Origin of the sequence: Meiothermus rufus DSM 22234 (genome assembly GCF_000423425.1) — a bacterium.
GTDB classification, from domain to species: domain Bacteria; phylum Deinococcota; class Deinococci; order Deinococcales; family Thermaceae; genus Meiothermus; species Meiothermus rufus.
In genome coordinates this window covers 1-56,296 of sequence record NZ_AUHY01000014.1, presented here as the reverse complement: position 1 = coordinate 56,296, position 56,296 = coordinate 1, and the positions used below count along the sequence as shown (strand labels likewise).

Below are 56,296 nucleotides of genomic sequence, written 5' to 3'. Positions count from 1 at the left end.
TCATGCTGATAGACCCCTTCACGGTGCTGGAAAACATCATCCTGGGGGCTGAGCCTACCCAAGGGGCCCAGCTCAACCTGGCCCAGGCCCGGGCCGAGGTAGAGGCTTTGATGAAGGACCTCGAGTTCAGCCTGCCCCTGGACACCCCGGTGGAGGAACTGCCGGTAGGCTTGCAGCAGCGGGTGGAAATCCTCAAAGCCCTCTACCGCAAGGCCCGAATCCTCATCCTGGATGAGCCCACTGCGGTACTTACCCCGCAGGAAGCCGAGGAGCTGTTTGCCTTTTTGCGCCGTTACGTGGCCCAGGGCCACGCGGTGATCTTCATTAGCCACAAGCTGGCCGAGGTCATCCAACTCTCCGACCGGGTTACGGTAATCCGCGACGGCAAGGTGGTCGGCACCGTCCACACCCCCCAGACCAACGTGGCCGAGCTGGCCCGCATGATGGTGGGGCGGGAGGTGATTCTATCGGTGGACAAAGGCCCGGCCCAGCCCCGCGAGGTGGCCCTCGAGGTGGTCAACCTCAGCGTTCCGGGCAAGGACAAAAAGCATCGCCTCGAGGGTGTCTCCTTCCAGGTACGCTCCGGCGAGATCGTCGGCATCGCCGGGGTAGAGGGCAACGGACAGACCGAGCTGGTCGAGGCCATCACCGGCCTACGCCCTTATGAGGGCCGCATCCTCTACGGCGGCCAGCCCCTAAAGCCCAGTGCCCGGGTGGTGCGGGAATGGGGCCTGTCCCACATCCCCGAAGACCGCAACGCCCGCGGCCTGGTGCTGGACTTCACCACCCGGGAAAACCTGATTCTGGGCGACCACTACCGCCCTCCCAACGCCGGTTTCCTGGGCTTTTTGCATGCCGAGGCCATCGAGCAGCAGGCCCGTGAGATTGTGGAACGCTTCGACATCCGCCCCCGTAGCACCGATCTCCCCGCCCGGCGTTACTCCGGCGGCAACGCCCAAAAAATCATCGTGGGACGTGAGCTGAGCCGCAAGCCCAAGGTACTGGTGGCAGCCCAGCCCACCCGCGGGGTGGATATTGGGGCCATCGAGTTTATCCATGAAAACATCGTCAAGGCCCGCGACGCGGGTATGGCCGTGCTGCTGGTCTCGGCTGACCTCAACGAGGTGCGCTCCCTGGCTGATCGTATCCTGGTTATGTTTGAAGGCCGCATTATGGGCGAGCTCGAGGCCAGCCAGGCTAGCGAGGAGAAGCTGGGGCTATGGATGGCCGGCATCACCGACTAGTTCCAATCACGGCACCGCGGGAAGCTTTATGACAGAGTACAAGCACAGATGGGTTAGCCCCAATTTCATCACCGAGATTATCGATGAGGACCTGAAAGCAGGCCGCTACCCCAAGGTGGTCACCCGCTTTCCCCCTGAGCCCAACGGTTATGCCCACCTGGGGCACGCCATCGCCAGCTACATCGACTTCGGCATCGCCAAGGACTACGGCGGGGAGTGCCGCTTGCGCATGGACGACACCAACCCCGAGACCGAAAAAGCCGAGTACGCCGAGGCCCTGATTGCCGATATGCGCTGGCTGGGCTGGGACTGGGGGCCTAAGGTCAGCTACGCTTCGGACTATTTCGAAAAGCTCTACGCCATGGCCGAACGGCTGATCCAGAAGGGGCTGGCCTATGTGGACAGCGTCTCCCCTGAGGAGATGGCCCGGCTGCGCGGCACGGTGGACCAGCCCGGCACCCCTAGCCCCTACCGGGAGCGCAGCGTGGAGGAGAACCTCGAGCTGTTCCGGCGGATGCGCGCCGGGGAATTCAAAAATGGCGAGCACGTGCTGCGGGCCAAGATCGACCTGGCCAGCCCCAACATGAAGCTGCGCGACCCAGTGCTCTACCGCATCGTCCATGCCCCCCACTACCGTACCGGCAGGAAGTGGTGCATCTACCCCTCCTACGACTTCGCCCAGGCCACTGCGGATGCCCTAGACGGGGTTACCCACAGCCTGTGCAGCCTGGAGTTCGTGGATAACCGGGCCATCTACGACTGGCTGATGGAGCACCTCTGGGAGGAAATCCGCACCCGGCCCGGCGACCCACCCCGGCAGTACGAGTTTGGCCGCCGTAGCCTGGAGTACACCGTGGTCTCCAAGCGCAAGCTGAAGAAGCTGGTGGAAGGTGGCTATGTGCGGGGCTGGGACGACCCCCGCCTGCCCACCCTGGCCGCCCAGCGGCGACGGGGGGTGCGCCCCGAGGCCATTCTGCGCTTTGCCCGCCAGGTAGGCATCTCCCGCACCAACCGCACGGTGGACATAGCCCTTTTAGAAGGGGCCATCCGCGACGACCTCAACACCGTGGCCCCCCGGGTGATGGGGGTTTTACGCCCGCTGCGGGTGGTGCTTACCAACCTAGCCGAGCCTAGAACCATCGCCATGCCCTACTGGCCCCACGACGTGGTGGCGGAGTCCCCCGGTGGCCGGGTTCCCCTCCCCGATGGACGGCGGGTCCAGCCCGAGGAGGCCACCCGCCCACGGGTTCTATCGTCGGTGGTCTACATCGAGCAGGAGGACTTTGCCCTAACCCCCCCTCCTGGTTTCAAGCGCCTGAGGCCCGGAGGCCAGGTGCGCTTGAAGATGGCCGGGGTCATCCGCTGCGACGACTACTCGACCGATGCCTCCGGGGCGGTGTGCGAACTACGCTGTACCTGGCTGGGGGAAGAGGGTAAGGCGGCGGGGGTCATCCACTGGGTTAGCGAGGCCGAGGCTGTACCGGCGGAGTTCCGCCTCTACGACCGGCTTTTCACCGTACCACACCCCGAGGCCGAGGCTAAGGAACACGAGGATGAACACGAGGCCGAGGAAAAGGACTTCCTGGCCTTCCTGAACCCCAAAAGCCTCGAGGTGGTGCAGGGGTATATCGAAAAGAGCGTGCTGGCCGACCCACCCCAGACCCGCTACCAGCTCGAGCGGTTGGGCTATTTCTGGCAAGACCCGCTTGACTCCAGGCCCGAGGCCCTGGTCTTCAACCGCATCGTGACCCTGAAGGACACCTGGAGCAAGGCCAGCGAAGGCCAAGACGAGCGGCAAAAGCCTGTTCGTGTGGCTGCGCCAGCTCCCAGTCTGGCCCCGCTCAGCCCCGAACAGCAGGCCCGCTTCGAGGCCTTCCAGGCCCAGGGGGTTGGGGCGGCGGAGGCTTTGGTACTGGCGCGGGAGCCTCGGCTGGCGGCGTATCTGCAAGAGGCCGCCGCCCATGCCCCCCTGGCCGCCCTGGCCGGATGGGTGGTCAACGACCTAGGCCCAGCCATCCGGGCCGACACCTGCCGGGTCTCTCCCCAAGGGCTGGCCGCACTGGTACGACTTCTGCAGGAAGGCCAGATCAACAGCCGCATTGCCAAAGATGTGCTGGCCGAGGCCTTAGCCGAGGGCGCCGACCCCGCCGAACTGGTCGCGCGCAAGGGGCTGCGGCAGCTAAGCGATGAAGCCACCCTCGAGGCCCTCCTCGAGCGCATCCTGGCCCAGTACCCGGAAAAGGTCGCGGCCTACCGCGCGGGCAAGACCGGTCTGCTGGGCTTCTTTGTGGGCCAGGCCATGCGGGAGACCCAGGGGCAGGCCAATCCCCAAATTTTGCAAGCCCTGCTCACCCGCAAGCTCTCGGGCTAGCCATCCCTCTCATCTCGTAGCCGCTACACTAGGGTCAGGCTGTTTATGAAGAACCCCTCCTTTCCTTGGTTCAGCCGGGGGGCCCGCGAGCCCTTCAACGCCCTCTCCCACGCCGCCGGAGCTCTATTGGGCCTGGTTGGCACGGTAGTGCTGCTGTTCTTTACCCAAGGCAGTGCTGCCAAGGTCGCCGGGGCTTTGGTCTTCGGCCTCAGCATGGTGCTGATGTACACCTCCTCGGCCCTCTACCACGCCCTACGGGTCTCCGAACGAGCCTTACTCTGGCTACGTAAGCTGGATCACGCCGCTATTTTTCTCTTTATCGCCGGAACCTACACCCCTGTGCTTTTACAAGCCCTCGAGCCAGCCTGGCGGCCCTGGGCCTTGGGCCTGGTCTGGACCCTGGCCGCTCTGGGGGTGGGCCTCAAACTGGTGACCCTTAAGGCCCCCCGCTGGCTGTACACCGCCACCTACCTGGGCATGGGCTGGCTCGCGGTCTTTTTTCTGCCCAAGCTGGCCATTACCCCCTGGGCCTTAGGGTTCCTGATAGCCGGTGGGGTAGCCTACAGCCTAGGGGCCCTGGTCTACGCCACCAAGTGGCCCAACCCGCTGCCGCAACGGGTGGGCTTCCACGGCCTCTGGCACCTGTTCGTGCTGCTGGGCAGCCTGGGGATGTACCTGACGGTGCTCTGCCTTTACCGGTAAGGGCTGCGCCCAGTTCAAGAGGGCCTTGCTGCCTGCCTTGCAGCACGCAGCAGTCTGTGCCCAGTCCAGACTAGAAACTAATGGTCGCCTGGCCCAGCTTACCCAGAATGAGCATCGAGGCCACCGTGGCCGCGGTGAGGATGATCAGGATCAGGGCCATGCCGATATAGCGCAGGTCAGCCCCCTCGCTTTCGACCTCGAGGGTGCGGGGGCGCAAGGCCAGGTACAGAAGCCAGGTCACCAGAATCGAGCCGATGGTAAACAGGATGGCAAACAGCACGCTACTCCTCCTCGTGTAGTAATTGCCGGTTGGAAGCCCCACCTGCTAGGCCATTCGCCAGGCGCGGAGCAGGGCCTCGAGGCTTCCTCCTAAGCCTACCAGACCTATGCCGTAGGTGGGTATACCCTGGGCCCAGCCCAAGGCCCCTACCCGCGGCCCTTCAAAGGTAGGCAGTGGGGCCGGGGCCGGGGCTTCCCAGGGGGCATAGGCCCTGGGCTCGAGGTAGCCAAACTCCGGCCTGAGCGCCACCTCGAGCAGCCGAGCCTGGCGGGGGTCGTCCCAGGGAACCCACACCCCCTCGGCCACTTCTTTTTGGCCAGGGTAGCGGATGCCCAAGCCCTCCCCCGCACACACCACCAGCGCCCGGCGCGGGCTGGCCCAGTAGAGGGCCCGGGCAAAGGGAGCCGCATGGCCTTCGGAAAAGTCGAGGCCCAGCACCAGCCGTCCCTTGAAGCGATGGGGTAGCTGGGGCAGCACCTCCTCCAGCCAAGAAGCCGGCATCCACAATAGCAGGGTCTCGCCCCCGTAGGCCCCCTCGAGCGAGGCGTAAAAACTGCCGAACTCGTCCACCAGGGTTCGGGTTCGTTCCTCCAGCAAAGCGGTGAGCCAATGGGCTGGCGGCGTAGCGGTCTTTGGCATAGCAAAATAGCCCCCAGGGCCAGTATATTGGAAGGAAAAGTGGACAGCCTGCGCTTTGCCCCCGCTCCCAGAGCCGTGCTAGCCCAGCAGTTTTGCTGGCAGGTGCCGGCCTTCTTCAACCTGGCCGAGGCTACGGTAGGCCGCGCTGCCCAAAAACACCCCCACCGCCCGGCCCTGATCGAACCCCAACTGCAACGGCAAACCACCTTCGCCGAGCTACACCAGCTCTCCAACCGGCTGGCCAACTTTTTACAAGCCCAGGGCCTAAGACCCAGAGACCGGGTAGGGCTCTTAATGGGCCAGTCCCTCGAGCTGGCCTTGGCTCACCTAGCCCTTTACAAGCTGGGGGCCATTGCCCTGCCGCTCTCCCTTCTGTTTGGGCGGGATGCTTTGCTGTACCGGCTGGAACACGCCGGAGCCCGCCTACTGATCGCCGAGCGGGCAGCCCTCGAGGCGCTGGACCTAAAGCGGCCCGCCGATCTGCCGGTCATTTACCGGGAGCAGATCCTGGAAAACCTAGGGGCAGCCCACCCCGAGTTTACCCCCCACCCCACCCGGGCCGAGGACCCCGCCCTACTGATCTACACTTCCGGCACCACCGGCAAGCCCAAGGGGGTTCTGCTGCCACACCGCACCCTGCTGGGCCATCTGCCCGGTTTTCGCATGTTCTGCAACTTCCCAGGGGAAGAGGCCATCTACTGGTCGGCAGCCGACTGGGCCTGGATTGGCGGGCTGCTCAACGTGCTGCTGTGTGCCTGGGCCGGGGGCTACACCGTGGTGGCCTACCGCTCGAGGCGCTTCGACCCCGAAGAGGCCCTGCACCTTCTGCGAAGCCAAAGGGTGACCCACACCTTCCTCTTCCCCACCGCGCTCAAGCTGCTACGCCAGCTCGAGCACATCAAAAACCCTCCTGCACTGAAGAGCATTCACTCGGGGGGCGAACCCTTGGGCGCTGAGCTTCTGGCCTGGGTGGAGGCGAATTTCGGCCTACCGGTCAACGAGTTTTATGGCCAGACCGAGGCCAACCTGCTGGTAGGCAACAGCTACACCACCGACCCCATCCGCCCTGGCTCCATGGGGCTCCCCTACCCCGGCCACCAGGTTGAGATCATCGATGAGGCCGGCCAGCCGCTGCCCCCCGGCGAGGTGGGCGAGATCGCCTTGCGCACCCCCGATCCGGTCGCTTTTTTAGCGTACTGGAACAACCCCGAGGCCACAGAGCAGAAGTTCATCGGCCCCTACCTGAAAACCGGCGACCTGGGCAGCAAAGACGAGGACAGCTACCTGTGGTTCAAAGCCCGCGCTGACGACCTAATCAAAAGCGCCGGGTATCGTATCAGCCCCTTCGAGGTGGAAGAAGCCCTGCTGCACCACCCCGCGGTGGCCATGGCGGCGGTCGTAGGGGTGGCCGACGCCCAGCGGGGCCAGCGCATCGTGGCCTACATCAAGCTCCGCCCGGGGCAGGTGGGCACGCCCGGTCTAACCCAGGCCTTGCAGGAGGAGGTGCGCCAGCGGGTAGGGCACCACGCCTACCCCAGAGAGGTGCACTATGTGGATGAACTGCCCCTCACCCCCACCGGCAAGATTCAGCGCTTCCGCCTAAGAGAAAATCGGTAGTTTTTGGACTCAGCCTCTGCACGCCTCTTTGGCGGGCAAGGGGGTATGATGGTAAGGCTGTGCGCTATCTGATCGTTTCCGACCTCCACGGCAACTGGCCCGCCCTCGAGGCCATCCTCAAGGAGGCCCGGGGTTACGACCAAGTGCTCTTCCTGGGCGATGCGGTAGGCTACTACCCCGACGTCAACCGGGTGCTGGACTGGCTGCGCTCCGTCAATGCCAAGGGGGTACTGGGCAACCACGACATCTGGCTACTGGACATAGAGTCTATGCAGGTCGACGGGCCGGTGCTGGAGATTCTGGCCTGGCAGGCCGAGCGCTTAACCCCCGAGAACCGCGAGTACCTCTCCCAGCTACCCTGGACCACCGAGGTGGAAGGGGCCTTACTGGTGCACGGCAGCCCGCTCGACCCGATGGCCTACCTCGAGGAACTGGAGCAGGCCCGCGAGGTGTTCGAGCGGGTGTCCCACCGCTGGATTTTTCACGGCCATACCCATCTGGCCGGCAGCTACCTCTACCTGGCAAACCCCAAGGCCACCAGCCCGATGCTCCGCTACCAGCGCTACGCCCAGGGAGGCGAGCTCATCGTGGCCCCAAGGGTGCGGGCTATCGTCAACCCGGGTTCCACCGGCCAGCCCCGCGACGGGGTGGTGGGCGCGGCCTACGCCATCTGGAACCCAACCGAGGACACCGTGGAGTTTTTCCGGGTCAAGTACAACCTCGAGCAGGTGCTTGCCCGGCTGCACCACGAGCGCTTCCCCATGTGGCTTTACGAGCGGCTGGTCTTGGGCAAATAGTATGAAGGTCCTTGGGCATCGGCACATCCTCGAGACTTTGCCCAGGCTGAAGGCCCAAACCTTTCTGTTCAGCGGCCCGGAAGGGGTGGGCCGGCGCACGGTAGCCCGCTGGTTCGCCGCCGGGCTTAATTGTGCCCAGGGCTTCCCTCCCTGCGGGGCATGCCCTTCCTGCCGGCTAGAACCCCACCCCGACTACCTGGAGATCGGCCCGCAAAGCGAGACCAAGACTGGGCGCAAAGCCCGCCTTCCCCAGATTCGCCTAGAGCAGATTGCCCCCCGTGAGGGGCAGGAGGAGCCCAGCCTGCTGGAGTGGATGAGCACCTACCCCCGCTTTCGGGTCAAGGTGGCGGTGATCGACGGGGCCCACTGGCTGGGCGAGGCCGCCGCCAATGCCCTGCTCAAGCTGCTGGAGGAGCCCCCCGGCTTTGCCCGAATCGTGCTGGTGGCCCCCAGCCGCGAGCTGGTGCTGCCCACCCTGGCCAGCCGCAGCCTCGAGGTAGGGTTTGCCCCTCTGCCCGAGGCCGAACTGCGTACCCTGAGCACCGACCCGGAGGCCCTGGCCTTTGCCCAGGGCTCGGTGGGGCGGCTTCGCTGGGCCCTCGAGCACCCCCAGGACTTGGCCCGGCTGACTAGCCGGGTGGAAGGGGTGCTGGAGGCCATGGGGCCACGGGGCGGGCCCGCCCAGACCCTGGAAGCCTTGCAGCTACTGGGCGAGTTGGAGGAGGCCTTGCCCTACCTGGCCCGCCGGCTGGGCCAGGCCCTCTCCCCAGAGCAACCGGCCTACCGGCAAGCCCTCGAGGCCCTGGCCCAGGCCCAGGATGCCCTGGCCGCCTATGTGAGCGAGGATCTGGTGGTAACCTGGCTGGCCTTGCGGCTGGCCCGGCTCTAGCCCTACCGGCCTATCCTGCGATAGGCTGAGGGAAGATTGCCTTGGCGGCAGTCTCTTCGTACAGAATTCTGCCCTTTTTGGGGGAGGTTCACATGCAATGTGTCGGCGTGCGGTTTGCGCACAGCCCTAAAATCTACGATTATCGTTTTAGCGAGCCCGCCCCGCCTCTGGATAGCTGGGTGGTGGTTCAGAGCAAACGGGGCCTCGAGCTGGCCAAGGTGCGCACGGCGCCCCGCCCGGGCCAGCCTGCAGGGGAGGTGGTACGCCTAGCCACCCCCCAGGACTTGGAAAAACAAGCCCGCCTCAAGGCACGGGCTGAGGAGGTGCACTGGTGGCTCAAGGCCCGGCTGCGCCGGGAGGGCCTCGAGGCCAAGGTACTGGGCTGCGCTTTTACCCTGGATGCAGGCCACCTATCGGTTTACTATGCCGCCGAAAAGCGCATCGACCTGCGGCGCTGGGTGGGCGAACTGAACAAGCTCGCGGGGGCTCGAGTGGAGTTTATCGCCCAAGGCCCGCGCGACCGGACGGCCTACCTGGGAACCCTGGGGGCCTGCGGCATGGAGTCGTGTTGCTCGAGCTGGCTACAGGACTTTGCCCAGGTCTCCATCAAGATGGCCCGCGACCAGCAGCTTCCCCTCTCACCAGAAAAAATCTCGGGGCCATGTGGTCGCTTGCTGTGCTGCCTGCAGTACGAGCACGACCTCTACCAGGAGCTTCTGGCCGACCTACCGCGCAAGAACGCCAAGGTCTGTAGCATCCACGGCACCTGCGGCAAAGTGGCCAAGCTCAACCCCCTGGCCGGAACCGTGGAGCTACTCACCGAGGAGGGCAGCCTGGTTACCGTACACAAAAGCGAGCTAAAGCCGGAGTGACCCACCTTTGGGCCAGCGAGGGCCGATGTTCGACCCAGTCCACTCTGCTACACTTGGAACCACTATGCCCCTCAGCAAGCGCTATGGGTTTCTCGGGGGGCAGGGTGCTTGACATCGGCAAGGTGCTCACCCGTAGCTTTGGGCTTTTGGCCCAGCACCCCTTGGGCACTGTCTGGCTGCTGATCCAAGCCCTGTTGGTTAGCCTGTTTACCCTGGGCCTGCTGGCCGGGCCCATGCAGGTAGGCCTCTACACGGTTCTAACCCGTTATGCCCGCACGGGGGCGTGGCACCCCGAGGCCCTGTGGGGCCATGTCAGCGGGCACAATATCGTGGCGGGAATGGTGTTTGTAACCAGCGCCCTGGCAGCGTTTGTGGTCGGCCTTCCGGTCGCGGTGCCGAATGCTCTGCTGGCCTCGCTTCTGGGGTATCTGGGTCTGATGGCCATCCACCTGCTGTGGTTCTACACCTTCCAGATCATGGTAGACGACGAACAGACCTGGCAAAAAGCCATTCGCAAAGGCTGGGACCTGATGCAGCAGGGGGGATTGGGCCAGCACCTTTTGTTGATTGCCATCCTCGAGGCTTTGGTCCTGGTCTCGACCCTTTCGACCTGGCTACCCCTACAAATAAGCATGTACCTGCTGCTGCTGGGCTTCTCGACGGTGGCCCGGGCCGTGGCCTACGTGCAGCTTGTGCCGCAAAGGGCCTTTGAAGTGTAGCCCCACAAACCTGGATTCTGTGGGCCAGCCCCCTACTTGTCGTAGGGCTTGCCCACCGCCGCCGGCGGACGGCTGCGACCGATGAAGCCGGCCAGCACCAGCATGGTCAGGATAAAGGGCATGGCCTGCACGATGGTGGCGGGTAGAATATCGCCCCCCTGAAGCTGGATGGCCAGGGCTTGGGCAAAGCCAAAGAGCAAGGTAGCCCCCAGCACCCCAAAGGGATGCCACTTGCCGAAGATGAGGGCCGCCAGGGCAATAAAGCCCGCCCCCGCGCTCATGGCCCGGATGAACTGGTTGAGGAAGCCAATCGAGAGATAGGCCCCAGCAATCCCCGCCAGTACCCCGGACAAAATCACCGCTGTATAGCGCATCCGGATCACATTCACGCCCATGGTCTCGGCGGCCTCGGGGTGCTCGCCCACCGCCCGCAGGCGCAGCCCCCAGGGGGTCTTGAACAGCACCCACCAGACCAGCGGCACCAGCAAAAAGGCCACGATGACCAGAATCGAGACGCTGCCCGGCCCCAAAGGCACATTGGGCAGCCGGTTGACTACCTCCTGCGAGGTGGAGGTGTTGTTGTAGAGCACCTGCAGCACGATGGAGGGCGCCCCCAGGGCGGCGATGTTAATGGCTGTACCAGAGACAATCTGGTCAGCCCGATAGCGGATACAGGCGATGGCGTGCACCAGGCCCACCAGCCCGCCCACCAAGGCCCCGGCCAGCAAACCCACCCAGGGAATCCAGAAGGCCACCTGCCCCCCGGTAGCTACCTCGATGCGGTTCACGGTGATGGCCGCGGCAGCGGCACCAAAGAGAATCATGCCCTCGAGGGCAATGTTCACTACCCCGCTGCGCTCGGAAAACAACCCGCCCAGCGAGGTCAGCAAAAGCGGCGCGGCCTGGCGCAGGGTGGAAAAAAAGAGCGCGATAACAATCTCCATGGCTTAGTTTCCTCCTGCAGGTGCGGACTTGGCCTGCCGGGCCTCCTGCTCGGCCTTGGCCTCGGTCTCGATCTGGGCGGCCCGCAACGGATCGGTGAAGTAGCGCGGCAGCAGCCCTCCCACCGCAATAAACAGGATAATCAGGGCCTGAAGCACCTGGATGATCTGGTTGCTGATACCCAGCTGCGCATTGAGCGAGACCCCCCCGGCCAACAGCACGCCGAACAGGGTGGCCGAGAGAAAGATGCCCAGGGGCATGTTCTGGCCCATCAGCGCCACGGCGATACCATCGAAGCCGACGCTGGCCGGAATGGCCGTCTTGAGCCGGTAGGTGCCGTCCATACCGGCCCCCAGCACGTAGTGGGTAGCCGCCAACCCCGCCAAGGCTCCCGCGATCACCATGGTCAGGACGGTTTTCCGCTTGAGGTTCACCCCGGCGTAGTCGGCGGCTTTGGGTGCCAGACCAGTGGCCCGCAGCTCGTACCCCGCAGAGGTACGGAAAAGGTAGAAGTTGTAGAAGAGCAAGGCCAAAATGGCGATCAGGAAGGAGCCGTTGAGCAGCTGTGAGGCCAGCGCTGAGCTGATGGTCACTGGGAAGCCAGGCAGCAGCCCGCCCAGCGCAAAGCCCAGCACCATGGCTACTATGGTCAGCAAGAGGCGTTGACCCAGCTCCCAGCGCCTAAAGCCATAGTAGGCCCCCAGCGCAGCCACCACTGCCAAAGGCAAAGCCCAGGAAAAGGTGCTGTCGGGAGCCAGGATATGAATCATCAGGGGGATGCGGGCCCCTTCCTGCATCTCCTCGCTGCGCCCCTCGAAGCCTTCGGCCTTGAAGGGCAGGCGCACCGTCTGGCCGAAAAAGCGGTACTCGTTGGCGGCCAGCATAAACAGCAGTACCGAAGCGGCAATGTAGTTCATCATGATGGTGTTGATGACCTCGTTGGCGCCAAAGCGGGCCTTGAGCCAGCCCACAATGCCCCCCCACAAGGCCCCACCTAGGGCCGCGGCCAGGATAGCCGCTGGCAGGAGCAGCCAGCCCGGCAGGGGCAGGTATACCCCCGCCAGCATGGCGAACAGCGCACCGATGGTGAGCTGGCCTGGGGCCCCGATGTTGAACAAGCCCGCGCGGAAACCAAAAGACACCGCCAAGCCAGTAAAGATAAGCGGCGTCGCAAAGGCCAGGCTATTGAACAGGCCGGGCAAGCTCAGAATGGGGCTGAAGAGAATCTGGAAGGTGTAGGTCACCAAGTCGAGCTTCCCCGCCACCAGTTCGCGCAGGCCCACCCCCTCCACCCCTTCGGTGCCCAGGCCGGGCCTCAGAACAGCCACCACTAAAGCCCCTACCACCACCGCCAGCAAGAGGGAAAAAACCGGCACCACCACGCCCCGCAGCCGTACCAGGAAGGCCCGCCCCCCCGGAAGCTGCATCCGGGCCAGCAACAGCAGGGCCAGCGAGTAAAAGAAGCCAGCGTACATCCCTAGCGATAGGGCAAAACGGCGCAAGGGCGGGCGGCGGGCGCCGGCGGCCAAGGCGGCTTCATTGGCCGCGCTCACCGCCTGGTAGAAAAGAAGAGCCTCGAGGGCGAAAAGGGCCAAGCCCAGACCCCCCAGAACGTAGAGCCCTCGAGCCCGGCTTTCGGCATTGGGCAAAAACAGCACGCCGCTGGCAACCAAAAGCAGCAAAATCCAAAGGACGAAGACTGGGCCGATCCAGCCAAAGGTAAGCCCCTCCGGCAAGGCGAGACCCTGGGGGTTTATCGGCCCCAGGGGGTTGAGGAGGTAACCGGTGCCATCGAACTCCCGCATTGGAACCGCCCAGGGGGCCAGGAGCATGGTGAGGAGCACCAGCAAGTTGACCAAGAGAAAAAAGTACCGACCCATAGATTCCTCTGAAGCGGATTCTACACTGCACTCCCGGTTTGGCTAAGCCCTGGCCTTTGTAGGGCACGCCCTCCCCACCCTCCGGGCAGGATGCTAGACTTTTTTGGTGCAAGACACGACCCAGGCCAAAGCCCAGGCTATACAAAAGATGTTTTCCGAGATTGCCCTGCGCTACGACCTGCTCAACCGCCTTCTATCGGCAGGGGTGGATCGAAGCTGGCGCGTGGCTGCGGTCAAGGCTGCGCTGGAGCAGAACCCCAGGCGCATTCTAGACCTGGCTACCGGCACCGGGGACATGGCCTTACTGCTAAAGCGGCTGGCCCCCCAGGCCGAGGTGGTAGGGGCCGACTTCGCCCCCCCTATGCTCGAGCTGGCCCGGCAGAAAGCGCAAAAACTTGGGCTCGAGATTCCCTTCGTGGAGGCCGACGCCCTCAACCTGCCCTTCCCCGACCGGCATTTTGAGGCCATCACCATCGCCTTTGGTTTCCGCAATTTTGCCGACTACACCCAGGCCCTAGCCGAGCTGTACCGGGTGATGGCCCCAGGGGGCCGGCTGTGCATCCTGGAGTTTCCTCCACCGCCCCAGGGTGGTCTGGGTGCGCTATACCGCTTCTACTTCACCCGCGTGCTGCCCTGGGTTGGGGGGCTGGTCTCGGGCAACCCTGCCGCCTACCGCTACTTGCCCGCCTCGGTGGAGTGCTTCCCCACCCCCCCCACCCTGGCGGGTATGATGAATCAGGCTGGCTTCCAAACCCGCTACCGGCTATTCACCGGCGGCATCGCCGCACTGCACATCGGCCAGAAACTCGAGGCTCCATGAACCAAGCCATTGAAATCGACCCTCAGACCCTGATCTTGGAAGGCATAGAAACCGGGGCGCTCCCCGATCTGAAACCCCTGGCCCTAGCCCGCGAGTATGCCCTCGAGCAAGCGCAAGGCTGCGCGGGCGAAAACGAGATTGTGCGCTGGTGGCATGGGGCGGGCGGCTTTTTCTACGAGTTCAAGCAGTTTCCTGCGGCTTTTTATGGCCGCCTCGGCCCGGTGCAGGGGGAGTACCTCGGCGCCTCTCAGGCCCAGGAACTGGTCTGGGAAGCCCTGGCCAAAGCCGACAAGGAAGAGGCCGACCTGACCCTCTTCTACACCCCTAACCTGATGCAAAGCGACGAGGACTTTTTCATGGCCTACACCCTAGGCCAAACCCGCATCGAGCGGGGCGAAGCCCGCTATGCCCTGCCCTTGTTCATGCGGCTGAAAACAGCAACATACCTGCTGGTGCTCCTGCGCAGCCAGGATGAGTATCTGGTCTTCAAGCTCCCCCAGGGCCAGCCGGTTCTAGCAGCGTTGAGCGCCTAGCCGACACCAGGCTCAGCGGTTCAACCCAGCCCAGAAGCGCTGCTCTAGCTCCGGAGCAGATAGCAGTCGCGTCCCCTGTTTACGCCGCACCCGAGGCCGCCCCTGCATTCCGCGCTGGGCCAGCACCCCGGCCACCTCCTCCAAAGCCTGGCCCACCTCGCGGGTAGGCCGGTAGAAGCGCTCCCGACAAAGCCGGCCCAGATGGTCGAAATACTCCACCTGCACCACCGCCCGGCCCTGCTCGAGCCAGACCAACACCTGATCCACCCGTGGCTTCACCCTTCTAGACTACGCGTTTGACCTGAGGCGGTCTTTGCCCTAGACTCAGAACTTATGGACTTACCCACCCTAGAACGCCGCCTCGAGGCCCTACGGGGGTATCTTTGACATCCCTGGTAAGGAAGCCCGGCTCAAAGAACTCGAGCAACACCTAAACGACCCCCAGCTCTGGAACGACCCAGCCCAGGCCCGCAAAATCTCGCAGGAATCGGCCCGGTTGCGCAAGGTGGTGGATGGTTTTCGCCGCCTGGAGTCGGACCTACAGGGTCTTTTGGAGCTTTGGCCGGAGATGAGTGCCGAGGAGCGAACCGAGATGCAACCCGAACTCGAGCGGGCTGGGCGCGAGCTGGAAGAGCTCTACCACCAGACTCTACTCTCCTTCCCCTACGCCGAAAACGCGGCCATCGTGACTATCAAGCCAGGGGCCGGCGGCACCGAGGCTTGCGACTGGGCCCAGATGCTCTACCGCATGTACACCCGCTTTGCCGAGCGCAAAGGCTTTAGCGTGGAGCTGGTGGACCTCGAGCCGGGCGCCGAAGCCGGCATCGACCACGCCCAGTTCATCGTGCGGGGTGAAAATGCCTTTGGCCTGCTCTCCCCCGAGGCCGGGGTACACCGCCTGGTGCGCCCCTCCCCCTTCAACGCCCAGGGCAAACGCCAGACCAGCTTTGCCGCTTTGGAAGTGATGCCCGAGGTCGACGAATCGGTGGATATCCAGATCAACCCCGAGGATCTGCGCATCGATGTGATGCGTTCGCAAGGTAAGGGGGGCCAGGGGGTCAACACCACCGACTCAGCCGTGCGGGTAGTGCACCTGCCCACTGGCCTTTTCGTCAAGTGCCAGATCACCCGCAGCCAGCAGAAAAACAAGGAGCTGGCCCTGAACATCCTGCGCTCCAAGCTCTTTGAGATCGAATACAAAAAGAAGCAGGAAGAGCTGGCCCGTCTGCGCGGCGAGGCCCGACCCATCGAGTGGGGCAGCCAAATTCGTAGCTATGTGCTGGACAAACAATACGTTAAGGATCACCGCACCGGCGAGATGCGCCACGACCCCGAGAACGTGCTGGACGGCGACCTGGAAAGCCTGATCTGGGCCGGGCTGGAATGGAAGGCCGGGCGCCGGGAAGCCGTGGCCAGCGGCGAGGAAGAGTAGGAGCCCTCACTCGGCTTCCCGAGACCCTTTTGTTACTGCGCCGGCGTCGCCTTGAGCCGCTCCACCACACTGCGATCCTCGAGGGTGGTGGTGTCGCCTTTGATCTCCTCACCTGCAGCCACCTGGCGCAGCAGGCGACGCATAATCTTGCCCGAGCGGGTTTTGGGCAAAGCATCGGTCAGGCGAATCTCGTCGGGGCGGGCAATCGCACCGATGGCCTTGACCACATGCGCCTTGAGTTCTTTGGCAAGTTCGGCGCTGGCGGTCTGACCGGTCTTGAGGGTCACAAAGGCCACGATTCCTTCACCTTTAAGGGGATCGGGCCGTCCGACCACAGCGGCCTCGGCCACCGCCGGGTGCGAGACCAGGGCGCTTTCCACTTCCATAGTGCCCAGGCGGTGGCCCGAGACGTTGAGCACATCGTCCACCCGGCCCAGAATCATGTAATACCCATCGGCATCCCGCTTGGCCCCGTCGCCGGTGAAGTAGCGACCCGGGTACTGGGCAAAGTACTGCCGCTCAAAGCGCTCGGGGTCACCCCAAACCGTGCGCAGCATGGAGGGCCAGGGTTTTTGAATAATCAGGTGACCGCCCTCGTCGGGGCTGCCCACCGGGTTCCCCGAGGTATCCACTACCTCGGGCTGGATGCCGAAGAAGGGCCTGCCAGCATGGCCGGGCTTCATGGGCTGCACCCCTGGCAGGGTGGTGATCATGATGCCGCCGGTTTCGGTCTGCCACCAGGTGTCCACAATGGGGCAGCGCTCCTTGCCAATCACCCGGTAGTACCAAAGCCAGGCCTCGGGGTTGATGGGCTCCCCTACCGTACCCAACAGGCGCAGGCTGGAGAGGTCGTGCTTGAGCGGCCACTGTTCCCCCCACTTCATGAAGGCTCGGATGGCAGTGGGAGCCGTATAGAGGATGCTTACCCAGTATTTCTCGATGATGCTCCAGATGCGCCCTTCGTCGGGGAAGTTGGGGGCCCCTTCGTACATCAGGGTGGTGGCTCCGTTTTGCAAAAGGCCGTAGACCACGTAGCTATGCCCGGTGATCCAGCCCACATCGGCGGTGCAGAAGTAGGTGTCGGTTTCCTTGAGGTCGAAGATGTACTGGGCGGAGAGGTAGGTATAGACCGAGTAGCCCCCGGTGGTGTGCAGCACCCCTTTGGGTTTTCCCGTAGAGCCGGAGGTATAGAGGATGAAGAGGGGATCCTCGGCCTCCATGGGCTCGGCGGGGCACTGGGCCGAGGCGGCGGCCATCAGCTCGTGGTACCAGTGGTCGCGGCCTGGCTCCATGTGGACTTCCTGGCCGGTGCGCCGCACCACCACCACGTTTTCCACGCTTTTGGCATCGGCTAAGGCTTCGTCGCTGTTGGCCTTGAGGGGCACAATCGAGCCGCGCCGCCAGCCCCCGTCGGCAGTAATGAGCACCTTGGCCTGAGCGTCGTTGATGCGGTCGGCCAGGGCCGAAGCCGAGAAGCCCCCGAAAACCACCGAGTGCACCGCCCCGATGCGGGCACAGGCCAGCATGGCAATGGCCGCTTCGGGAATCATGGGCAGGTAGATGGTGACCCGGTCGCCCTTCTGCACCCCCAGGTTTTTGAGCACGTTGGCGAACTGGCTCACCTCGCGGTGGAGCTGCTGGTAGGTGAGGATGCGCGAATCACCTGGCTCGCCCTCGAAGATGATGGCGGCTTTGTTACCCCGGGTAGCCAGATGCCGATCCAGGCAGTTGTAGGCTAGGTTGAGCTCTCCCCCGATGAACCACTTGGCGTTGGGGGGGTTCCACTCCAGTACCTTTTCCCAGGGCTTGAACCAGTGAAGTTCGCCCGCTACCCGGCCCCAGAAAACCTCGGGCTGCTCGAGGCTCTCGCGGTAGAGGGCCTCGTAGTCTTCCAGCCGGTTAATCCGGGCTTTTTGCCGGAACTCCATAGGAGGCTCGAAGACCCGTTCTTCCTTCAGTACCGTCTCGATTTTTTCCATAGGCTATCCCCTCGAAAGAAGTTGGTGGGGCAGAGCTAAATGCCCACGATTTTGTCCGTAAAGCTACCCCTTTTGCTGGTGAGGATAGAAAGAAAAACCCCTCTCGTCAAGAAATCCTCTACTTTGGCAATCCTGCGAATTTTGCCAATACTTGACACCCACCCCGGGTAAAGCCATCATAGCCCTAATCGAAATCGTAGCTTGCGCTACCAAGGACGGCAGGTATGGCACAGAGCCGCAAACTGACCACCGTACAAGCTGCGTTGCGCGTGCTGGCCTATTTGGCCCAGCACCCCGAGGGCGTGGAGGCCGCGCGGCTGGCCACCTTCCTGGGCAAGAGCCTCTCCACCGCCTACGCCCTTCTGGCCAGCCTGGTAGCGGAGGGTTTTGCTGAGCGGGAAGGGAGCACCTACCGGCTCTCCCGCACGGCTTTGGCTCCAGCCCCAGCCCCCCTGGCCCGACCTGAAAAGCTGAGCGACGCCCTGGAGGAACTCTACCTGCGCACCCGCGAGCGGAGCTATCTGGCCCTCCTGGGCCGCGAAGGGGAGCTAAGGCTCAGCACACGGGGGCGGCAGGGATTGCCCCGCCTGGTGGGCCTGGATCAGGTGACCGAAGGCTTCCACGCTTTGGCCCTGGGCAAAGCCGTGCTGGCCTTCCTGGAGGCCGAGGCTCAGGCCCGCCACTTCCAGCACCTGCGCCCTTTTACCCCTCTCACCATCACCGACCCCCTGACCCTCGAGGAGGAGCTGGCCAAGGTGCGGCAGTTGGGCTTTGCCGTGGAGATCGAGGAGCACGCCGAGGGCCTTTCCAGCCTGGCCGCACCCATTTTTGGGCCAGAGGGCCGGGTGGTGGGGGCCTTGGGCGTACTGGTGCCCTCGAGGCGTTTCCCCTACGCCTTTACCCGGCTGGCCCAGGCCGTGCAGGAGGTAGCCCGGGCCGCCTCGAGCTTCCCCCCCCAGGCCCAAACGCCAAAGGAAGAGGAGGAAAAGAACGCGCCTGCACTACAACCCCCTCGGACACCCCCCGCCATCCCTTCCTATGAGGAGCAGCCGGTATGGGCCCCAGCTTCGCTGCGAAACAACGCCAACCTGCAAGACTACGCAGCAGAATACGCTCGCAGCCAGCAAGACCCAGAGAGCTTCTGGGCCGAGTGGGCCCGGCGTTTTCACTGGTTCCGCCCCTACGAGCGGGTCGTGGAGTGGAACTTCCCCAACCACCGCTGGTTTGTGGGCGGTCAGACCAACATCACCTATAACGCCCTTGACCGCCACGCCAAAGGCCCCAAGCGCAACCAGCTGGCCCTGGTGGTGCTGGCCGACGATGGCAGCGTGCACAAGGTAAGCTACCGCGAGCTACGCGACCTGGTCTCGAGGTTAGCCGGTGGGCTGCAGGCTTTAGGCGTAGGGGCGGGCGACCGGGTGGCGGTCTATATGCCGACCAGCTTGGAGACCACCCTAACCTTCCTGGCCTGTGCCCGCATCGGGGCGGTGCATGTAGCCATCCCCGCTGGCCTGGGCAGCCAGGCTTTGCGGGAGCGCCTGCTGGACACCCAGGCGAGGCTCCTGGTGGCTGCCGACCGCATGTACCAGGCCGGGCGCACCATTCCCTTACGCGGGCTGGTCGAAGAGGCTACCCAAGGGCTGACCATGCCCATCCTGTGGCATAGCCGGGATGGGCAGCAAGATACGCTGGAGTTCTGGGAGTTGCTCGAGGCCCACCGGCCCACCACCCCTGCCCTGCCCCTCGACAGCGAGCACCCCCTGTTCATCCTCTATACCTCCGGCTCCACCGGCAAGCCCAAAGGGGTGGTGCACGTGCACGGGGGCTACATGGTGGGGACCACCTACCACCTGCGCACCCTTTTCGACCTGAAGGAGGGGGAGGTCAGCTGGGCCACCGCCGATCTGTCCTGGATTGTGGGGCATAGCTACGGCCTGTACGCCCCCCTTCTGGAGGGCCTGACCAGCGTGCTGCGGGCCGAGCGGCTGGACTACCCCGACGCCGGCTCCTTTTACGAGACCCTGGAAGAGTGCGGGGTTAACGTGCTCATCACCAGCCCCACCTGGCTACGCACCCTGCGCAAGCATGGCGACGACTGGGCCAAGAAAGCCCACCTGAGTGAGCTTCGCCTGGTGGCCAGCGTGGGCGAGTACCTGGCCCCCGAGGTCTGGCACTGGGCTACCAAACACCTGGCCCATGTGCTGGACCACTGGTGGCAGACCGAGACCGGTGGGCCCTGCCTTTCCACCCCCCTGTGCTGCCCGGTCAAGCCGGGCAAGGTGGGCCTCCCCCTGCCGGGGGTAGAGGTGGCAGTGGTAGACCCCCAGGGGCGGGAGCTGCCCCCAGGCGAAAAGGGCCACCTGGTGCTGCGGTTCCCCTTCCCCCACTTCATGCGCACTTTCTGGAATAACCCGGAGCGCTACGCCGAACAGTGGCAGCGCATCCCGGGGGTCTATGCCACCGGCGACCTGGCAGTGCGCGACAGCGAGGGGTACATCGCCCTTTTGGGCCGCTCCGATGACGTGATTAAGGTAGGCGAGCTGCGCATTGGCACCGCCGAGATCGAAGGAACTATGCTGGCCCACCCTGCGGTAGCCGAGGCCGCTGCGGTGGGCTTGAGCGACCCCATTCACGGCGAGGTCATCAAGGTCTACGTGGTGCTCAAAACCCGAGAAAGTAGCCTCCAGGTCCGTGAGATTATGGCCAGCAAACTGGCCACCTATCTGCGCCGCCAGCTAGGTAGCGCCGGCCTGCATACCGAAGTGGAGGTCCTCGAGCACCTGCCCCGCACCAAGAGTGGCAAAATTTTGCGCCGCCTGCTCAAAGCCCAGGAGCTAGGCGCCGACCCTGGCGACCTTTCCACACTAGAACCCTAAACCCAAGGAGGCTGGATGGAACTCGAGCAACTACTCAAAACCGAGCTTCGCTACCAGGCCCCGGCGGCCTTGCGAGAGGCCGCCAATGTGCCGGATTTCCAGGCGGAGTACACCCGTAGCCTGCAAGACCCCGAGGGGTTTTGGGGGGCCCAGGCCCAGCGCTTTCACTGGTTCCGCCCCTACGAGCGGGTCATGGAGTGGAACTTCCCCGACCACCGCTGGTTTGTGGGCGGCCAGACCAACATCACCTACAACGCCCTCGACCGCCACGCCAAAGGCCCCAAGCGCAACCAGGTGGCCCTCCTCTACCTGCGGGAGGACGGCCAGGAGGAAAAGCTGACCTACGGCGAACTCCTCGACCGGGTAGCCCGGCTGGCTACCGCGCTTGGCCGCTTAGGCATTGCCCAAGGCGACCGGGTGATCATCTACATGCCCCTCACCCTGGAGGGCATCATCGCCATACTGGCCTGTGCCCGCATCGGGGCCATCCACTCGGTGGTCTATGCCGGTCTGGGGGTCTCGGCCCTGCGGGAGCGCATCCTGGACGCCGGGGCCAAGCTGGTGATGGCCGGGGACGTAAGCTACCGCCGGGGCAAGGCGGTAGACCTCGAGGCCATCGTGCTTCAGGCCATCGAAGACCTGGATATTCCCACGGTCTGGTTCTGCCGCAGCAAGGCCGCCCCCCAGGGGCCCCGCTTCCACGACTTCAACCAGTTGCTCTGGAGCCACCCCCCCAAGGCCGAGGCCGTGCCCCTCGACAGCGAGCACCCCCTGTTCATCCTCTATACCTCCGGCTCCACCGGCAAGCCCAAAGGGGTGGTGCACGTGCACGGGGGCTACATGGTGGGCACCGCCTACCACCTGCGCAGTTTCTTCGATGTGAAGGATACCGACGTGTACTGGGCCACCTCCGACATCGGCTGGATCGTGGGGCACAGCTACATCGTCTATGCGCCGCTATTGGAGGGCGTGACCAGCCTCTTGCGGGAGGGAGCGCCCGACTACCCCGACCCCGGGGCCTTCTGGAGCGTGGTGGAGCGCTACCGGGTGAACGTGATGTTCACCGCCCCCACCGCGGTGCGGATGTTTATGAAGTTTGGCCCGGAGTGGCCCGCCCGCCACGACCTCTCCAGCCTGCGCCTCGTTGGGGTGGCGGGCGAGCCGCTCAACCCCGAGGCCTGGCAGTGGGCGGTGGAGCACCTGACGGAGGGGGGAAAGCGCGGCTTTGTGGCCGACAACTGGTGGCAGACCGAGCTGGGCGGGCCTACCCTGGGCACCCCCATCACCCTCGAGGCCCGTCCGGGCTTTGCCGGGGTGCCCCTGCCGGGGGTCGAGGCAGCGGTGGTGGACGCTAAGGGCCACGAGGTTCCCCCCGGCAGCGGGGGGTTGCTGGTGCTCAAGCGCCCCTTCCCCCACATGATGCGCACCGTCTGGGGCAACCACGCCCGCTACACCCAGTACTGGACCGAGATACCCGGCTGGGTATACGCCGCCGGCGATGTGGCCAGCCAGAGCCCCGATGGCTACTTTGGCGTGCTGGGCCGGGCCGACGACGTGCTCAACGTGGCCGGCCACCGCATTGGCACTGCCGATGTGGAAAGTGCCTTGGTCTCGCACCCGGCGGTGGCCGAGGCTGCGGTCATCGGGGTGCCCGACCCCATCAAAGGGGAAAACATCAAGGCCTTTGTGGTGCTCAGGGCCGGGCGGGAAAAAAGCCCAGCCCTGCGGGAGGAAATCATCCAGCACGTGCGCCTCGAGCTGGGCCCCATCGCCACCCCTGCCGAACTGGTCTTCTTAGACAAGCTACCCAAAACCCGCTCGGGCAAGATTCTGCGCCGGCTCCTCAAAGCCCAGGAACTGGGCAAGGATCCCGGGGATCTCTCCACCTTAGAGGAGTAAAAAAGCAATTTTGCGGGATACGCAAAAAGGAGGTGTTTCTTGACGGGTATACAGTGGCTGGCTAAGATACCCCCCAGCAAGCAGAAAAAAAGCCCCAAGGAGGCCCTGTGGGACTGCTTGCATGTACATGGAGGCTGTTATGGGAGAAACACCTGAAGCGATCCGGGAGTGGTACTGGGGCCAGGTCAAAAGGCTCACCGTCACCTCCCTGATCTACTGGATCATCATCGCCATCGTGCTGCCAGTTCTCTCGCCCTCGCTTAAAGGGGTCACTCTAGGGCCCATCCCCTCACTTCACTGGTACATCAACGCTTTCATCGTGATTGTGCTGGGGGTTGTGCTGATCTTCTGGTATGCAGCCAAGATGAACCAACTGGACCAGGAGCTGCAGCGACAGCTCCAGGAGGGAAAGTAGCCCATGTCGCCCGTAGTACGCAACCCCCTGATTACGGCTGTCGTGGTCGTGCTTCTGGCCGCGCTGGCCTACCCCATCGGTAGGGAGTACCTGACTTCCCTGATTTTGATTATCGGTAGCATCGCGGTCTACCTGGTGCTGGCCCTTTCTATCCGCTCCCAGTCCACAGGGGACTTCTACGTGGCGGGCCGCTCCATTCCCGCCTTGGTGAACGGAGCCGCCACCGCCGCCGACTGGATGTCCGCAGCCAGCTTCCTCTCCATGGCCGGGATCATTGCCTTTCTGGGCTTCGATGCCCTGCCTTACGTGATCGGCTGGACCCTGGGCTATACCCTGATGGCCTTCACCATCGCGCCTTTCGTGCGCAAGTCGGGCACCTACACCGTGCCTGAGCTGATCGAAAAGCTGGCTGGGGGCTGGCCCACCGCCCGGGTGATCGCGGTTATCATCGTTTTCATCACCTCCCTGACCTACCTCACCGCCCAGCTCACCGGGGTAGGGGTGGTCTTCTCCCGCTTCCTGGGCATTCCGGCTACCATCGCGGTCTTCGTGGGGGTATTCGGCGCTCTGGCCTACGCCTGGACCAGTGGTTGGCGCAGCATCACCTGGGTGCAGTTCGTGCAGTACTGGGTGCTGATCGCCATGTACCTCACCCCCATCGTGATCGCCGGAGCGGCGCTGGGCCTGTTGCCCTTGCCCTGGGTGCAGTATGGCCCGCTGGTCGGCGAGGTGGAGTCGCGCGAGGCGGCAGCCGGGCTGAGCCCCCTCTGGACCGAGCCCTTTGCCCGACCGTTTGCCGGGGGTACGGGGCAGCTTAACTGGATACTGGCCGCGCTGGTGCTGATGCTGGGAACCATGGGCCTGCCCCACATCCTGGTACGCTTCTACACCGTGACCAGCGTGCACGCCGCCCGCATGAGCGTGGGCTGGGCTCTCCTCTTCATCGGGTTGCTCTACACCTCGGCCTCGATCTACGCGGCCATTGCCCGTCGGGCCATCAGCGAGCTGTGGAACAAACCCCTCGAGGTCGTACAGAATACCCCCTGGGTGCAGAAGTGGCTGCCCACTGGCCTGGTCAAGGTGAACGACGCCAACTCCGACGGCATCATCCAACCCGCCGAGCTTTCCTTCCACAACGACATCGTGGTGGTGGGCATGCCCGACATGTTCGGCATGATCTGGCTCATCGCCCCGCTGGTGGCGGTAGGCGGCTTGGCCGCCGCCCTTTCCACCGCTGACGGGCTGCTTTTGGCCATGTCCACTGCGGTATCGCGCGACATCTACAAGCGCTTCATCAACCCCCAGGCCTCGGAAGAGGGCGAGGTGGGCTTCGTGCGGGTGATGCTGGTGGTGATCGGCCTCATCGGCGGCTTCCTGGGCTACCTGGCCCTGAGCGACCCCAACTTCAGCCGCTACGTGGCCTTGATGGTGGGCTGGGCCTTCGTCTTCGCGGCCTCGAGCTTCACCCCCATCATCATGTTGGGCATCTTCTGGCGGCGGCTCAACCGCTACGGGGTGGTAGCCGGAATGGTGGTAGGCATGCTGGTGGCCCTGCCCTACGTGCTGGCGGTTGGGGTCTTCAACGCCCCGCCCCTGGTGCTCTTCGGGCAGAAGATCGGTACCATCGCCTGGGGGATGATCTCCGTCGCAGCCAACGCCATTGCTGCGGTGCTGGCCTCCCTAGCTACCAGCGCCGAGGGCAAGGAACGGGAGGAGTTCGTACTCCAGATGCGCATGCCCGACTAGGCCCCATCCCCCTACCCGGCCAGGGCCCTCCTGGCCGGGCGGTTTTTTGTACAATACGGGCATCCACCCCCGGCCCGGTAAGCCGCAATGGAAACCGCCACCGAGCTTTTCCCTCTAAACCTGCTGCCGGCGGAGCAGCTTACAACCCTGCTGCAGATGAGTAGCTGGGCCACCTATGCTGCAGGTGACCTCCTGTTGGAGGAGGCCGGCCCACCGGCCAGCCATTTCTACTTCCTAGAGGAAGGCCAGGTGCGGCTTAGCCGGGGCGGCCAGCCGCGGGCGGTGCTGGGGCCGGGCAGTTTTCTGGCCCTACCCTCCCTGCTCTCGGGCGAGCCCCCACGCTATAGCCTGGAGGCCCAGACCCCGGTGCGCTTGCTGCGCCTGCCCCGCGAGGCATTGCCCCTGTTGCTCTCCCAGCCCCGGCTGGCCGAGCTGCTGCTCGAGAGCTTGGCTGAGCGCATCCACCTGCCCGAGCGGGAGGAAGCCCTGCTGTTCCAGCCAGCCCTAAGCCTCCTCCGCCGCCCACCGGTCTATATCTCGCCCCAGGCCAGCGTGACCCAGGCGGCGCAAAAGATGGCCGAGGAGGGGGTCTCGAGCCTCCTGGTGGAAAGCCAGCCCCCGGGTATCCTCACCGACCGGGATTTGCGCAACCGGGTACTGGCCCAGGGCTTAGGCCCCGAGACAAAGGTGGCCGCCGTAATGAGTGCGCCGGTGCGTTCGCTCCCTGGCGAAACCCCGCTGTTCGAGGCCCTGGCCTACATGGTCGAGCAGGGCATCCACCACCTGCCCCTCAGCCAGGAGAATCGCTTTCTGGGGGTCATCACCCACACCACCTACCTCGAGGCCCAGACCCAAAGCCCCCTCTTCCTGCTCAAACGCATCGAGCGGCTGGAGCTAAGCCAGTACGGCCAAGCCCTGGGCCGCCTGGTCGAAAACCTGCTCAATGGCGGTGTGCCGGCTTTGCGCATCGGGGAGATAGTGGCCACCCTCAACGATGCCCTCATCCGGCGCCTGCTGCGCCAGGCCGAGGCCCGGCTGGGCCCACCCCCGGTGCCCTACGCCTTCGTGGTCTACGGCTCGGAGGGCCGCAAGGAACAGGCCCTGCTCACCGACCAGGACAACGCCTTGGTACTGGGCCAGGAAACTGGGGCAGACTACTTTCAGGCCCTGGCCGAAGAGGTGGTGGAGGGGCTACACCAGGCTGGTTTCCCCTACTGCCAGGGAGGGTTTATGGCCACCCGATACCGGCAGAGCCTGGCTGCCTGGCAGGCGATGTTGCTGCAATACATGGAAAACCCCGAGCCTCAGGCATTGCTCGAGGCCCAGATTTTCTTCGACTTCCGAGGGGTCTACGGCTCCCTCGAGCTGGCCCCATTGGATGAGCTGATCCTGGAGCGGGCCCGCCGGGGGGTGTTTTTGTACCACCTGGCCAAGGCCAGCCTGGCCTTCCGCCCTCCTTTAGGCTTGTTTGGCCGGCTGCAGGCCCCCGGTGGCGAGCTGGACCTCAAACGCGCCGGCATCGCCCCCATCGTGAGCCTGGCCCGGCTATACGGCCTATTAGCCCAGAGTCGGGCCCGCGGCACCCTGGCTCGCCTCAACGCAGCGGCCCAGGCCGGCCACCTGAGCCCGGCCACCAGCGAAGCCCTGGCCGAAGGGTATGCCTTCCTCTTCGAGCTGCGGCTGCGCCAGCAGCTTGCGGCCTTGCGCCAGGGCCAGCCCCCCACCAACCGGGTTCGCCTGGCCGAGCTAAGCCCCCGGGAGACCCGGCGGCTAAAGGAGGTTTTCCAGGCCATCCTACAGGCCCAGGAGGCCACCCTGCAAAGGTTCCAGATACGATGAAGCTGCGAAGCCTTTTTCTCTTCGCTTTGGGGCTGCTTTTGTTCAGCTATCCCCTGCTCTATCTGCCCCCAGGCGGGCTGGCCCAGGCGGTCTACCTGTTTGCTGCCTGGGGGTTGCTCATCGTGCTGAACCGGGGCCTGCCCAGCCGGGGTAACGAGGAAGAGCCAAGATGAGCCTGCTACTTTTGATCCTGGCCTATCTAGCCCTGCTCTTCGCCCTGGGGCTGTGGGGCGAGGGGCGCGGCCGGCTGCGCTCGCCCTGGGTCTACACCCTTTCCCTGGGGGTCTACGCCACCGCCTGGACTTTTTATGGCTCGGTCGGGCGGGCCACCCAGGATGGGGTGGGGTTTTTACCCATCTACCTGGGCCCTACCCTGGGCCTCTTACTCTGGCCCTTCTGGCTCAAGCTGTTGCGGCTGGCCAAGCGCCACCGCCTGACCTCCTGGCCCGACTTCCTCTCAGCCCGCTACGGCAACGACCGCCTGCTAGGCAGCCTGGCTGCCCTACTGCTAATTCTGGGCCTGCTGCCCTACCTGGCCTTGCAGCTAAAGGCCATCTCCCAAAGTTTTATCTACCTGCAAGGCTCTACCGGGGGGCCCCAGCCCCAACCGCTGGAGGACGTAGCCCTGTATACCGCCTTAGCCCTGGCCTTGTTCACCGTGCTCTTCGGCACCCGCCGATTAGACCCCCTCGAGCGCCACCCTGGGCTGGTGCTGGCGGTGGCCTTCGAATCGCTGATTAAGCTGCTGGCCTTTCTAGTGGTGGCGGTTTTTGTGCTGTGGAAGGTCTTTCAGCTCGAGCTGAGCCTACCCTGGGAGACCGAGCGGCTGGCCCCCAGCCTCGAGGCCCAGTTCAACTGGAGCATGCTCATCCTGCTCTCGATGTTGGCCTTCTTCTTCCTCCCCCGGCAGTTCTACGTGATGGTGGTGGAAAACGAGCAGGAAGAACACCTGCGCCAGGCCGCCTGGGCCTTCCCCCTCTACCTTTTGCTCATCAACCTGCCGGTGCTGCCGCTGAGCCTGGCCGGGCTGGGGCTTCTGCCGGGTCTCAACCCCGACCTCTTTGTGCTGGCTTTACCTTTGCACTTGGGCAGCTACGAGCTGGCCCTTTTGGCCTTTCTGGGAGGGTTCTCGGCGGCCACCGCTATGGTGGTGGTGGAAGCCCTGGCCCTTTCCATCCTGATCAGCAACACCCTGCTGAGCCCGCTGGTGCTGCGCTCGCCCCTACAAGACCCCGGCCAGATTCTGCTCAACTTGCGACGGGTAACGGTGGTCGTGCTGCTCATCCTGGCCTACCTCTACTTCCGCTTTAGCCCCGAGGCCAGCTTAGTGCAGATGGGTCTGGTCTCCTTTGTGGCTGCGGCCCAGCTGGCCCCGGCGGGCCTGCTGGGGCTTTTTTGGAAGGAGGCGGGCCGACTGGGGGTGATGCTGGGGATGCTGGCTGGGTATGCCCTGTGGGCCTATGGTTTGTTCCTGCCGGGGCTTTGGCCCGAGGTGTTTCCGGGGTTTGCCTCCTGGTTTCCCGGGCTGGACCCGGTGGCCCAGACCGCCTTCCTGAGCCTGGGGGCAAACCTGGCCCTGGCGGTGCTGGGCTCGTATGCCTTTGCCAAGAGCAAGGAGGAAGCGCGACAGGCCCAGGTTTTCGTGCTGGAGCAGGCCCCTCCGGCCTACCAGGCCGACTGGGAACGGGTGCGCCCGGTGCTGGGGCGCTTCCTCGAGGCCGGGGTACTGGAGGAGCTGGCCCGCTCGCCCGAGGGCCTGGAAAAGGCCGAGGCCCTGCTGGCGGGGGTGCTGGGCCCGGCCTCGGCCCGGCTGCTAATGGCCTCGGTGGCCCAGGAGGCCCCCCGGGTGGAGGAGGTGGTCGAGGCGGTGGAGGCCTACCGCAGCCTGAAGGAGCTGGACCAACTCAAAGACGAGTTCATCGCTACGGTCTCCCACGAGCTGCGCACCCCGCTCACCGCCATCCGCTCCTTTGCCGAGCTGTTGCACATGCGGCCCGGGATGCCCGAGGAGGAGCGGCGGGAGTTTTTGCGCCTGCTGGTGGAGGAAAGCCAGCGGCTGTCGCGCCTGGTCAACCGGGTGCTGGACCTGGCCGAACTCCAGGCAGGCCCGGGCCTCAAGCGCGAGCCTTTGGATCTGGCTAGTCTAGCCCAGGAAGCGCTAAAGCTCAGTGCTCCGCTTCTGGCTGAGCGAGGGCTGGGGGTGGAGACCCGCCTCGAGCCGGCCATACTCGAGGGCGACCACGACCGGTTGTTGCAGCTTTTGCTGAATCTGCTCTCCAACGCCGCCCGCCATGCTAAAAGCCGGGTCTGGGTGCGCACCTACTGCGAGGGGGGCAAAAGCCGCCTCGAGGTGGAGGACGACGGCCCCGGGGTTCCCCCGGAGATGCGGGAGGCCATCTTCGAGTCCTTCCGCAAGCTGGGCAAAGGGGGCACCGGCTTGGGGCTGGCCATCTGCCGGCGCATCGCCCAGGCCCACGGGGGGCGGCTGTGGGTGGAAGGGGAAGAGGGGGCACGGTTTATCCTAGAGGTGGAACGTGGCACGGATACTCATCGTGGAGGATGAAGCCAGCATCCGGCTGCCGCTGGAGTACATCCTGCGGCAGGAGGGACACCAGGTGGCCTGGGCCGAAAGCGGCGAGGAGGGGCTGCGCCTGGCCGAGCGGCTCCAGCCCGAGCTGGTCTTGCTCGACCTGATGCTGCCCGGCCTGGACGGCTTCGAGGTGCTGCAACAGCTCAAGGCCCGACAAAAGCCCCCTAGGGTGCTGATTCTTTCGGCTCGAGGGCGCGAGGTAGAGCGGGCCAAGGGCCTGGCCCTGGGAGCGGAGGCCTACCTGGTCAAGCCCTTTGGCCTGGAGGAGATGCTGGCCGAGGTGCGGAGGTTGCTGGAGTGAACCTGTTGCGCTTCGCCGCGGCTTTGGCCCTGGGCCTGGTGCTGCTGCTGGGCTTCTGGCTGGCCACGTACTACCTGCTTTTCTCGGCCCTGAGCCCCGAGGGGCAGACCCTGCTGCAGAAAGCCCTGTACGAGCGGGTGCCGGCTTTGCTGCTGCTGGTTTTGCTGCTGGTGGGGGTGCTGGGGCTGATGCTACAGCCCCTTTTCCTGGGCTACCTGGCGGCCTCGAGGGCTTTGGCCCGCGAGGCCGAGGTGATCCTCGAGGCCAACCCCAAGCACCGCCTGCGGCTAAAAGGCCCCTGGGAGCTGCGCGAACTGGGCCAGCTGATCAACCGGCTGGCCGAGCGGCACGAGGCCCGCGAGGAAGAACTCAAAGCCCGCATCGAAGCGGCCAAACGCACCCTGCTGGAGGAGCGCAACCGGCTGGCGGCGCTTTTGGGCCAGTTGCCCCAGGGGGTCATCCTGGCCAACCGGCTGGGGCAGGTGGTGCTGTACAACCCCATTGCCAAAGGCTTTCTGCCGGGCCTGGCCCTGGGCAAAAGCCTGTATGGCCTGTTGGACCGGCACCTCTTGGTGCACGCGCTGGAGGCCCCAGGCCTGCCCTTTCGCCTGGAGGACTTCCGGCTGCAAGCCCTAAAGCTGGAGGAGGCCGGTGGGGGGTTTGTGCTCATGCTCACCCAGCCCGAGGCCGAGCAGGACCTGGGGGCGCTATTCCGCCAGCTGCGGGCCCGCACCGGGGCTTTACGCAGCCTGGCCGAGGTGCTGCCGCGGGTACCCCCCGCCGAGCAGGGCCCCTTTCTGGCCCTGTTGCGGCAGGAGGCCGAGCGGCTGGCCGAGCTCTTGCGCCAGGAGGAAGCCCCCCGTCGGGAGGCCCAGAGCCTCAAGGCACTGGCCCTGGCCCTGGCCCGGGCCCTGGAGGATCGGCTAGGTTTCGCCCCTGGGCTGGACGTGAGCGAGGAGACCTATGTGGCGGTCGACCGGGCCGCTTTGCTCCAGGCCCTGGGGCCCCTGGCCCGCGAGGCCGAGGGGTTTTACATCCAGGGGCGGCCCTGGAAGGGCCTGGCCCGCCTCGAGCTTTTCCCGGTAGCCCAGGTGCCCCCCGCCTTTTTGCAGGCGGTGAGCCAGCAAGGAGGTGAAGCCTGGCTCGAGGGCGAGCGGCTGGTGCTGCTCCTGCCCAGCCTGGCCGAGCCGCCCGCGCCCGCAAGCCGCGCAGGCGAGCGCCCGCCCACCTTCGACCTGCGCCTGCTCGAGCCCCCCGACCGCGAGCTTCTGCAGCGCCCTTTGCGCAGCCTGCTCTACACCGCCTTCGACCTCGAGACCACCGGGCTGGACCCCGAGCGCGACAGCATCATCGCCATCGGGGCGGTGCGGCTGCTGGGCGACCGTCTGCTGGAGGAAAGCTTCGAGGCCCTGGCCGACCCGGGCCGGCCCATTCCCATAGCCGCCACCCAGATCCACGACCTAACCTGGGAAGACCTGCAGGGCAAGCCCCGGCTGGAGGAGGTGCTGCCCCAGTTTTACCGCTTCCAGGAGGAGACCCTGCTTCTGGCCCACAACGGGGCCTTCGACCTGGCCTTCTTGCAAAAAGCCGGGCAACGGCAAGGGCTGGCCTTCCGCGGCCCCCTGCTGGACACCCTGCTACTGGGCCAGGTGCTCTTTCCCGAGGCCCCTTCGCACAGCCTCGAGGCGCTCTGTACCCGTTTTGGGGTGCCGGTGCTGGGGCGGCACACCGCCTTGGGCGATACCCTGATGACCGCCGAGGTCTTTTGCCGCATGCTGCCCCTCCTAGAAGGGCGCGGCCTGGTTACCCTGGGCCAAACCCTCGAGGCCATGGGCAAAACCCCCTTAGCCCGGCTGCGCTACGCTTAGGCCTACTCGTAGCGCAACGCCTCAATAGGGTCCAGTGCGGCAGCCCGAGCCGCCGGCCATACCCCGAAGAACAGGCCCACCAAGGCGCTCACCGCAAGGGCCAACAGCACCGTGAGGGGGCTGAGGATGTAGACCTTGAAAAAAGGCACAGTGGCGGTAACCAGAAAGAGCAGACTAGCCGCCAGCACCACCCCCAGCACCCCGCCCACCAGGGTCAGCACCACCGCTTCAATGAGAAACTGCTGGCGCACCTGGGCCGAGGTAGCTCCCAGAGCCTTGCGCAGACCAATTTCGCGGGTGCGCTCGGTCACCGAGACCAACATGATGTTCATGATGCCGATGCCACCAACCAGAAGCGAGAGCCCGGCGATAGCCCCCAGAAGGGCTTGCAGAATTAGGGTCACCGAGCGCAGGGTATCTTGGAAGCTCTCGGTGGACTGGACTTGGTACTTGCCCTTACCGTAGCGGCTTTCAAAGATGCGCCGCACCTGCTGGGTGACCTGCCGGGCATCGGCCCCTTTTTTAAGGGACAAAACGACAAAAGCGTACTCCCCTCGGCGAAGGTTGGGCGCGGTGTTCCAAACCAGGGGAATGGGGGCAAAGACCACCGCGCTCGAGCCCAGGCCGCCAAAGATGCCGCTGGGCGGCTCCAGCACCCCCACCACGGTGAGCTCGAGGCGGCTCCCGCCGGGGTAGTACAACCGGGCCACCTGGCCTACCGCCTCGCGCCCAGGGAAAAGCTCCCGGGCCGCTCGGTCGGAAAGCACCGCCACCGCTAGCCCTCCCCGGGCCTCGGCCTCGGTAAAGTAGCGGCCACGGGCCACCCGGGTGGTGGGGTCGAGGCGGGGCAGGTCGCCTGGGGTACCCTGGAGCTGCAAGGAACGCCGCTCGCCGGGCCGGCTTTCGTACTGCAGGCTGGTGAAAAGCTGGGGGATTACCTGCACCGGCAGGGTTTGCAACGCCACCAGGTCTTCCTCGCGAATGGGCGCGCTGGTGAAGTCCTGGCCCTCGTTGAAGTTAGGCTGCACAAAGATAGAACGCCCGGCAATGGCCTCGAGGTCCTGCGTGATGCCCGCGGTAGCCATCTGCCCTAGCGAGACCATAGCGGTCACAGCAAAAACCCCAATGACGATACCCAACAGGGCCAGAAAGCTGCGCAGCTTGTTGCCCAGGAGAGACTCGAAGGCCATGCGGAAGTTTTCCAGCGGGCTCATACGCCTCCTTCCACCACCCGACCATCGCGCAAGCGCACAATGCGCTGGGCCCGAGCCCCCACCTCGTACTCGTGGGTCACCATCAGGATGGTCTTGCCCTGCCGGTGCAGCGCGTCGAAAAGGGCCAGTACCTCCTCCGAAGACTGCGAGTCGAGGTTACCGGTAGGCTCGTCGGCCAAGAGCAAGTCGGGCTCCTGCACCAATGCCCGGGCAATGGCCACCCGCTGCTTCTGCCCCCCGGAAAGCTCGGAGGGCAGGTGGTCGAGCCGGTCGCCCAACCCTACGGCCTCGAGGGCGGCACGGGCCCGCTCTAGCCGCTTAGCCAAGGGCACCCCCCGGTAGACCAGGGGCAGGGCCACATTGTGCAAAGCGGTAAGGCGCGGTAGCAGAAAGAAAGCCTGGAAAACAAAACCCACCCGCTGGTTGCGGATGCGGGCTAGCTGGGCCTCGCTCAGGCCGCGCACCGGCTCGCCCCCCAAGCGGTACTCGCCCTCGGTGGGCGAGTCCAGCAGCCCGATGATGTGCATCAGGGTGGACTTACCCGAACCCGAGGGGCCCATCAGGGCCACATACTCTCCCGGTTGGATGGCCAGGTCCACCCCCCGCAGGGCGTGCACCTCCACCGTGCGGGCCCCCGAGCCCGAGCGGTAGACCTTAGTCACCCCCCGCATCTCGACCACTGGAGTCATGGGGCTTTCTCCTCGGGCAGGCGGTAACTGACCTTGGCCCCCTCCTTGAGGCCCTGTGGGGGCAACGAGACCAGCAAGGCCCCCGCCTCCACCCCCTTCACCGCCGCCTGGGTGAGGTTGCGGGCCAGAAGCTCAACTGGCTGTTTGCGCACCCGTCGGTCTGTGGGGTCTATCCGCCAGACGAAGCGCTGATCCTCCTCCTCTACCAAGGCCTCCAAAGGAACCCGCACCGCCTGGGCCAAGCGTAGGGTGGTGATCCGGGCGGTAGCGGTTAGGCCAGGCTTGGCCAAGGCCTCGGCCCTATCCGTAAGAAAGCGAACAAACACCGGCACTACCGCACTACCCCCACTACCAGCCAGTTCGGCCTGCACCCCCAGGCGCTCTACCTGGCCCTCTAAAGGCTCTTCTGGAGCCGCATCGAGCTCGATGCGCACCGGCTGCCCGGGGCGCACCCAGGGTAGCTCGGCCTCGGCCAGCCGGGCCTGCACCCGCAGGCTACCGGCCTCTATCAGCCGGATAGCCCCGGAGGCCTCGAGGCCCACCCGGTACCCTACGTTGGCCACCGTGCCAGCCACCGGGGCCCTCAGGCGGGCCTGGGCGAGGCTCTGCTCGAGGGAAGCCACCTCGCTCTGGCGAGCCGCCATCTGGGCTTTTAGCTCCTGCTGGGCGCTTTGGCGCCCCCGGGCCAGGCTGGCCAGTTGGGCCTCGAGGTCGGCCACCTGCCGCTCGAGCTGGGCCACCTCGTTGGCGGCCACCCCACCCACGGCCAGAAGCTGGCGGGAAAGAGCCAGGCTATGCCGGGCCTGCTCGAGCTGGTTTTGCAGGCGAGTACGGTTGCTCTGGTACTCGGCCTCCTGGGCAGCCATCCGGGCCTGCAAAGCACCCAGGGCCGCCCGGGCAGCCTGCAACCGGGCCTCTTCCTCAGAAGTCTGCAAAAGGGCCAGCAACGTCCCTGCCGGTACCCTCTGCCCTTCTTGCACCCGTACCTCGGCCACCCGGCCTGGCCGGGCAAAGCTGAGGGTGTAGACCTGGGCCTCCACCACCCCAACCGCCCGCGCCTCCCGCACGAACTCTCCTTCCTCGGCCCGCACCACATTTACCGGCAGGCCCTGCTCGGCCCGCGGGCGCAACAGCCCATAGGCGGTTAGGCCCAGTGAAAGCACGGCCAGAACAATCCAAATCCACGTTCGCATACATAGACCCCTAGCGCGACAGCAAACCCCACAGGGTGAAGGCTAGCGAGACCACCGCCACCCCCAAGGTGGCCAGCACAGCCCGCCCCGGCACCAACACCCGCAGGCCCGACCAGATAATCCACCACGACCATAAGGAGGCCACCAGGCCAAGCCCCTGCAAGAGGCGAACCCCTCCCGACTGGCCCACGGCCTCTTGAAAGGCCCGCTGCCAGGCCCGCACGGCCTCGAGGTCGGAAGCCGGGGGCAGCGGTGGCAGGTCTGCGGTAACCGGGAACAAAGCGCCAATGGGCAGCATGAACAACCCCAACAAAAGCGAGGGCACCGCTGCCCAACCATACACCTCCCAGCCCCGGCTATCGGGCCCGGCCAGCAGACGTATGAGAAGCCCCCCCATCCCCCATAAGAGCATGCCGGAGACTACCCCGCCGATCAAAGCAAACACCAGCCCTACCCCCCAGCCGCCCGGTACCACGCTGGGCAGCAATCGGAGCAACAAAGCCTGTCCCAGCGCTGCCACCACCGTACCGACAACCACGATGAAAAAAGGCGGCACTAGGTTGGGTTTTTGCTGGGAAAGACCCTGAAAAAAGCGCGTTGGTTGGATTAGCACATCCCACATTCTTCACCTCAGCATCCGGCTCCTGGATCGGGTTCCAAGAACCACACGGAAAGCTCCTTCAAGCCTCTTCGGCAACCCAGCCTCGCAAATACCTCTCCCGGTAGGGCACGCCGGGAAAAAGGCCGGCAGGGTCTTTCGCCGCGAAGGCAATACCTACCCACTCTTACCCCACTGGGCTTCCACCCAAACCGACTCCGCTACCCTCGGCTGAAGTCGAGCAAGTCCTGGAGTAGCCCCATCGCGATTAGCAAAATCAAACCTAGGCTGAGGAAGCGTGCAGTAGGGCTAGCGGTGCCTGTCCACAAGCGGTAACCTGCATAGGTCAGCCAAGCAAAAGCCAGGCTTACCCACAGTAGCTCGAAACCTCCCAATCGAAAAACCGTCATCTCAGACCTCCACTTCCTGCCACAAGCGGCTCATCGCCGAAAACAACAGAACACAAAGCAGCACAAGCAGAACGAAGGCCTCACTGGGCAGGCCGGGGAAACCCTCCCAGGCCATCTCTCCCAGACGGGGTAGGGGCAACCCCCAGGGCGGCAACCAACGGTAGAACTGCGCGCTAAACAAACGCAGGCTCCACTCTAAAAGCTGGCCCAACCCCAGTAACCCCACCAGGAAAGCCAGCAGATCAGCTCGAGCGGGCAGGTAGGCCGCCACTAAGAGGCCTATAAAAAGCACCGGCACAACCAAAGCCACACCCCCCAGCCCATACGCCCAAAGAGCGAGGCCCAGACCCAAAGGCCACTCCAGCCCCACCCGGCCCAGCCAGAAGGCCAGCGTCCCCCACATCCCCGCGGCAAAAAGGGTGAGTACCCCGCAGGCAAAGAGCAGCCGGGCAGATAGGTGCAGCCAGCCAGGCTGCGGCGCACCCAGCAGCAAAGCCCAGCGGCCATTGCGGTACTCCCGGGCAAAGTCCAGGCCCAGCCATAGCAAATACGCCGTCACTACCGCCCCGGCCAGCATCAGGGTGGAAGCCACCACAGCCAGGGCCACGATGGAAGGTTCGGCCCCCCAAGCAAAAAACTGCCTAAGTAGCAAAGACCACCCGGCCACCACCATCAGCATGCCCATGGCAAAAGTGCCCTGCTTGCGAAACTCCAGCCACAGCAATGTGCCAAACGCGCTCATTGACCCCTCTCTTTAAGCAAGAACCTCGATAAAGGCATCCCGCACACTTTGGCCTTTGGCCCGCAATTCCTCCGCCTTGGTATCCAGCACCAACCTGCCCTCTTTCAACAACAAAACCCGTTCGAAAATACCCTCGGCTTCGCCCACCTCGTGGGTTGAAAGCACCAGACAGGCCTCTTCCCGCCATTCACGCACCAGGCTTCTAAGGATGCGATCCCGCGAGATGAGGTCGATGCCGGAAAGCGGTTCATCCAACAAAAACAACCGGGCCTCGCGGGCCAGCACCATGGCCAGCCGCAAACGGGCCCGCTGACCCCGCGACATCGCCCGGTAACCCTGCTTAGGCACCTCTAAAAAAGCCAACAGTTCACGGTAACGGCTGGGGCTAAAGTCGGGGTATAGCCCTGCCATAAAGCGCTCGGCATCGGCTGGGGTCATCCAGGCGTATAGGCTATCGGCATCGGAGAGATAGGCGATCTGGCCTCGGCTTTCCCGCGGGGGCCGGCCCAGCACCTCCACATGCCCCTGGGAAGGAGAAAGCATCCCGGCTAGAAGCTTGAGGGTGGTGGTTTTACCCGAGCCATTGAGCCCTAGAAGCCCCACCGCCTGGCCCGCATAAAGCTCGAGGCTCAGCTCCCGCACCCCTTCGGCTTTACCATAACGTTTGGTCACACTGCTCAGCCTTGCTAGCATCATCCTACCTCCGGGTTAGCCCCTACAGCTTGCAGGGCTTTACAGGCATCCTCCAAACTCAGTCCCAAGTGCTGCACCTCGGACCAAAAACGCCCCGCCGCTCGCAACAGGATTCGCTGCCGAACCACAGTCACATCCACATCTTGGCGCACAAAAGTACCCAGGCCACGCCGGGTCTCGGTCAGCTGGGCCAGCTCGAGCTGGCCATAGGCGTGGATCACTGTATTGGGGTTCACCTTTAGCTCCGCTGCCAACTCGCGGGCCGAGGGCAGCCTATCGCCCGGCTTGAGTTGGCCACTGGCCAGCATCTGCTCTACGCCACGCACGATCTGGGCGTAAATCGGCCCTGCCTCTAGGTCTAAGTGCCACAATCCTGCCACCTCCTTAGTGCACTAGTTATTTAGTACACCAATCCAAGCCAAAGGTCAAGTCTAGGCTCTAGCACACCTGCAGCACCGCCGCCCCCTCCACCCGGCCTGCGCGCAGGTCCTCTAGGGCCTGGGGGGCAGCCTCGAGGGGGTACACCTGGACCACCGGCCTAAGCCGTACCTCGCCAGCCAGCCGCAGGAACTCTAGTCCATCCTGGCGGGTCAGGTTGGCCACCGAGCGCAAGACCCGCTCCTCCCAAAGCAGGGCATAGGGGAAGCTGGGAATATCGCTCATGTGAATGCCCCCACAGACCACCACCCCGCCCTTGTCCACATCCTGCAAGGCCTTGGGCACCAGCGGCCCCACCGGGGCAAAGAGGATGGCTGCATCTAGCTTTTGGGGCGGGGCCTGGTCGGAGCCTCCTGCCCAGACCGCCCCCAACGCACGGGCCAGCTGCTGGGCCCGGGTATCGCCGGGCCGGGTGAAGGCGTAGACCTCGCGGCCCTGGTACACCGCCACCTGCACAAGCAGATGCGCCGCCGCGCCAAAGCCGTACAGGCCCAGCCGCTGGGCCGCGCCGGCTAAGCGCAGGCTGCGATAGCCAATCAGCCCCGCACAAAGCAGCGGGGCCAGCTCCACCGGGGCATACCCCTCGGGCAGGGGGTAGGCAAAATCGGCATAGGCCAAGGTGTACTCGGCAAAACCCCCGTCTAGGTGGTAGCCGGTAAACAAGGCCCGCTCGCAAAGGTTCTCCTGGCCCCGCCGGCAGTACCTACAGACCCCGCAAGCCCAGCCCAGCCAGGGCACCCCGGCCCACTGGCCCAGCCGCCAGCCTTCTACCCCTTCCCCCAGGGCCACCACCTCCCCCACCACCTGATGGCCCAGCACCAGGGGCCGGGAAGGTGGGGGCAGCTCGCCGTCTAGGATGTGCAAATCGGTACGGCAAACCCCACAGGCTTGCACCCGTAAAAGAAGCTGGCCTGGGCCTGGGGAAGGCACCGGGCGTTGGGCCAGGTATAGCGGCTGGCCCGCTTCCAGCAAGATGGCCTGCATTCTCATGGCTTGAGGGGCTCGAGGGTCTGACGTGTCTGGAAGGCCGTCTCTGCCATCCGCATAGGCAGGTACTCCCCACGGGCCCAGCGGCGCAGCAAGTTATCGTACTGGCCCGATAGAAGCGCCCCAGACTGGCCCATGGGGATGATGAAGCGGGAGTTTTCCAGATCGGCAAAGTCCAGGATGTGCCGGTAGCTACTGCCCACGGTCATGCGGAAGGTGGTAGGGTCGTAGGAGGCCCGGTTGAGGGTGTAGCGGTCGCCCCCATGGGGTATCGCGCGGTCAGCCAGGCGCTTTAGGGGAGCCACATTGGTTAGCACTGCGTGGGGGAAGCTGGCCTGGTGCACCTCGCCCCAGCGAGGCGGCTTGGGCCCCAGCCAGTCGAGGGCTTTGTCCAAGGCCAGCGCGGCGAACTCGAGGCAGGTCTGGGTGTCGGGGGTTTGGCAGGCCGGGTCACCCTGGCGCATGGCTGACAGCAGGTAGCGCGGCTGCTCCCAAAAGGCCTGCCCCACCTCGCGGCTGGGCAGGCGGCTCAGCTCGGTGTACCAGGCCTGAAAGACCGTAGGTTCGACCTGCTCCGCCCGCATCACCCCATCCCAGGCCAGCAGACGAGCCTGCCAACCCCGGGCGTTTTCGGAAAGGGGCTTTAGGCGCTCCAACACCGGCCTGAACTCGCGATAAAGCAGGCTGGTGAGGTCTTGTTGCATGGCCACCATATCCTCCATAGAAAGCTTTTCCTTGGCCAAAATCAGCTCACGGATGCGCTGGGCCCGGTAGGGCTCCTCCCACTCCAACGAGATCACATGGGGGTAGCCCGGTGCCGTGACCTTGTTGTTGGCCGTCACGATGAAGCCTTCCTTGGGGTTGAACACCTGGGGCCACTCTTCCTGGGGCAAGTAGCCCTGCCAGTCCCAGTTGCCATCCCCCGGCACCGGCATCAGCCCAGTATGCCCAGGGCGGCGAATGGGAAAGCGAGCCGGGGCCATGTAGCCAATGTTGCCGTCCACATCGGCGTAAACAAAGTTCTGGCTGGGGGCGTTGTACAGGGCTAAAGCGGCTTTGAACTGCGCCCAATTCTGGGCTCGGGCAATGCCCAAAAAAGCCTCCAGGGTGCGGTCGGTGGGGTCGAGGCTGGTCCAGCGCAGGGCCAGGGGCCGGGCTCCGGGGTTCTGCACCACGTCGTTGATCACCGGACCATAGCGGCTTTCCCGCACCCTGAGCACCTGGTCGGGCTCCCCTTTGACCCGGATCACCTCCGTGCGGGTGCGCCAGGGTTCCACCTGGCCACGGTAGCGGTAGCCCCCAGGGGCTTCTTCCAACACGTAGAGGTCCTGCACATCGGCCCCCACCGTGGTCACCCCCCAGCCAATGCGCTCGTTGCGCCCAATCACCACCGCCGGAAGCCCTGGAAAGCTACTACCGATGGCCTTGTAGGTAGGGGCCTCTATGTGCACTAGATACCAGACCATAGGGGCCCCCAGCCCCAGGTGAGGGTCGTTGGCCAAAAGAGGTTTCCCGCTCTGGCTGCGCGCTGGGCCGATCACCCAGTTGTTGGAGGCCCGGGCCAGCCACTCTCCCGGCAGGTGCAAGGCTTTAGGCAATCCGGCGGCCAGGGTCAGCAGGCCGCGGGCCGACTCGCCATCGGGGGCAGGCGGTGGGGGAAGCTTGAGGTCCTCCGCCTGCAAAACGGTGGGGCCGTCCTCGGGGTAGGGAGGCTTGAGTTGCGCCATACGCTCGAAAGACATCCCCTGAGCGGCCCACTGCCAGCGCTGTAACTCAGCCCGCCAGTTGCCCGAGAGGTCGTAGGCCATCATCTTGGCCCAGACCAGCACATCGGCGGGTTTCCAGGGCTCGGGGCGGAAGCCTAAGAGGCGGAATTCTAGGGGCAAAGGGGGATTGGTGGCTAGATAGGCGTTGATGCCCGCCACATAGGCATCCACCGCCTCCTTACCCGCCGGCCCCAAGCTGGCATAAGCCGCCTCGGCAGCCCGGTAGAAGCCCCAGGTGCGCAAAAAACGGTCCTGCTCGAGGGTGGCCTTCCCCAGCACCTCGGAAAGCCGCCCTGCCCCAATGCGGCGCTGAAACTCCATCTGCCACAGCCGATCCTGGGCGTGGGCCACCCCCAGGGCAAAGAAGGCATCGGCATCGGTCTGGGATCGGATATGCAACACCCCTTCGGCGGTGCGGTATAGCTCCACAGGAGCCGAGAGGCCCGGCAGGGCTAGCCGGCCGGTATGTTGCGGGAGTGTAGCGGAGCGCAGCCAGAACCAGCCCCCCACTCCAGCCAACAAAACCAGCCCCACCAGCACCAGCAATAAGCGGCCTAAAAAACGCAAAAGGCGCATACTTCCCCCTTTTGGCTTCAGTATAAATGTGCTCGCGCCCCATCAGAGTGGGCTGCGCTCCCCACGCCAGAAAGCCCGGCCCCCACTGCGGCGCCGGTCTAGGAAGAGTTCCACGGTGTTGCCGTCGGGGTCGGTCAGGCTTAGCACATGGGTAATGCCGCGGTCCTCCAGATGGTAGGGCACCCCTTCCTGGCGCACATAGGCCAGGGCTGCTTTAAAGTCGGCCTCCGAAGCCGCAGCAAACCCCAGCGCCAGCGAACTCGAGGGCATCCCCTCGCTCAGAGCCAGTTCGTAGTGGGCCTCGTTGGTGGAGGACACCAAAAGGGCGGTTTGATCAAAGCGCTCGCAAACCTGTAGGTCGAGAAAACGGGTATAGAAGGTAACGGCCTGCTCGAGGTGCCGCACCTTCAGATGCACATAGGCCAAGCGGGTGGTATACATTTTTACCATTCTCTGGACTTTTTTCCCCTCCGATTGAAAGCTGTCTCCTGTTCAGAAACACTCCTGAGACGGGTAAAATCGGCGTTATGAAAATCGAGTTCAGAGAAAATGGCTCCATCGGCCTCGAGACCGGGGGTAAGGTCATCCTACGCCAGGGCGGAGAGGAAGTGGTGCTAGAGAAAGCCCGCATCTCGCTATGCCGCTGTGGGCACTCGAGCAACAAACCCTTCTGCGACGGCTCGCACAAGGCCGCTGGCTTTACCGCTCCCGCGGCGGTCATCGAACTACCTGAGGAAGTCCTATAGCCCTAAGCCCTCTTTTCCCCTAGGCCCTTAGGCCCTGCAGGCCACGGGGAACATATGCGCTGTTTTTGAGGAGGTTACGTTATGCCCATGCGCTATCGCAAGCTCGGACAATGGGGTATCAAGGTTTCGGAAATCTCGCTGGGGGCCTGGGTCACCTACGGCGATGCGGTGAGCGACCTCGAGCAGATCAAGAAAATCACCCGCATCGCCTACGAAGGCGGGGTGAACTTCTTCGACAACGCCGACGTCTACGCCAAAGGGCTGGCCGAGGAACTCATGACCAAGGCCCTTCTGGAGCAGTTCCCCCGCCACGAGCTGGTTCTCTCGAGCAAGGTCTACTGGCCCACCAGCGAGGACGCCAACGGGCGGGGTCTCTCGCGCAAGCACGTGCGGGAAAGCCTCGAGCGCAGCCTGAGACGCATGCGCACCGACTACCTCGACCTCTACTTCTGCCACCGCTACGACCCCGAGGTACCCATGGAGGAGATCGTGACCACCATGAGCAACCTGGTCGACCGGGGCCTGGTGCTGTACTGGGGAACCTCGGAGTGGCCGGCCCCCCGCATCGCCGAGGCGGCGGCCTTTGCCCGGGCCAATGGCCTGCACCCCCCGGTGGTGGAACAGCCGCAGTACTCCATGCTCTACCGCGAGCGCGTCGAGCAGGAAATCCTGCCCGAGACCCAGCGCTTCGGGATGGGAATGGTGGTCTGGAGCCCCCTGGCCATGGGCATGCTCACCGGGCGCTACGACAAAGGCGTGCCCAAGAACAGCCGCTTTGAGCGCTATCCGCAGTTCGGTAACCGCTTCCTGACCCCCGAAAATGTGAAAAAGGTCAAGGCCCTGAAAAAGGTAGCCGACGAGCTAGGCCTGAGCCGTACCCAACTGGCTCTGGCCTGGGTGCTGCGCCAGCCGGGGGTGAGCAGCGCCATCACCGGGGCCACCAAACCGGAACAGCTCAAGGAGAGCCTGGGGGCCGCCGGGGTTGATTTGCCCAGCGAAGCCCTGGAGAAAATCGAGCGAATCCTCAACCCCGCTAAAGCGCCAGAATAAACCTGGCCAGGCGCACGATGTCGTTTTGCAGCTGAAGGGTTTTGCGCTCTTTGGGCCGATCCTTCAGCTCGCGGATTTTTTCGGCAATCTTGCGGGGCTGGCGGATGTAGTAGCCCAGCTTCTCGTGCCGGATAAGCTCCACGTTGCCATACTCCTGGGGCCAGACGTAGTCGCAGACGATCAGGTCTTTGTGCAGCGAGAGCACCTCGGCGATGGTGGCCGGGCCGGCCTTGGAGACCACTACATCCGCCAGGTTCATCAGCTCGTACATCTGCTTGGTGAAGCCGAACAAGACCAGGTTAGAGAGGTGGTGCTTTTCCTTGAAAGCCTCGAGCTGCCGGTAAAGCCGCTGGTTGTAGCCACAGACCACCACCACGTTGATGCCCTCGATCCGCACCAGCTCGCGTACCAGCCGGAAGCTGATCTTGAGGCCAGCCCCACCCCCGGTTACCAGCACGGTGTAGGGCTCCTTCAGGCCCCACTCGGCGCGCAGGCGTTCGATTTCTGCTGGCTCGAGGGGCTTGTCGTAGCGGGGGTCGATGAGGGTCTGGAAGTAGTGCAGGTTCTCGGGCGGGACCCGGTAGCGCCGGGCGATGCTGTAGGCCTCGGGGCTGGCGACCACGTACTGGTCTTTGGTATCCACAAACCAGTACAGGTGCGGGCTGAAGATGTCGCTCACCACCGTCAGGGTCTTGGGTTTGTGCCGGCGCACGTAGGGCAGCCGACGAAAGCCGTGGTTCACCGGGTAGCAGTAGACGATTTTGTCCGGCTTGAACTCCTCGAGGTAGGCGTTGATGGCCGGGGCCAGGCGCATGCCCAGCACTCGGGCAAAGGTCTGGATGGCGGGCCGGGTCTGGTAGAAAGCCTGAAACACCGTAAACAACCAGCGCTGTTTGTTCACCGCAAAGTTGTAGCCATCCTGGATGGCCTGGGCGATCCAGCGCGGCCCCACGTCGAAGAAGTTAAACAAGCGCACCTCGGACTCGGGCTCGAGTTCGGTTAGCAGCTTGTGTAGGTTCTGGGCTAGGGCGAAGTGCCCCCCCCCTGCTTTGGTGTAGACCAACAGGATTCGTTGTGGCATAGCAGCGCAGCCTGCTGCGCCTTTACAGCTTAGACCATCCCGCCCCCTGCTGCGTTGGAGCTGTACGCTGGCCCACAAATCTAAACGTATCTTAGACAAATATTATACTAACCCTACACGTCTAGAGTACAGTTAGCGGTTGGGAAGTCCGTCAAAAGCAAAGGGCCAAAACCGAACCAGGCCAGTAAACACTCCTTACCCGCTTCACCACCCGCAAAAGCAGCAAAGGAGGCAAGCCATGAAGCTCAAAACCATGCTCGTTCTCGGTAGCCTAACCCTGGTAGCCCTGGGCCTGACCCTCACCAACGCCCAGAGCACCACCCAGAACCAGACCATCGCCCAGATTGTGGCGACCAACCCCAACTTCAGCACCCTGCTGGCCGCCGTCCAGGCCGCGGGCCTGGTGGAAACCCTATCCGGCCCTGGACCCTTCACGGTTTTCGCCCCGACCAACGAAGCCTTCGCCAAGATTCCCAAGGCCGACTTAGATAAGCTGCTGGCCGACAAAGCCGCCCTGACCAAGGTGCTCACCTACCACGTGGTCGCCGGGCGGGTCCCCTCGAGCCAGGTGGTCAACCTGAAGGAGGCCAAAACCGTGGAGGGGCAGAACATCACCATCCAGGTCAAGGACGGCAAGGTCGTTCTAAACGGCAATTCCACGGTCACCGCAGTGGACATTCAAGCCAGCAACGGCATTATTCACGTGATCGACACCGTGCTGCTGCCTAAGTAAGCAGGCTGGGCTTACTACGGGAGGGCCAGATCAGCCCTCCTTTCTTCATTGACGGAGTTGGCCGGTTGCTTATCTCCCCATCTAACGTTAGGATGGCATTGCAAACGTATAACCCAGCAGTAGAAAGGAGTGATCTATGCGGTGGATAAAGTGGGTTCTTGTTTCGGCCCTAGCGCTTGGCTTTGCCTTGGCCCAGGGAAATGCCAACACGGCATTTGTGCGTTTTGCCCACCTAGTGCCCGATGCCCCGGCGGTAGATATCCTATCGGGGCAGAACAAGGTATTTGAGGCACAAAGCTTCAAGGATGTCACCTACTACGAAGCGGTCCCGGCAGGGACCCTGACCCTCACGGTGCAAACCAGCGGGCAAAACCCGGTCAAGGTCGCTGAGGTAACCCTCCGGGTACAGGCCGGTAAGTATTACACCGTAATGGCTCTGGGCACAGCCTCCACCTTGCGCACCCGGCTGGTCGAGGATCGGATCGCCCCCGCGGAAGGGGTGGCTAAGGTACGGGTAGTGCACGCCTCGCCCGACGCCCCAGCAGTGGATGTGGCTCTGAAAGGAGGGCCGGTGCTCTTCCGCAACCTGGCTTTCGGCCAGCTCTCGGGCTATGGCACTGTGCCGGCCAACGCCTACGACCTCGAGGTACGCCCCACCGGCACCACCAATGTGGCCCTGCCCTTAGAAGGGGTGGCCTTTGAATCGGGCAAGGTGTACAGCGTCTTTGCGGTCGGCCTAGTGGCTGGCCAGACCCTCGAGGTGGTAGTGGTCGAAGACACCTTTGGCAGTCCGTAGCTGGCCTTCAGTCTGGCTTTAGGTGGGCCTGTGGCCCACCTTTTTGTGTGCTCCGGTCAAGTCGGCCAGCCGTCGCCGGGACAGGATAAATCTATGCGCAAATGGTTCGCATGGATGCTGCTGCTGGGGCTGGCCCTGGCCCAAGAGGCACGCTGGGCGGGCCAGCCGGAGTACCGGGCCTTTGTGGGGGCAGCCACAGCCGCAGGTGCAGCCTTCGACCAAAGCTACGCGCTCATCTACCCTGCCCAGGACACTCCCCGGGGCACGGTGGTGTTCGTGCCGGGGTTCCTGGGCGGAGGCACCAATTTCGATGCCCTGGCCCGGCGGCTGGTACTGGCTGCCCCTGGCTGGGCAGCCTGGGCCTGGGATCGACGGGCCAACGGACTGGAGGATCGCCAGGGCTTCCGCACCCCCGACCCCTGGGCCTACTACCAAAACTACCGCCTACCCGAGCTGCCCTTTCTCAAAGACTGGGGCCTGCGGATACATCTAGAGGACCTCGAGCGGGTGGTAGATGAAGCCCGCCAGCAGGGACCGGTGGTGCTGGCTGGGCACTCTCTGGGGGCCAGCCTAGCCGCGCTGTTCGCCCTCCATCGAGGGGATAAGCTCAGCGGCCTAATCCTGCTGGATGGGGCCCCCCGCCTGATCCCCATCACCCGTGAACAGTACTATAGCGGCACCCAGGGGAGCTTCGGTCGGCTGGCTGGGCTCAACGAGCTGCTCGAGAACAAGGTGCCCCCCTACATCAACGCCTTTGGGTTGAATCCGGTGGGCTTTGCCCAGGCCGAGGCCCAGGCCTTCATGGCCGCCCAGGCTCCCCAGGCCGATGCGCCACCAGGCTGGAGCCGTTTTCCCAGTAGCCGGCTGGCCGCCGCTTTGGCCCGCATAGACGACCACTACGCCCTCTCCCCCATCTTTGCCGTCTCGCTGGGGCGCTCGAGCGGGCGGGAGGGCTTCAACCTCCTGGGCCTGTTGCTGGGCAACCCGGTCTACACCATCCGTGGCCCTCGGGGAAAGCGGGTGGAGTGGCGGGATACCGGCGAGGCCACCGATCCGCTCGAGTTCATCGCCCTTTACGCCAACCCCACCACCGGCTTTTCCGAATGGTTCTTCCCCTACCGCCTCTCCCTGGACATTGCCGGTTACCAGGTCGCCATGCCCGAGCTAAGGCCTAGGCCTCTGCCCTACCCGGTGCTGGCCCTGGGGGCCGGACGGGGGCTGCTGCCTCAAGAGGCCGACTTCGCCAGCACGCGGGAGTTCTTCCCCCAGACCCCCACTGAGGTGCGCATCCTGCCGGGTCTGACCCACCTCGACCTACTCACCAGCCGCACCGGGGCCGCGGTAGGGCCCATCGCGGCGTACCTGCGGAGGATTAGATGACCCTCTGGGTTCTAGGCGACCAGCTCAACCACCAGGCGGTGCGGCAGCTGGCCCCCAGGCGGGTACTCCTGGTCGAAGCCTACGAGCTGGGACGCAGGCCCCCCATGCACCCCCAGAAGCTGGTGCTGTTCTTTAGTGCCATGCGGCACTTCGCCCAAGAACTCCGGGCGGAGGGCCTCGAGGTGGTTTATCTTCAGGCCGAGACCCTGGCCGAAGCCTTGGCTCGCTTCTATGAGGGCCACCCCGGCGAGCCCCTAACCCAGATGCAGCCCGCCGACTACGGCTTTGCTGAGTGGGCTCGGAGCCTGGTCGAGAAGCAGGGCGGCACCTACCAGCTACAGCCCAACCCTTTGTGGCTGCTGCCCGCCGAGAGCTTCGCGGCCTGGGCAGGGGAGCGCCGAAGCTACCGACTGGAGCACTTCTACCGCTTCATGCGCCAACGCACCGGCTACCTGATGGAAAAGGGCCGGCCCCTGGGGGGGGCTTGGAACTACGACCGGGAAAACCGCCAAACCCCTCCGCCGGGCTACCAGCCCCCACCCCCGCTGTGCTTTACCCCCGACACCCTAACCCAAAGCGCCATACAGACCGTAAAAGAGCGGTTTCAGGGGCATTGGGGCAGCCTCGAGGGCTTCGCCTGGCCGGTCACCCGCCCCCAGGCCTTGGCCGCCTTGGAGGATTTCGTGCAAAACCGCCTGGCCGCCTTTGGCCCCTATCAGGACGCCCTGATGGAGGAAAGCTGGAGCCTGCACCATTCCCTGCTCTCCCCTGCCCTCAACCTGGGGCTGCTGCACCCCGCCGAGGTAGTACAGCGGGCCCTAAGCGCATATGAAGAGGGGGGGATTCCTCTGGCCAGCATCGAGGGGTTTGTGCGGCAGATTATCGGCTGGCGGGAGTACATCTACCACATCCACCGCCGGGAGATGCCCGGTCTAGCCCAGGCCAATCAGCTCGAGGCCCACCGCCCCCTGCCCCCCCTGTACGGGGGTGCCCCTACCCGGATGCGCTGCCTTAATAGCGTGATCCAACGGGTCTGGCAACGTGGCTATGCCCACCACATCGAGCGGCTGATGGTACTGGCCAATTTCGCCCTCCTCTACGGGGCCAACCCCCAGGAGCTGAACCGCTGGTTTATTTCCGCCTTTGTAGACTCAGCCGACTGGGTGATGGTGCCCAATGTGTTGGGTATGGGGGTGTTCGCCTCGCCCATTCTCTCCTCCAAACCCTACGCCGCCAGCGGAAAGTACATAGCCCGCATGGGCAACCACTGCGAGCGCTGCTTTTACAAGGTGCACGAAACCCTAGGGGAGCGGGCCTGTCCCTTCAACAGCCTCTACTGGGACTTTCTAGCCCAGCACCGCGCCCGCCTCGAGGGCCATCCCCGCCTAGGTGCCCTTTTCCGCCACTGGGATAGGCACTCTTCTGCGGGGCAACAAGCCATCTACCAGCAAGCCCAGAGGCTACGCCAGGGCCTTGCTCTGGGTGAGGTTTGAATGATAGCCGACTCAAGCAAACATCAATCCCCCGTTACCTGCTGAGGCTAGGGGTTAGGCTATCCTGGCCTGTGGCTTGTGCCGACGACTACCTTAGCCGTAACGGCAGGAATAGCCCTGGCGTTATCTATAGCCGTGGTGTGAATAACGTTATCGCCGGAAGGGTTTCTCATGTAGACTCTCCAAGGAAGGCCCGAAGGGAACGCCCTCCAATCAGCTAAAACCGAAGTAGTTGCCAGGGTGAGGAGGATAAGCGCTTGCAGGCTTGGCAGAAAAGTGTTCTAAAGAAGCAGGCCACGGCCTGGCTCAGGCCCCGCTGGCTCGAGCTTTCCGTGGGCTTCGGACTTCTGCTGGCTTACATATTGCTTTTTCCTGAATTTTACCGCGGTTTTGGCAAGAATCTGCTGATCTTGGTGCTGCCAGGGCTGATGTTGCTGAGCTGGGTTGGGGGTCTAGGCGGGGCGCTGCTGATGGGTCTGCTTCAAGCTCCCTTACAGATCATCCTGCTCAACTGGGTTGGTGCCCAGTGGGACCCCGGCCTGCACGAGTTTGTGTACCTAGCCATCGGAACGGGTCTGGCCGCCTGCTTGACCATAGGACTATTCCGCTACCAGTACGACCGCCGCTCGCTGGCCGAGGCCGCTATGGCCCAGAGCCAGGCCGAGGCCGAAGCGCGCAACCTCGAGCTGGCCCTTTTTTCCAAAGTACGCGACGGCCTAAGCCGCGACCTCGACCCCCAGGCGCTGATGCGGGGTGTGGTGGATGCTTTACAAGAACACCCCCGCTTCGACAGCGTGGCCGCCTATCTGCCCGAAGGCGAGCAACTCCGGCGGGTCTGGCTAGGAGGGAAACAAACCCTACCCGACCACTTCGGCCCTACCCACGAACTCGTACTGCGTGTAGCCCGCTCTGGTGAAACAGTCGTGCTTTACTCCACCGAGGAACGCAGCAAGGCCGGTCTGGTAGGAGACCGCAGCCTGATGGCGGTGCCCCTGCTGGTCAAGGGCAGTGTGCAGGGCGTGCTGGTAGTCAGCAGCGATGCCCCCAGCCTCGAGCCCCGGGACCTGGGCTTCTTAGAAGGGGTCGCGGCCCAGCTCAGCCTGGCCATGGGCCGGGCCCAGGCCTATCAGGCCCTGCGCGAACAGGAAACCCTCTACCGCACCCTGCTGGAAACCCTACCCGACGCAGTAGCCCTCTACGACGGTTCCAAGCTGCTTTACCTCAACCCAGCGGGACTGCGCGGGCTGGGTTACCCGCGCCTGGAGGAGGTGGTAGGCCGCCCTCTGACCCATTTTGTGCACCCCGAGTCGCTACCCCGGGTGGCCGAGCGGGTACAGCGTATCCTGGGGGGCGAACCCGACCGGGTAGAGGAGGTTCGCCTGCTGAGCAAGGATGGGCGTGCACTCGAGGTCGAGGCCCTGGGCGCGCTGGTAGAGTTTGGAGGGCAGAAGCAGGTTATGATCTCCATCCGCGATGTAGGGGAGCGCAAACGCCAGCAAGCCCGCATCGAGTATCTGGCCTACCACGACCCCCTTACCGACTTACCCAACCGGCGCAAACTCTGGGCCGTAGCGGAGAAGGTTTTTGTGGCCGACCGACGCCGGCGCGAAACCCCCGCTTTGATCTACCTCGATCTGGACAATTTCAAAATGGTCAACGACACCCTGGACCATCAGGCTGGCGACGAACTGCTCCGCCAGCTTGCCCTGCGCATCCGTGAGGTCTTGCGTCAAGACGACCTCTTGGTCCGCATGGGAGGGGATGAGTTTGCCGTGCTTTTGGCCTCTGCCGACCGCCAGTCGGCCCTAAGCGCTGCCCGGCGGGTGCGAGCGGTCTTTGACGAACCCTTTACCCTGGCTGACCAGTCCATTCATGTCCAGGCTAGCCTAGGGGTGGCCCTCTATCCCGAACACGGCCAAAGCCTCGACGAGCTGGCCCGCGCAGCAGACGTGGCCATGTACCAGGCCAAGCATGCCCACAGCGGCATCGCCATCTACGACCCTACCCAAGACCTCAACTCCCTCGAGCGCCTCAAGACCATCCAACTGTTGCGACAAACCATTCGCGAAGGCCGCTTCCTGATCCGCTACCAGCCCATCCTGAGCCTTCCCGAACGCAGGGTGAGCAAATGGGAAGCCCTGGTCCGCTGGGAACACCCCACCCGAGGCTTCTTGCACCCCAGCGAGTTCGTACCTCTGGCAGAGGAAGCCGGTTTGATTGGAGAACTCGACCTAGCCGTGCTCAAACAAGCTGTACGCGATCAACAGCACCTGGGGGCCGAACTCTCCATCAACTTCTCTGCCGTCACCCTAGCCCACCCCAACTGGGTCCGCGAGGTGGTGCGCTCACTGGTAGAAGAAAACCTGCAACCCCAGATGCTTTGGCTCGAGATCACCGAGTCGGCCCTTTTGCCTGAGCGGCAGAGGTGGCTGGGGGGCCTGGTGGCTCTGCGCGGCCTGGGGGTGCGGGTAGCCCTCGACGACTTTGGCATGGGCTATTCCTCCTTGGCCCACCTCAAGCAAATTCCGGTGGACCTCATCAAAATTGACAAAAGTTTTGTGGCCGAAATAGGGCAAAACCCCTCTTCGGAAAACATCCTGCGGGCCGTGCTACACCTGGCCAATGCCTTTGGCCTTAAAACCTTGGCCGAGGGAGTGGAAAGCCAGGCCCAGCTCGAGTGGCTTAGCCGCCACGGCTGCCACTTTGCCCAGGGGTACTACATCGGCCTGCCCATGACCCTCGAGCAGGCCGCCCAAATGGAAAACAAAGTTCTTTAGCCTGATTGGCCCCTAGGCTACGGTGGGTTTTTTAGAGGAAACCTAATGTTAGGGCGTGAATACCTTGGTATTAGGCGCTACCGGCGGCATCGGCCAAGCCCTGGCCAGCGCACTGGCGGCGCGAGGGGGGCAATTGTGGCTTTCCGGGCGCAATGGGCAGGCACTGGCAGAGCTGGCCCGCCGCCTGGGGGCTCGGGCTGTGCCCGCCGAGCTGGGCCATGAGCTGGAGGTGCAGGCCCTGGCTGCCGAGGTAGGGCCCCTAGACTTATTCATCTACGCCGCAGGCGCGGTCGTGCGACAGGGCCTGCGCGAACTGGGCACAAAAGACCTCGAGCGCCTGTTTACCGCCAACCTAAAGGGGCTACTCCTAGCCCTCAAGCACCTCTCCTTCCGGCCCGGGGCCCGAGGGGTGGTGCTGGGGGTCTACCCCGAGCTGGTCAGCGTACCGGGCCTAGCCGCTTACACTGCCAGCAAACTGGCCGCCGAAGGGGTGCTGCACGTAGCCCGCCGGGAGTTTCGCCGCGAAGGGGTGCGCTTCTGCCTGGTACGCCTGCCAGCCGTTGCCACCCCTCTCTGGGCCCCCTTTGGCGAACCTCCCAAAAACGCTTTGGCCCCAGCACAAGCCGCCGAGCGCATCCTCGAGGGGGCCCTGGCCGACCCCCTGCCTGAGACTCTGGAGGTTCGTTAGGGGGCAAAACCATGAGGCCATACCCGCTCATCGTCCTCCTTTGGGCCGCATTGGGCCTCGGCCTAGCCCAGAGCCAGACCTACGCTATTGAAGGCCGGGTAACCTACAAGGCCAGCTACAACCTGGGCCGTTGGGAAGGCATCAACACCAGCGTGCAAGGCAATGTGCGCTGGAACAGCCAGACCGGCGAGGCCGCTGGCCGGGTCTGTGTAGACCTAAGCCGCTTCGACTCAGGCAACCCTCTGCGCGACGCCGATGCTCGGGGAGTCTTCGATGTCAACCGCTTTCCCCAAAGCTGCTTGGAGGTAGAGCGCCTCAGCCAGAACGGCGAGGAAGCCGTGCTGCTGGGTACCCTGGAGATCAGCGGGACCCGCCGGAGCGTGCGCATCGTCGGTCGGCTGGTACAGGAAGGCAGTGGCTACCGCTTTTCTGGTGGCTTCAACACCCGTTTTTCCGAGTGGAACCTCACCCCCCCTAGCTTGCTGTTTCTTCGGGTGAACGACCCCGTCGAAGTACGCCTGGAGGCTCGAGCCAGCCTGCGTTAAGAAAAGCTAAACCGTGGTTTAGCCCCCCAAGACCCCGATTTTGCTAAGCTTTGTCCATGCGGCGCAGCCTGGCTTTGCTGGGAGGGCTGGTAGGGGTTCTGCTGGCCTGCGAAACCACCAAGGCTCTCCCACCTGGGCAGCCCACCCCTATCGCAAGGCAACACTGCCCAGAGTGGGTACACAACCGCTACACCGTTCTGGGCCCCGACGGCGAGCGGTACCCAACCTGGCACCCCCCGGTAGACCCGGATTATGGCTGCTACTTCGACCACGATCACGGCGACGACCCCCGCCGCAGCCTGGCCAACCCTGAACTACCCCCCTTCGGCTACGTGGGCAAGCTGGCCGGTATGCCCGAGGCTCACGAGGGCTTCAAGGTTTTTGTAGCTAATCGAGGTACCCTCAACGACGAAGGGCGCGTGGCCCTGACCAGTACCCGTATTGTGGCCCACATGGGCACCGGCGGGGTACGGCGCTACACCACCCGTCTGCACTCTCTCCTCTTCGACCTAGTAGCCCCTAGCGGCCACCGCCTTAGCGTGCAGGGCATGGCCGACACCGGCCTAGCGGGCTCTATCTGTGATCGTGACCGCAGCCTGAGCGACGCCGACCCCAACAACGACGTAGGCCGCACGGTGATGACCCTACCAGGTAGCGGCTGCCACGGCCCAAACCCCGGCTCGCTCTACGAAATATGGACCTTCCGGCTTCGACTGGCAGAAAAAGTTGAAGTTATCGCCTCTACCGCGGTCTTCGACCCCATCACCACCCTTAACCCTGCCAACCCCAACGAGCTGCACTACACTGAGGCGGTTTTTAGAGGATTCCAAAACCTGCGGGGCTGCCAGCGCGAGGCCTATCACGGCCCGGTCTACTGGTATAACCCCAATGGCCCTGAGGTCTTCTATACCGATACACTGGGCCGCCCCGGCGGTACCCTGCGCCAGGTGGTCTCGAGGCATAGCGATATCGGCATCCCCATGTCCCAGCGCTCCGACGGCCTGCAAAACCAGTTCAAGCTGCTCAGCCACTCTTGCGCCCCCGGCCTGGGCTTGAAAAATTAGGGGTTCGGCGCAAGCAGCACAAAGTAGTCAACCCGGCATGGCCTAGAAAATCTTACCCGGGTTGAGCAGACCCAAAGGGTCGAAGAGGTTTTTGAGTTGCTTCATCCAAAGCAAGGCCGGCCCATGTTCCTGAGCTAGGTACTTTTTCTTGCGCAAGCCCACCCCGTGCTCGCCAGTGCAGGTACCCCCCAGGGCCAAGGTGTGCTCCACCAGCCGCTGGGAAAAAGCCTCAGCCCGGGCATCCCCTGGGGGGCAAACCACCAGGGTATGGAAGTTACCATCGCCCACATGACCCAGGATGTTGCCCTGCAAGCCCATTTCCCGCAGCAACCGCCGGGCAACACTGACCAGCTCGGGCATCTTGGAGATGGGCACCGCGGTATCGGTAGAAAGGTACTGCTGGCCAGGGAAAAGATGCACCAAAGCCCAGTACGCCTGGTGGCGGGCCTCCCACTGGGCGGTGCGCTCTTCTTGGGTGTGGGCCACGTCCACCTCGAGGGCCCCCGCCTCCTGCATCAGCTCGAGGGCCAACCTCGACTCCGCCGCCAGCGCCTCAGGCGTAGAAGAGTGGAATTCCACAAACAAAGCCGGCTTCTCGGGGTAGCTGCGCCCCAGGTAACGGTTGATGGCCCGCAGGCCCATCTCGTCGACCAGCTCCAGCCGGGCCACCGGCAGACCGCTGGCCATGACCGCATAGGCGGCCTGGGCACAAGGCTCTAGATCGGGAAAGAAAACCCTCAGGGTGTGAATGTGGGCCGGCAAGGGATGAAGCCGCAAGGTCAGGCGGGTAATGACCCCAAGGGTACCCTCGGAGCCGATGAAAAGGTCCTTGAGGTCGTAGCCGGCGCTGGTCTTGCGCACACCCCGGCCTAGCTCGAGCACTTCCCCGCTGGCTAATACCACCTGTAAGGCCAGCACGTTGGGCCGCATGCCCCCGTAGCGCACCGTGGTCGTGCCAGAGGCATTGGTCGCCGCCATACCACCCAAGGTAGCGTCGGCCCCCGGATCGACAGGAAAAAACAAGCCTGTGCCCTTGAGAGCCTCGTTGAGGGCCTTGCGGGTGAGGCCAGGCTCTACTACCGCCAGGAAATCTTCCGGCTGTAGCGAGAGCACCCGGTTCATACCCGACAGGTCGAGCGAGATGGCCGGCCCCTGGGGAACCACATGCCCCTCAAGGCTGGTACCCGCACCGAAGGGAATCACCGCTACCCGCTTTTCCCGCGCCCAGGCCAGGGCGGCTTGTACATCGGCCAGGCCCTGGGCATAGACCACGGCCAAAGGAGGGTGCTGTAAGGGATAGCTTTCGTCTTTGCCGTGGGTTTCCAAGTCGGTTGGTGCTGTGCTCACCTTTCCCGGCAAGGCGTCTTTTAGGCTCTCCAGCATGTTACTAGCCTACCCCCAAGCTTGACCAAGGTAAAAGCCTCAATACCGCCTACTTTTGGAGAGGATGTGTGCGCCATGAGCGTTAAGCAACCGTTAAGTCAAGGCGGGCAGTGGCAAATGAGCCAAAAAAACCGCTCGGGCTGTTAGCCTGGCCTGTGGTGATGAGCACCTTGAGCAACTTCCACAAGCTTGCCTCGCGAGAAAACCTAGAACAACTCCTGGCCGAAGCAGAGAGCAAACTAGCCCAAGCCCCCGCTCAGGCCGCTGAACCGGCCCGACGGGCCGAGCATCTGGCCCGGCGCAAAGGCAATAATCGGGCCTGGGCACAAAGCCTTTTTATCTGGGGGGTATCCCAACTGTACAGCGGAAGCATCCACGAGGCCCTGGGGCTTTTCTCCCGCGCTCTGGCTGTGTATCGCTTTCTTGGCGATGAAGAGGGGCAGTGGGCCAGCCTGAAAGCCATCGGCCTAGCCTGGGGCTACCTGGGCGATCCCACCCAGGCCCACGACTGCCACGCCCAAGCCAACGCTTTCCCACGCCAGGCCGAGTTTGCCGCCTAAGCTACCTGGCCGCGCTGGTTTGCTGGAAACCAGACCTGACACTTTTCTAGCACAACTGTCAGAGGCCATAAGGCAAATAACCCGTCTCAGACGGGTTATTTTTGCTTGACTCAAGGTGGGGTTTATTGCAAGCTGAAGTATGGCAAGCGCCATGAAACGCGAAGTCTGGCAGGATGTAGAGGTCAATCTGGAGCTTTCCCTCGAGTTCGACCCAGAGGAGTTCCTGCGCCGCTATCCTGGGCTTTCCCTGGTGCTGGCCGAGCTCTTAATAGGGCCGCCCCGGCGCTGGCGCGACCCCGCAGAGTTGCTGCCCTATGCCGGCTGCAAAAGCCTCGAGGCCAAACTGCCCCGCCTGCGCTTCAGCCCTCTGGAAACCCGCCCCCTGGCCCAAGCCTTGGACCGGCTGTTCACTGCGCTGGAGTTCCGCATTGTGGGACACAAGGTACTGGCCGTTCCGCCTCCCACTCGAAGCGCTCGGCTGCCCGAGGGCTGGCGGGCTCGCAGTGAGGTCTGGCTGTGCCACCAACCCCTACAAACCTAGCCTTGCGGCAGCGGGCCGAGCAGTACAAAACCTCCGCCCAATGGCGGGCCCATCGTTTGCGCCACTGAAAGGGGCGACCACACACTGGGCAGACCTTGCTGGGCAGATGGGCTTTGAAGCCCTTAAGCGACCTTCTCATCAGCCCCGGCGGGTAGGGTTGGCGGTCAGGCGCAGCTCGACCTTGAGAATCTGGCCACCCCGCCGCACGGTGAGGGTTATGGCATCCCCCACCTCCTTGCTGCGGATGTAGCGCTGAAGCTGGGTCACCTCGTTGAAAGGGCGCCCATCGGCCTCGAGAATCACGTCGAACTCGAACACCTCCCGCCCGTTTTCCCGTCGCACCACAAACCCCCGCAGGCCCGCCCGCTCTGCTGCCCCACCTGGCAGCAGGCCGCGGATTAGGATGCCCTCTTTGGGGATGCCCAAAGTGGCTGCTGTCTCATCGTCAATAGGGAAAAGCTGTACACCAATATAGGGCACATCCCGCTTACGACCTGCTTTGAGCTGCTCGAGGACCTCGGCTAGGCCCAAAAGGGGCGAAAGATAGCTCTCGAACACCCCGTTAGGCTGGCCAATGGCCACCACCACAGCCACTACCCGCCCAGCCTGGTTGATCACCGGCCCTCCGGAGTCGCCAGGGGCTAAAGGAATGGTGCTGGAGATGGCAATGGAGTTGAAGAAGGGTAGGAGTTACGCAGTTGCAGTTGACTGGACATTCTTCTGTGTGCTAGGAGGAGAGTGCTTAGCCAAGCTTCTCCAAAGGGGGTGATGCCCATGAACCCACCGAAGTGCGATGACCTGGACTACATCCACTTTCTCATCGCCGCTCAGCGGGTCTTCACCTGTACCGAGGCCGCTCGCTGTAGTCCAAAGGAGAAGAGCCCTCCCGCCCATGATGCCTTT

The 56,296-nt window shown here is 64.1% G+C and carries 52 protein-coding genes and 2 pseudogenes (1 of these 54 cut by a window edge); 33 read left to right on the top strand and 21 right to left on the bottom strand.

All coding sequences use genetic code 11. The features are described 5' to 3' along the window. The 3 genes in view from G552_RS0104180 to trhA are tightly spaced (at most 45 nt apart) and all read left to right on the top strand, a layout consistent with a single transcriptional unit that may run on beyond the window. A protein-coding gene (locus G552_RS0104180; RefSeq protein ID WP_051195672.1) for an ABC transporter ATP-binding protein crosses the window boundary here: on the top strand, positions 1-1,244 show its 3' portion. Its footprint begins 298 nt before the window's first position; 1,244 of the gene's 1,542 nt are visible here — the last part of the coding sequence; the start codon falls outside the window, past its left edge; it ends in the stop codon at positions 1,242-1,244. 28 nt (positions 1,245-1,272) lie between these two features. After that, positions 1,273-3,615, top strand: coding sequence for a glutamine--tRNA ligase/YqeY domain fusion protein (locus G552_RS0104175; RefSeq protein WP_027881884.1), 2,343 nt, complete (start codon positions 1,273-1,275; stop codon positions 3,613-3,615). A gap of 45 nt (positions 3,616-3,660) precedes the next feature. Further along, a complete protein-coding gene (trhA, locus tag G552_RS0104170) occupies positions 3,661-4,317 on the top strand; it encodes a PAQR family membrane homeostasis protein TrhA (protein ID WP_027881883.1) in 657 nt (218 codons plus the stop codon). A 70-nt stretch (positions 4,318-4,387) separates the two neighbouring features. Here trhA and G552_RS0104165 read toward each other — a convergent pair whose 3' ends face one another. Both G552_RS0104165 and G552_RS0104160 read right to left on the bottom strand, forming a co-directional pair. Then, positions 4,388-4,597: a hypothetical protein gene (locus G552_RS0104165; RefSeq protein ID WP_027881882.1), complete on the bottom strand. Its 210-nt coding sequence runs from the start codon at positions 4,595-4,597 to the stop codon at positions 4,388-4,390. A 45-nt stretch (positions 4,598-4,642) separates the two neighbouring features. Then, positions 4,643-5,236, bottom strand: a complete 594-nt coding sequence (locus G552_RS0104160; RefSeq protein WP_027881881.1) for a hypothetical protein — start codon at positions 5,234-5,236, stop codon at positions 4,643-4,645. 39 nt (positions 5,237-5,275) lie between these two features. Here G552_RS0104160 and G552_RS0104155 point away from each other — a divergent pair, with 39 nt between their 5' ends. The 5 genes from G552_RS0104155 (at position 5,276) to G552_RS0104135 (ending at position 10,130) form a co-directional block, all read left to right on the top strand. Further along, on the top strand, positions 5,276-6,853 hold the full coding sequence (locus G552_RS0104155; protein ID WP_051195671.1) for an AMP-binding protein: 1,578 nt from the start codon (positions 5,276-5,278) through the stop codon (positions 6,851-6,853). A gap of 59 nt (positions 6,854-6,912) precedes the next feature. After that, entirely contained in the window at positions 6,913-7,650 is a 738-nt protein-coding gene (locus G552_RS0104150; RefSeq protein WP_027881879.1) for a metallophosphoesterase family protein, read from the top strand. 1 nt (position 7,651) lies between these two features. Then, positions 7,652-8,539, top strand: a complete 888-nt coding sequence (locus G552_RS0104145; RefSeq protein WP_027881878.1) for a DNA polymerase III subunit gamma/tau — start codon at positions 7,652-7,654, stop codon at positions 8,537-8,539. Between the two features lie 92 nt (positions 8,540-8,631). Then, the gene (locus G552_RS0104140) at positions 8,632-9,411 is read left to right on the top strand and encodes a PSP1 domain-containing protein (protein WP_027881877.1); all 780 of its coding nucleotides are present in this window, start codon (positions 8,632-8,634) and stop codon (positions 9,409-9,411) included. A gap of 104 nt (positions 9,412-9,515) precedes the next feature. Beyond that, positions 9,516-10,130 (top strand): hypothetical protein, encoded by a 615-nt coding sequence (locus G552_RS0104135; protein ID WP_027881876.1) that lies wholly within the window; start codon positions 9,516-9,518, stop codon positions 10,128-10,130. 32 nt (positions 10,131-10,162) lie between these two features. Here the strand turns inward: G552_RS0104135 and G552_RS0104130 are convergent, their stop codons facing one another. Together G552_RS0104130 and G552_RS0104125 are read right to left on the bottom strand one after the other, a co-directional pair. Further along, positions 10,163-11,074, bottom strand: a complete 912-nt coding sequence (locus G552_RS0104130) for an ABC transporter permease (protein ID WP_027881875.1) — start codon at positions 11,072-11,074, stop codon at positions 10,163-10,165. 3 nt (positions 11,075-11,077) lie between these two features. Next, positions 11,078-12,952 (bottom strand): ABC transporter permease, encoded by a 1,875-nt coding sequence (locus G552_RS0104125; protein WP_027881874.1) that lies wholly within the window; start codon positions 12,950-12,952, stop codon positions 11,078-11,080. 148 nt (positions 12,953-13,100) lie between these two features. Here G552_RS0104125 and ubiE point away from each other — a divergent pair, with 148 nt between their 5' ends. Beyond that, positions 13,101-13,772, top strand: a complete 672-nt coding sequence (gene ubiE / locus G552_RS0104120; RefSeq protein ID WP_245575109.1) for a bifunctional demethylmenaquinone methyltransferase/2-methoxy-6-polyprenyl-1,4-benzoquinol methylase UbiE — start codon at positions 13,101-13,103, stop codon at positions 13,770-13,772. Continuing rightward, the gene (locus G552_RS0104115; protein ID WP_027881872.1) at positions 13,769-14,305 is read left to right on the top strand and encodes a hypothetical protein; all 537 of its coding nucleotides are present in this window, start codon (positions 13,769-13,771) and stop codon (positions 14,303-14,305) included. The genes ubiE and G552_RS0104115 overlap by 4 nt, the downstream gene beginning before the upstream one ends. A gap of 12 nt (positions 14,306-14,317) precedes the next feature. Here the strand turns inward: G552_RS0104115 and G552_RS0104110 are convergent, their stop codons facing one another. Further along, the gene (locus G552_RS0104110) at positions 14,318-14,584 is read right to left on the bottom strand and encodes a hypothetical protein (RefSeq protein ID WP_027881871.1); all 267 of its coding nucleotides are present in this window, start codon (positions 14,582-14,584) and stop codon (positions 14,318-14,320) included. Positions 14,585-14,638: 54 nt separating this feature from the next. Between G552_RS0104110 and prfB the strand changes: the two genes are divergently transcribed. Further along, positions 14,639-15,737, top strand: a protein-coding gene (prfB, locus tag G552_RS0104105; RefSeq protein ID WP_156890672.1) for a peptide chain release factor 2 whose coding sequence is annotated in 2 segments (ribosomal slippage) — positions 14,639-14,689 and positions 14,691-15,737 — 1,098 coding nt in all. Because the reading frame shifts where the segments join, the coding sequence is not laid out codon by codon here. A gap of 32 nt (positions 15,738-15,769) precedes the next feature. On the opposite strand, the gene acs (G552_RS0104100) is transcribed toward prfB, so the two are convergent. Further along, the gene (gene acs / locus G552_RS0104100; protein WP_027881869.1) at positions 15,770-17,716 is read right to left on the bottom strand and encodes an acetate--CoA ligase; all 1,947 of its coding nucleotides are present in this window, start codon (positions 17,714-17,716) and stop codon (positions 15,770-15,772) included. Positions 17,717-17,940: 224 nt separating this feature from the next. Between acs (G552_RS0104100) and G552_RS0104095 the strand changes: the two genes are divergently transcribed. The 9 genes from G552_RS0104095 (at position 17,941) to G552_RS0104055 (ending at position 31,250) form a co-directional block, all read left to right on the top strand. Beyond that, positions 17,941-20,592, top strand: coding sequence for an AMP-binding protein (locus G552_RS0104095; protein ID WP_027881868.1), 2,652 nt, complete (start codon positions 17,941-17,943; stop codon positions 20,590-20,592). 15 nt (positions 20,593-20,607) lie between these two features. Further along, complete coding sequence (gene acs / locus G552_RS0104090) at positions 20,608-22,491, top strand: acetate--CoA ligase (protein WP_027881867.1); 1,884 nt, start codon at positions 20,608-20,610, stop codon at positions 22,489-22,491. A gap of 139 nt (positions 22,492-22,630) precedes the next feature. Next, positions 22,631-22,906, top strand: coding sequence for a DUF4212 domain-containing protein (locus G552_RS14735; protein WP_169447871.1), 276 nt, complete (start codon positions 22,631-22,633; stop codon positions 22,904-22,906). Positions 22,907-22,909: 3 nt separating this feature from the next. Continuing rightward, positions 22,910-24,652, top strand: coding sequence for a VC_2705 family sodium/solute symporter (locus G552_RS0104080; RefSeq protein ID WP_027881866.1), 1,743 nt, complete (start codon positions 22,910-22,912; stop codon positions 24,650-24,652). Positions 24,653-24,739: 87 nt separating this feature from the next. Further along, positions 24,740-26,491 carry a putative nucleotidyltransferase substrate binding domain-containing protein gene (locus G552_RS0104075; RefSeq protein WP_027881865.1) on the top strand — a complete coding sequence of 584 codons (1,752 nt, stop codon included), beginning with the start codon at positions 24,740-24,742 and terminating at the stop codon, positions 26,489-26,491. Continuing rightward, positions 26,488-26,664 (top strand): hypothetical protein, encoded by a 177-nt coding sequence (locus G552_RS16215; protein ID WP_156890671.1) that lies wholly within the window; start codon positions 26,488-26,490, stop codon positions 26,662-26,664. Before G552_RS0104075 ends, G552_RS16215 begins: the two co-directional genes overlap by 4 nt. Next, positions 26,661-29,054 (top strand): ATP-binding protein, encoded by a 2,394-nt coding sequence (locus G552_RS0104065; protein ID WP_027881864.1) that lies wholly within the window; start codon positions 26,661-26,663, stop codon positions 29,052-29,054. Before G552_RS16215 ends, G552_RS0104065 begins: the two co-directional genes overlap by 4 nt. After that, entirely contained in the window at positions 29,026-29,382 is a 357-nt protein-coding gene (locus tag G552_RS0104060) for a response regulator transcription factor (RefSeq protein ID WP_027881863.1), read from the top strand. The genes G552_RS0104065 and G552_RS0104060 overlap by 29 nt, the downstream gene beginning before the upstream one ends. Then, the gene (locus G552_RS0104055; protein WP_027881862.1) at positions 29,379-31,250 is read left to right on the top strand and encodes a 3'-5' exonuclease; all 1,872 of its coding nucleotides are present in this window, start codon (positions 29,379-29,381) and stop codon (positions 31,248-31,250) included. The genes G552_RS0104060 and G552_RS0104055 overlap by 4 nt, the downstream gene beginning before the upstream one ends. Before the next feature lie 2 nt (positions 31,251-31,252). Here the strand turns inward: G552_RS0104055 and G552_RS0104050 are convergent, their stop codons facing one another. The 11 genes from G552_RS0104050 to G552_RS0104000 form a co-directional block, all read right to left on the bottom strand. Then, a complete protein-coding gene (locus G552_RS0104050) occupies positions 31,253-32,464 on the bottom strand; it encodes an ABC transporter permease (RefSeq protein ID WP_027881861.1) in 1,212 nt (403 codons plus the stop codon). Continuing rightward, on the bottom strand, positions 32,461-33,153 hold the full coding sequence (locus tag G552_RS0104045) for an ABC transporter ATP-binding protein (RefSeq protein ID WP_036270230.1): 693 nt from the start codon (positions 33,151-33,153) through the stop codon (positions 32,461-32,463). The genes G552_RS0104050 and G552_RS0104045 overlap by 4 nt, the downstream gene beginning before the upstream one ends. Beyond that, positions 33,150-34,346 carry an efflux RND transporter periplasmic adaptor subunit gene (locus G552_RS0104040; protein WP_027881859.1) on the bottom strand — a complete coding sequence of 399 codons (1,197 nt, stop codon included), beginning with the start codon at positions 34,344-34,346 and terminating at the stop codon, positions 33,150-33,152. The genes G552_RS0104045 and G552_RS0104040 overlap by 4 nt, the downstream gene beginning before the upstream one ends. Positions 34,347-34,356: 10 nt before the next feature. After that, positions 34,357-34,968: a YIP1 family protein gene (locus tag G552_RS0104035; RefSeq protein WP_027881858.1), complete on the bottom strand. Its 612-nt coding sequence runs from the start codon at positions 34,966-34,968 to the stop codon at positions 34,357-34,359. Positions 34,969-35,165: 197 nt separating this feature from the next. Beyond that, a complete protein-coding gene (locus G552_RS0104030) occupies positions 35,166-35,354 on the bottom strand; it encodes a hypothetical protein (protein WP_027881857.1) in 189 nt (62 codons plus the stop codon). 1 nt (position 35,355) lies between these two features. Then, positions 35,356-36,096, bottom strand: coding sequence for a hypothetical protein (locus G552_RS0104025; RefSeq protein ID WP_027881856.1), 741 nt, complete (start codon positions 36,094-36,096; stop codon positions 35,356-35,358). Positions 36,097-36,108: 12 nt separating this feature from the next. Next, positions 36,109-36,768: an ABC transporter ATP-binding protein gene (locus G552_RS0104020; RefSeq protein ID WP_245575107.1), complete on the bottom strand. Its 660-nt coding sequence runs from the start codon at positions 36,766-36,768 to the stop codon at positions 36,109-36,111. Between the two features lie 20 nt (positions 36,769-36,788). Beyond that, positions 36,789-37,169, bottom strand: a complete 381-nt coding sequence (locus G552_RS0104015; RefSeq protein WP_245575106.1) for a GntR family transcriptional regulator — start codon at positions 37,167-37,169, stop codon at positions 36,789-36,791. Positions 37,170-37,227: 58 nt separating this feature from the next. Beyond that, positions 37,228-38,217, bottom strand: a complete 990-nt coding sequence (locus G552_RS0104010) for a zinc-dependent alcohol dehydrogenase family protein (protein ID WP_245575105.1) — start codon at positions 38,215-38,217, stop codon at positions 37,228-37,230. Next, a complete protein-coding gene (locus G552_RS0104005; protein ID WP_027881852.1) occupies positions 38,214-40,556 on the bottom strand; it encodes a penicillin acylase family protein in 2,343 nt (780 codons plus the stop codon). Before G552_RS0104005 ends, G552_RS0104010 begins: the two co-directional genes overlap by 4 nt. 42 nt (positions 40,557-40,598) lie before the next feature. Next, positions 40,599-40,997 (bottom strand): VOC family protein, encoded by a 399-nt coding sequence (locus G552_RS0104000; protein ID WP_027881851.1) that lies wholly within the window; start codon positions 40,995-40,997, stop codon positions 40,599-40,601. A gap of 86 nt (positions 40,998-41,083) precedes the next feature. On the opposite strand from G552_RS0104000, the gene G552_RS0103995 reads away from it, so the two are divergent. Both G552_RS0103995 and G552_RS0103990 read left to right on the top strand, forming a co-directional pair. Continuing rightward, positions 41,084-41,302: a CDGSH iron-sulfur domain-containing protein gene (locus tag G552_RS0103995; protein WP_027881850.1), complete on the top strand. Its 219-nt coding sequence runs from the start codon at positions 41,084-41,086 to the stop codon at positions 41,300-41,302. A gap of 87 nt (positions 41,303-41,389) precedes the next feature. Beyond that, complete coding sequence (locus G552_RS0103990) at positions 41,390-42,352, top strand: aldo/keto reductase family protein (protein WP_027881849.1); 963 nt, start codon at positions 41,390-41,392, stop codon at positions 42,350-42,352. Here G552_RS0103990 and G552_RS0103985 read toward each other — a convergent pair. After that, complete coding sequence (locus G552_RS0103985; protein WP_027881848.1) at positions 42,336-43,433, bottom strand: glycosyltransferase; 1,098 nt, start codon at positions 43,431-43,433, stop codon at positions 42,336-42,338. The two genes, G552_RS0103990 and G552_RS0103985, sit on opposite strands and share 17 nt — an antisense overlap. A 238-nt stretch (positions 43,434-43,671) precedes the next feature. Here G552_RS0103985 and G552_RS0103980 point away from each other — a divergent pair, with 238 nt between their 5' ends. The 8 genes from G552_RS0103980 (at position 43,672) to G552_RS0103945 (ending at position 52,909) form a co-directional block, all read left to right on the top strand. After that, positions 43,672-44,166, top strand: coding sequence for a fasciclin domain-containing protein (locus G552_RS0103980; RefSeq protein ID WP_027881847.1), 495 nt, complete (start codon positions 43,672-43,674; stop codon positions 44,164-44,166). A gap of 136 nt (positions 44,167-44,302) precedes the next feature. Continuing rightward, complete coding sequence (locus tag G552_RS0103975; protein WP_027881846.1) at positions 44,303-44,962, top strand: DUF4397 domain-containing protein; 660 nt, start codon at positions 44,303-44,305, stop codon at positions 44,960-44,962. Positions 44,963-45,055: 93 nt separating this feature from the next. Then, positions 45,056-46,342 (top strand): alpha/beta hydrolase, encoded by a 1,287-nt coding sequence (locus G552_RS0103970; protein WP_027881845.1) that lies wholly within the window; start codon positions 45,056-45,058, stop codon positions 46,340-46,342. Beyond that, positions 46,339-47,835 (top strand): cryptochrome/photolyase family protein, encoded by a 1,497-nt coding sequence (locus G552_RS0103965; protein WP_027881844.1) that lies wholly within the window; start codon positions 46,339-46,341, stop codon positions 47,833-47,835. Before G552_RS0103970 ends, G552_RS0103965 begins: the two co-directional genes overlap by 4 nt. 257 nt (positions 47,836-48,092) lie before the next feature. Next, a complete protein-coding gene (locus G552_RS0103960) occupies positions 48,093-50,612 on the top strand; it encodes an EAL domain-containing protein (protein WP_027881843.1) in 2,520 nt (839 codons plus the stop codon). 55 nt (positions 50,613-50,667) lie between these two features. Continuing rightward, positions 50,668-51,300, top strand: a complete 633-nt coding sequence (locus tag G552_RS0103955; RefSeq protein ID WP_027881842.1) for an SDR family NAD(P)-dependent oxidoreductase — start codon at positions 50,668-50,670, stop codon at positions 51,298-51,300. An 11-nt stretch (positions 51,301-51,311) separates the two neighbouring features. Then, entirely contained in the window at positions 51,312-51,845 is a 534-nt protein-coding gene (locus G552_RS0103950) for a YceI family protein (RefSeq protein ID WP_027881841.1), read from the top strand. 56 nt (positions 51,846-51,901) lie between these two features. Continuing rightward, positions 51,902-52,909: a hypothetical protein gene (locus G552_RS0103945; protein ID WP_027881840.1), complete on the top strand. Its 1,008-nt coding sequence runs from the start codon at positions 51,902-51,904 to the stop codon at positions 52,907-52,909. Between the two features lie 42 nt (positions 52,910-52,951). Here the strand turns inward: G552_RS0103945 and G552_RS0103940 are convergent, their stop codons facing one another. Then, positions 52,952-54,292 (bottom strand): FAD-binding oxidoreductase, encoded by a 1,341-nt coding sequence (locus G552_RS0103940; RefSeq protein WP_027881839.1) that lies wholly within the window; start codon positions 54,290-54,292, stop codon positions 52,952-52,954. Between the two features lie 161 nt (positions 54,293-54,453). Here G552_RS0103940 and G552_RS0103935 point away from each other — a divergent pair, with 161 nt between their 5' ends. Together G552_RS0103935 and G552_RS16570 are read left to right on the top strand one after the other, a co-directional pair. Next, positions 54,454-54,852 carry a hypothetical protein gene (locus G552_RS0103935; protein ID WP_027881838.1) on the top strand — a complete coding sequence of 133 codons (399 nt, stop codon included), beginning with the start codon at positions 54,454-54,456 and terminating at the stop codon, positions 54,850-54,852. A gap of 151 nt (positions 54,853-55,003) precedes the next feature. Continuing rightward, positions 55,004-55,393, top strand: a complete 390-nt coding sequence (locus G552_RS16570) for a hypothetical protein (RefSeq protein ID WP_245575104.1) — start codon at positions 55,004-55,006, stop codon at positions 55,391-55,393. A gap of 13 nt (positions 55,394-55,406) precedes the next feature. On the opposite strand, the pseudogene G552_RS16995 reads toward G552_RS16570, so the two are convergent. Both G552_RS16995 and G552_RS14730 read right to left on the bottom strand, forming a co-directional pair. Beyond that, positions 55,407-55,532, bottom strand: a pseudogene (locus G552_RS16995) (DUF2256 domain-containing protein); the annotation flags it as partial. Next, positions 55,532-56,011 carry a S1C family serine protease gene (locus tag G552_RS14730; RefSeq protein WP_245575103.1) on the bottom strand — a complete coding sequence of 160 codons (480 nt, stop codon included), beginning with the start codon at positions 56,009-56,011 and terminating at the stop codon, positions 55,532-55,534. The gene G552_RS14730 and the pseudogene G552_RS16995, both read right to left, overlap by 1 nt. A gap of 120 nt (positions 56,012-56,131) precedes the next feature. Between G552_RS14730 and G552_RS16210 the strand changes: the two are divergent. Further along, positions 56,132-56,296, top strand: a pseudogene (locus G552_RS16210) (IS701 family transposase); the annotation flags it as partial.

Coding starts and splice junctions, on each gene's coding strand:
- G552_RS0104175 (WP_027881884.1), top strand. CDS start 1,273: ATGACAGAGTACAAGCACAGATGGGTTAGCCCCAATTTCATCACCGAG.
- trhA (WP_027881883.1), top strand. CDS start 3,661: ATGAAGAACCCCTCCTTTCCTTGGTTCAGCCGGGGGGCCCGCGAGCCC.
- G552_RS0104160 (WP_027881881.1), bottom strand. CDS start 5,236: ATGCCAAAGACCGCTACGCCGCCAGCCCATTGGCTCACCGCTTTGCTG.
- G552_RS0104145 (WP_027881878.1), top strand. CDS start 7,652: ATGAAGGTCCTTGGGCATCGGCACATCCTCGAGACTTTGCCCAGGCTG.
- G552_RS0104140 (WP_027881877.1), top strand. CDS start 8,632: ATGCAATGTGTCGGCGTGCGGTTTGCGCACAGCCCTAAAATCTACGAT.
- G552_RS0104130 (WP_027881875.1), bottom strand. CDS start 11,074: ATGGAGATTGTTATCGCGCTCTTTTTTTCCACCCTGCGCCAGGCCGCG.
- G552_RS0104125 (WP_027881874.1), bottom strand. CDS start 12,952: ATGGGTCGGTACTTTTTTCTCTTGGTCAACTTGCTGGTGCTCCTCACC.
- ubiE (WP_245575109.1), top strand. CDS start 13,101: ATGTTTTCCGAGATTGCCCTGCGCTACGACCTGCTCAACCGCCTTCTA.
- G552_RS0104115 (WP_027881872.1), top strand. CDS start 13,769: ATGAACCAAGCCATTGAAATCGACCCTCAGACCCTGATCTTGGAAGGC.
- acs (WP_027881869.1), bottom strand. CDS start 17,716: ATGGAAAAAATCGAGACGGTACTGAAGGAAGAACGGGTCTTCGAGCCT.
- G552_RS0104095 (WP_027881868.1), top strand. CDS start 17,941: ATGGCACAGAGCCGCAAACTGACCACCGTACAAGCTGCGTTGCGCGTG.
- acs (WP_027881867.1), top strand. CDS start 20,608: ATGGAACTCGAGCAACTACTCAAAACCGAGCTTCGCTACCAGGCCCCG.
- G552_RS14735 (WP_169447871.1), top strand. CDS start 22,631: ATGGGAGAAACACCTGAAGCGATCCGGGAGTGGTACTGGGGCCAGGTC.
- G552_RS0104080 (WP_027881866.1), top strand. CDS start 22,910: ATGTCGCCCGTAGTACGCAACCCCCTGATTACGGCTGTCGTGGTCGTG.
- G552_RS0104075 (WP_027881865.1), top strand. CDS start 24,740: ATGGAAACCGCCACCGAGCTTTTCCCTCTAAACCTGCTGCCGGCGGAG.
- G552_RS16215 (WP_156890671.1), top strand. CDS start 26,488: ATGAAGCTGCGAAGCCTTTTTCTCTTCGCTTTGGGGCTGCTTTTGTTC.
- G552_RS0104065 (WP_027881864.1), top strand. CDS start 26,661: ATGAGCCTGCTACTTTTGATCCTGGCCTATCTAGCCCTGCTCTTCGCC.
- G552_RS0104050 (WP_027881861.1), bottom strand. CDS start 32,464: ATGAGCCCGCTGGAAAACTTCCGCATGGCCTTCGAGTCTCTCCTGGGC.
- G552_RS0104045 (WP_036270230.1), bottom strand. CDS start 33,153: ATGACTCCAGTGGTCGAGATGCGGGGGGTGACTAAGGTCTACCGCTCG.
- G552_RS0104040 (WP_027881859.1), bottom strand. CDS start 34,346: ATGCGAACGTGGATTTGGATTGTTCTGGCCGTGCTTTCACTGGGCCTA.
- G552_RS0104035 (WP_027881858.1), bottom strand. CDS start 34,968: ATGTGGGATGTGCTAATCCAACCAACGCGCTTTTTTCAGGGTCTTTCC.
- G552_RS0104030 (WP_027881857.1), bottom strand. CDS start 35,354: ATGACGGTTTTTCGATTGGGAGGTTTCGAGCTACTGTGGGTAAGCCTG.
- G552_RS0104025 (WP_027881856.1), bottom strand. CDS start 36,096: ATGAGCGCGTTTGGCACATTGCTGTGGCTGGAGTTTCGCAAGCAGGGC.
- G552_RS0104010 (WP_245575105.1), bottom strand. CDS start 38,217: ATGAGAATGCAGGCCATCTTGCTGGAAGCGGGCCAGCCGCTATACCTG.
- G552_RS0104005 (WP_027881852.1), bottom strand. CDS start 40,556: ATGCGCCTTTTGCGTTTTTTAGGCCGCTTATTGCTGGTGCTGGTGGGG.
- G552_RS0104000 (WP_027881851.1), bottom strand. CDS start 40,997: ATGTATACCACCCGCTTGGCCTATGTGCATCTGAAGGTGCGGCACCTC.
- G552_RS0103995 (WP_027881850.1), top strand. CDS start 41,084: ATGAAAATCGAGTTCAGAGAAAATGGCTCCATCGGCCTCGAGACCGGG.
- G552_RS0103990 (WP_027881849.1), top strand. CDS start 41,390: ATGCGCTATCGCAAGCTCGGACAATGGGGTATCAAGGTTTCGGAAATC.
- G552_RS0103985 (WP_027881848.1), bottom strand. CDS start 43,433: ATGCCACAACGAATCCTGTTGGTCTACACCAAAGCAGGGGGGGGGCAC.
- G552_RS0103980 (WP_027881847.1), top strand. CDS start 43,672: ATGAAGCTCAAAACCATGCTCGTTCTCGGTAGCCTAACCCTGGTAGCC.
- G552_RS0103975 (WP_027881846.1), top strand. CDS start 44,303: ATGCGGTGGATAAAGTGGGTTCTTGTTTCGGCCCTAGCGCTTGGCTTT.
- G552_RS0103970 (WP_027881845.1), top strand. CDS start 45,056: ATGCGCAAATGGTTCGCATGGATGCTGCTGCTGGGGCTGGCCCTGGCC.
- G552_RS0103965 (WP_027881844.1), top strand. CDS start 46,339: ATGACCCTCTGGGTTCTAGGCGACCAGCTCAACCACCAGGCGGTGCGG.
- G552_RS0103950 (WP_027881841.1), top strand. CDS start 51,312: ATGAGGCCATACCCGCTCATCGTCCTCCTTTGGGCCGCATTGGGCCTC.
- G552_RS0103945 (WP_027881840.1), top strand. CDS start 51,902: ATGCGGCGCAGCCTGGCTTTGCTGGGAGGGCTGGTAGGGGTTCTGCTG.
- G552_RS0103940 (WP_027881839.1), bottom strand. CDS start 54,292: ATGCTGGAGAGCCTAAAAGACGCCTTGCCGGGAAAGGTGAGCACAGCA.
- G552_RS0103935 (WP_027881838.1), top strand. CDS start 54,454: ATGAGCACCTTGAGCAACTTCCACAAGCTTGCCTCGCGAGAAAACCTA.
- G552_RS16570 (WP_245575104.1), top strand. CDS start 55,004: ATGAAACGCGAAGTCTGGCAGGATGTAGAGGTCAATCTGGAGCTTTCC.